The organism is Salinirubellus litoreus, assembly GCF_037335815.1.
GTDB classification, from domain to species: domain Archaea; phylum Halobacteriota; class Halobacteria; order Halobacteriales; family Haloarculaceae; genus Salinirubellus; species Salinirubellus litoreus.
In genome coordinates, this window is sequence record NZ_CP147841.1 from 1,125,114 (window position 1) to 1,179,859 (window position 54,746).

Annotated in this window: 58 protein-coding genes and 1 tRNA gene (2 of these 59 cut by a window edge); 34 read left to right on the plus strand and 25 right to left on the minus strand. The window is 69.3% G+C overall.

The window, feature by feature from the left end; genetic code table 11:
• A protein-coding gene (gene infB, locus WDJ58_RS05460; RefSeq protein WP_338916626.1) for a translation initiation factor IF-2 crosses the window boundary here: on the minus strand, positions 1–252 show its start. 1,581 nt of this gene lie to the left of the window's left edge; the window shows 252 of its 1,833 coding nt (coding positions 1–252); it begins with the start codon at positions 250–252; the stop codon falls past the left edge of the window.
• Between the two features lie 411 nt (positions 253–663).
• Between infB and WDJ58_RS05465 the strand changes: the two genes are divergently transcribed.
• The gene (locus WDJ58_RS05465) at positions 664–900 is read left to right on the plus strand and encodes a PRC-barrel domain-containing protein (RefSeq protein ID WP_338916627.1); all 237 of its coding nucleotides are present in this window, start codon (positions 664–666) and stop codon (positions 898–900) included.
• Positions 900–1,358, plus strand: a complete 459-nt coding sequence (locus WDJ58_RS05470; RefSeq protein WP_338916628.1) for an NOB1 family endonuclease — start codon at positions 900–902, stop codon at positions 1,356–1,358. Before WDJ58_RS05465 ends, WDJ58_RS05470 begins: the two co-directional genes overlap by 1 nt.
• On the opposite strand, the gene WDJ58_RS05475 is transcribed toward WDJ58_RS05470, so the two are convergent.
• The 3 genes from WDJ58_RS05475 to WDJ58_RS05485 form a co-directional block, all read right to left on the minus strand.
• A complete protein-coding gene (locus WDJ58_RS05475) occupies positions 1,355–1,537 on the minus strand; it encodes a CopG family transcriptional regulator (protein ID WP_338916629.1) in 183 nt (60 codons plus the stop codon). The two genes, WDJ58_RS05470 and WDJ58_RS05475, sit on opposite strands and share 4 nt — an antisense overlap.
• 70 nt (positions 1,538–1,607) lie before the next feature.
• Positions 1,608–2,372 carry a CPBP family intramembrane glutamic endopeptidase gene (locus tag WDJ58_RS05480; protein ID WP_338916630.1) on the minus strand — a complete coding sequence of 255 codons (765 nt, stop codon included), beginning with the start codon at positions 2,370–2,372 and terminating at the stop codon, positions 1,608–1,610.
• Positions 2,373–2,425: 53 nt separating this feature from the next.
• On the minus strand, positions 2,426–3,721 hold the full coding sequence (locus WDJ58_RS05485; protein ID WP_338916631.1) for a glucose-6-phosphate isomerase: 1,296 nt from the start codon (positions 3,719–3,721) through the stop codon (positions 2,426–2,428).
• A 187-nt stretch (positions 3,722–3,908) separates the two neighbouring features.
• Here WDJ58_RS05485 and WDJ58_RS05490 point away from each other — a divergent pair, with 187 nt between their 5' ends.
• The 5 genes from WDJ58_RS05490 (at position 3,909) to WDJ58_RS05510 (ending at position 7,628) form a co-directional block, all read left to right on the plus strand.
• Positions 3,909–4,481: a hypothetical protein gene (locus tag WDJ58_RS05490; RefSeq protein WP_338916632.1), complete on the plus strand. Its 573-nt coding sequence runs from the start codon at positions 3,909–3,911 to the stop codon at positions 4,479–4,481.
• 189 nt (positions 4,482–4,670) lie between these two features.
• Positions 4,671–4,838 carry a hypothetical protein gene (locus WDJ58_RS05495; protein ID WP_338916634.1) on the plus strand — a complete coding sequence of 56 codons (168 nt, stop codon included), beginning with the start codon at positions 4,671–4,673 and terminating at the stop codon, positions 4,836–4,838.
• Positions 4,839–5,137: 299 nt separating this feature from the next.
• Positions 5,138–5,659 (plus strand): DUF5812 family protein, encoded by a 522-nt coding sequence (locus tag WDJ58_RS05500; protein ID WP_338916635.1) that lies wholly within the window; start codon positions 5,138–5,140, stop codon positions 5,657–5,659.
• Positions 5,660–5,695: 36 nt separating this feature from the next.
• Positions 5,696–6,130 carry a luciferase family protein gene (locus WDJ58_RS05505; RefSeq protein ID WP_338916636.1) on the plus strand — a complete coding sequence of 145 codons (435 nt, stop codon included), beginning with the start codon at positions 5,696–5,698 and terminating at the stop codon, positions 6,128–6,130.
• A gap of 145 nt (positions 6,131–6,275) precedes the next feature.
• Complete coding sequence (locus WDJ58_RS05510; protein WP_338916637.1) at positions 6,276–7,628, plus strand: MFS transporter; 1,353 nt, start codon at positions 6,276–6,278, stop codon at positions 7,626–7,628.
• A 266-nt stretch (positions 7,629–7,894) separates the two neighbouring features.
• On the opposite strand, the gene WDJ58_RS05515 is transcribed toward WDJ58_RS05510, so the two are convergent.
• Positions 7,895–8,920: a DUF7115 domain-containing protein gene (locus tag WDJ58_RS05515; RefSeq protein WP_338916638.1), complete on the minus strand. Its 1,026-nt coding sequence runs from the start codon at positions 8,918–8,920 to the stop codon at positions 7,895–7,897.
• Between the two features lie 185 nt (positions 8,921–9,105).
• On the opposite strand from WDJ58_RS05515, the gene WDJ58_RS05520 reads away from it, so the two are divergent.
• Positions 9,106–9,240: transfer RNA gene (locus WDJ58_RS05520), tRNA-Met, on the plus strand.
• Positions 9,241–9,392: 152 nt separating this feature from the next.
• Positions 9,393–9,548: a hypothetical protein gene (locus tag WDJ58_RS05525; protein WP_338916639.1), complete on the plus strand. Its 156-nt coding sequence runs from the start codon at positions 9,393–9,395 to the stop codon at positions 9,546–9,548.
• 44 nt (positions 9,549–9,592) lie between these two features.
• On the opposite strand, the gene WDJ58_RS05530 is transcribed toward WDJ58_RS05525, so the two are convergent.
• Positions 9,593–10,912 (minus strand): DUF389 domain-containing protein, encoded by a 1,320-nt coding sequence (locus tag WDJ58_RS05530; protein WP_338916640.1) that lies wholly within the window; start codon positions 10,910–10,912, stop codon positions 9,593–9,595.
• A gap of 234 nt (positions 10,913–11,146) precedes the next feature.
• On the opposite strand from WDJ58_RS05530, the gene WDJ58_RS05535 reads away from it, so the two are divergent.
• The 4 genes from WDJ58_RS05535 (at position 11,147) to WDJ58_RS05550 (ending at position 14,762) form a co-directional block, all read left to right on the plus strand.
• Positions 11,147–11,965 (plus strand): manganese catalase family protein, encoded by an 819-nt coding sequence (locus tag WDJ58_RS05535; RefSeq protein WP_338916641.1) that lies wholly within the window; start codon positions 11,147–11,149, stop codon positions 11,963–11,965.
• 193 nt (positions 11,966–12,158) lie between these two features.
• Entirely contained in the window at positions 12,159–12,911 is a 753-nt protein-coding gene (locus WDJ58_RS05540) for a hypothetical protein (RefSeq protein ID WP_338916642.1), read from the plus strand.
• Positions 12,912–13,182: 271 nt separating this feature from the next.
• Positions 13,183–14,232, plus strand: a complete 1,050-nt coding sequence (locus WDJ58_RS05545; protein ID WP_338916643.1) for an RNA-guided endonuclease InsQ/TnpB family protein — start codon at positions 13,183–13,185, stop codon at positions 14,230–14,232.
• Between the two features lie 293 nt (positions 14,233–14,525).
• On the plus strand, positions 14,526–14,762 hold the full coding sequence (locus WDJ58_RS05550) for a hypothetical protein (RefSeq protein WP_338916644.1): 237 nt from the start codon (positions 14,526–14,528) through the stop codon (positions 14,760–14,762).
• Between the two features lie 233 nt (positions 14,763–14,995).
• On the opposite strand, the gene WDJ58_RS05555 is transcribed toward WDJ58_RS05550, so the two are convergent.
• Together WDJ58_RS05555 and WDJ58_RS05560 are read right to left on the minus strand one after the other, a co-directional pair.
• Positions 14,996–15,277 carry a hypothetical protein gene (locus tag WDJ58_RS05555; RefSeq protein WP_338916645.1) on the minus strand — a complete coding sequence of 94 codons (282 nt, stop codon included), beginning with the start codon at positions 15,275–15,277 and terminating at the stop codon, positions 14,996–14,998.
• A 407-nt stretch (positions 15,278–15,684) separates the two neighbouring features.
• On the minus strand, positions 15,685–16,149 hold the full coding sequence (locus tag WDJ58_RS05560; protein ID WP_338916646.1) for a hypothetical protein: 465 nt from the start codon (positions 16,147–16,149) through the stop codon (positions 15,685–15,687).
• 150 nt (positions 16,150–16,299) lie between these two features.
• Here WDJ58_RS05560 and WDJ58_RS05565 point away from each other — a divergent pair, with 150 nt between their 5' ends.
• Entirely contained in the window at positions 16,300–16,920 is a 621-nt protein-coding gene (locus WDJ58_RS05565) for a DUF6789 family protein (RefSeq protein ID WP_338916647.1), read from the plus strand.
• A 65-nt stretch (positions 16,921–16,985) separates the two neighbouring features.
• Here the strand turns inward: WDJ58_RS05565 and WDJ58_RS05570 are convergent, their stop codons facing one another.
• From WDJ58_RS05570 to WDJ58_RS05585, 4 genes are all read right to left on the minus strand, one after another.
• Positions 16,986–18,038, minus strand: coding sequence for a S66 family peptidase (locus WDJ58_RS05570; protein WP_338916648.1), 1,053 nt, complete (start codon positions 18,036–18,038; stop codon positions 16,986–16,988).
• Between the two features lie 69 nt (positions 18,039–18,107).
• Positions 18,108–18,383, minus strand: coding sequence for a hypothetical protein (locus WDJ58_RS05575; protein WP_338916649.1), 276 nt, complete (start codon positions 18,381–18,383; stop codon positions 18,108–18,110).
• 59 nt (positions 18,384–18,442) lie between these two features.
• Positions 18,443–19,464, minus strand: a protein-coding gene (locus WDJ58_RS05580) for an IS630 family transposase (protein WP_338916650.1) whose coding sequence is annotated in 2 segments (ribosomal slippage) — positions 18,443–18,960 and positions 18,960–19,464 — 1,023 coding nt in all. Because the reading frame shifts where the segments join, the coding sequence is not laid out codon by codon here.
• Positions 19,465–19,509: 45 nt separating this feature from the next.
• Positions 19,510–19,746 carry a DUF7543 family protein gene (locus WDJ58_RS05585; protein ID WP_338916651.1) on the minus strand — a complete coding sequence of 79 codons (237 nt, stop codon included), beginning with the start codon at positions 19,744–19,746 and terminating at the stop codon, positions 19,510–19,512.
• Between the two features lie 98 nt (positions 19,747–19,844).
• Between WDJ58_RS05585 and WDJ58_RS05590 the strand changes: the two genes are divergently transcribed.
• From WDJ58_RS05590 to WDJ58_RS05605, 4 genes are all read left to right on the plus strand, one after another.
• Complete coding sequence (locus WDJ58_RS05590; RefSeq protein WP_338916652.1) at positions 19,845–20,276, plus strand: hypothetical protein; 432 nt, start codon at positions 19,845–19,847, stop codon at positions 20,274–20,276.
• Between the two features lie 237 nt (positions 20,277–20,513).
• Positions 20,514–20,774 carry a hypothetical protein gene (locus tag WDJ58_RS05595; protein ID WP_338916653.1) on the plus strand — a complete coding sequence of 87 codons (261 nt, stop codon included), beginning with the start codon at positions 20,514–20,516 and terminating at the stop codon, positions 20,772–20,774.
• Positions 20,775–21,047: 273 nt separating this feature from the next.
• The gene (locus WDJ58_RS05600; RefSeq protein ID WP_338916654.1) at positions 21,048–21,659 is read left to right on the plus strand and encodes a ribonuclease H; all 612 of its coding nucleotides are present in this window, start codon (positions 21,048–21,050) and stop codon (positions 21,657–21,659) included.
• Positions 21,660–21,769: 110 nt separating this feature from the next.
• The gene (locus WDJ58_RS05605; RefSeq protein WP_338916655.1) at positions 21,770–22,765 is read left to right on the plus strand and encodes an ornithine cyclodeaminase family protein; all 996 of its coding nucleotides are present in this window, start codon (positions 21,770–21,772) and stop codon (positions 22,763–22,765) included.
• Positions 22,766–22,804: 39 nt separating this feature from the next.
• Here the strand turns inward: WDJ58_RS05605 and WDJ58_RS05610 are convergent, their stop codons facing one another.
• The gene (locus WDJ58_RS05610) at positions 22,805–23,092 is read right to left on the minus strand and encodes a DUF7535 family protein (protein WP_338916656.1); all 288 of its coding nucleotides are present in this window, start codon (positions 23,090–23,092) and stop codon (positions 22,805–22,807) included.
• A 213-nt stretch (positions 23,093–23,305) separates the two neighbouring features.
• Here WDJ58_RS05610 and WDJ58_RS05615 point away from each other — a divergent pair, with 213 nt between their 5' ends.
• Positions 23,306–25,330, plus strand: coding sequence for a helix-hairpin-helix domain-containing protein (locus tag WDJ58_RS05615; protein WP_338916657.1), 2,025 nt, complete (start codon positions 23,306–23,308; stop codon positions 25,328–25,330).
• A 2-nt stretch (positions 25,331–25,332) separates the two neighbouring features.
• On the opposite strand, the gene WDJ58_RS05620 is transcribed toward WDJ58_RS05615, so the two are convergent.
• Positions 25,333–25,491: a DUF7556 family protein gene (locus tag WDJ58_RS05620; protein WP_338916658.1), complete on the minus strand. Its 159-nt coding sequence runs from the start codon at positions 25,489–25,491 to the stop codon at positions 25,333–25,335.
• Positions 25,492–25,808: 317 nt separating this feature from the next.
• On the opposite strand from WDJ58_RS05620, the gene WDJ58_RS05625 reads away from it, so the two are divergent.
• From WDJ58_RS05625 to WDJ58_RS05655, 7 genes are all read left to right on the plus strand, one after another.
• Complete coding sequence (locus WDJ58_RS05625) at positions 25,809–27,704, plus strand: ABC transporter substrate-binding protein (protein WP_338916659.1); 1,896 nt, start codon at positions 25,809–25,811, stop codon at positions 27,702–27,704.
• Positions 27,705–27,832: 128 nt separating this feature from the next.
• Positions 27,833–28,897: an ABC transporter permease gene (locus tag WDJ58_RS05630; protein ID WP_338916660.1), complete on the plus strand. Its 1,065-nt coding sequence runs from the start codon at positions 27,833–27,835 to the stop codon at positions 28,895–28,897.
• 4 nt (positions 28,898–28,901) lie between these two features.
• Positions 28,902–30,575 carry an ABC transporter permease gene (locus WDJ58_RS05635; protein ID WP_338916661.1) on the plus strand — a complete coding sequence of 558 codons (1,674 nt, stop codon included), beginning with the start codon at positions 28,902–28,904 and terminating at the stop codon, positions 30,573–30,575.
• A complete protein-coding gene (locus WDJ58_RS05640) occupies positions 30,576–31,949 on the plus strand; it encodes an ABC transporter ATP-binding protein (protein ID WP_338916662.1) in 1,374 nt (457 codons plus the stop codon).
• Entirely contained in the window at positions 31,946–33,418 is a 1,473-nt protein-coding gene (locus WDJ58_RS05645) for an ABC transporter ATP-binding protein (protein WP_338916663.1), read from the plus strand. Before WDJ58_RS05640 ends, WDJ58_RS05645 begins: the two co-directional genes overlap by 4 nt.
• A gap of 2 nt (positions 33,419–33,420) precedes the next feature.
• On the plus strand, positions 33,421–33,846 hold the full coding sequence (locus WDJ58_RS05650) for a DUF7555 family protein (protein ID WP_338916664.1): 426 nt from the start codon (positions 33,421–33,423) through the stop codon (positions 33,844–33,846).
• 404 nt (positions 33,847–34,250) lie between these two features.
• Complete coding sequence (locus WDJ58_RS05655; protein WP_338916665.1) at positions 34,251–34,997, plus strand: DUF7529 family protein; 747 nt, start codon at positions 34,251–34,253, stop codon at positions 34,995–34,997.
• 111 nt (positions 34,998–35,108) lie between these two features.
• On the opposite strand, the gene WDJ58_RS05660 is transcribed toward WDJ58_RS05655, so the two are convergent.
• Positions 35,109–36,158, minus strand: coding sequence for a PAS domain-containing sensor histidine kinase (locus tag WDJ58_RS05660; RefSeq protein ID WP_338916666.1), 1,050 nt, complete (start codon positions 36,156–36,158; stop codon positions 35,109–35,111).
• A gap of 112 nt (positions 36,159–36,270) precedes the next feature.
• A complete protein-coding gene (locus WDJ58_RS05665) occupies positions 36,271–36,930 on the minus strand; it encodes a helix-turn-helix domain-containing protein (protein ID WP_338916667.1) in 660 nt (219 codons plus the stop codon).
• Positions 36,931–37,164: 234 nt separating this feature from the next.
• Here WDJ58_RS05665 and WDJ58_RS05670 point away from each other — a divergent pair, with 234 nt between their 5' ends.
• From WDJ58_RS05670 to WDJ58_RS05685, 4 genes are all read left to right on the plus strand, one after another.
• Complete coding sequence (locus WDJ58_RS05670; RefSeq protein WP_338916668.1) at positions 37,165–37,371, plus strand: hypothetical protein; 207 nt, start codon at positions 37,165–37,167, stop codon at positions 37,369–37,371.
• Positions 37,372–37,524: 153 nt separating this feature from the next.
• Positions 37,525–38,379 (plus strand): CBS domain-containing protein, encoded by an 855-nt coding sequence (locus tag WDJ58_RS05675; RefSeq protein WP_338916669.1) that lies wholly within the window; start codon positions 37,525–37,527, stop codon positions 38,377–38,379.
• Positions 38,376–40,154, plus strand: coding sequence for a glycine--tRNA ligase (gene glyS / locus WDJ58_RS05680; RefSeq protein WP_338916670.1), 1,779 nt, complete (start codon positions 38,376–38,378; stop codon positions 40,152–40,154). Before WDJ58_RS05675 ends, glyS begins: the two co-directional genes overlap by 4 nt.
• Positions 40,155–40,169: 15 nt before the next feature.
• Positions 40,170–40,799, plus strand: a complete 630-nt coding sequence (locus WDJ58_RS05685) for a dolichol kinase (RefSeq protein WP_338916671.1) — start codon at positions 40,170–40,172, stop codon at positions 40,797–40,799.
• A gap of 270 nt (positions 40,800–41,069) precedes the next feature.
• On the opposite strand, the gene WDJ58_RS05690 is transcribed toward WDJ58_RS05685, so the two are convergent.
• Both WDJ58_RS05690 and WDJ58_RS05695 read right to left on the minus strand, forming a co-directional pair.
• A complete protein-coding gene (locus WDJ58_RS05690; RefSeq protein WP_338916672.1) occupies positions 41,070–42,311 on the minus strand; it encodes an MFS transporter in 1,242 nt (413 codons plus the stop codon).
• Positions 42,312–42,469: 158 nt separating this feature from the next.
• Complete coding sequence (locus WDJ58_RS05695; RefSeq protein ID WP_338916673.1) at positions 42,470–43,654, minus strand: MFS transporter; 1,185 nt, start codon at positions 43,652–43,654, stop codon at positions 42,470–42,472.
• 202 nt (positions 43,655–43,856) lie between these two features.
• Between WDJ58_RS05695 and WDJ58_RS05700 the strand changes: the two genes are divergently transcribed.
• The 3 genes from WDJ58_RS05700 to WDJ58_RS05710 all read left to right on the plus strand — a co-directional run bounded on the left by WDJ58_RS05700 (position 43,857) and on the right by WDJ58_RS05710 (position 48,506).
• Positions 43,857–44,396 carry a cation:proton antiporter regulatory subunit gene (locus WDJ58_RS05700; RefSeq protein ID WP_338916674.1) on the plus strand — a complete coding sequence of 180 codons (540 nt, stop codon included), beginning with the start codon at positions 43,857–43,859 and terminating at the stop codon, positions 44,394–44,396.
• The gene (locus WDJ58_RS05705; protein ID WP_338916675.1) at positions 44,397–45,602 is read left to right on the plus strand and encodes a cation:proton antiporter; all 1,206 of its coding nucleotides are present in this window, start codon (positions 44,397–44,399) and stop codon (positions 45,600–45,602) included.
• Between the two features lie 213 nt (positions 45,603–45,815).
• Complete coding sequence (locus tag WDJ58_RS05710; RefSeq protein WP_338916676.1) at positions 45,816–48,506, plus strand: DEAD/DEAH box helicase; 2,691 nt, start codon at positions 45,816–45,818, stop codon at positions 48,504–48,506.
• A 148-nt stretch (positions 48,507–48,654) separates the two neighbouring features.
• Here the strand turns inward: WDJ58_RS05710 and WDJ58_RS05715 are convergent, their stop codons facing one another.
• From WDJ58_RS05715 to WDJ58_RS05735, 5 genes are all read right to left on the minus strand, one after another.
• Positions 48,655–48,822 carry a hypothetical protein gene (locus WDJ58_RS05715; RefSeq protein ID WP_338916677.1) on the minus strand — a complete coding sequence of 56 codons (168 nt, stop codon included), beginning with the start codon at positions 48,820–48,822 and terminating at the stop codon, positions 48,655–48,657.
• 35 nt (positions 48,823–48,857) lie between these two features.
• Positions 48,858–49,199, minus strand: coding sequence for a hypothetical protein (locus WDJ58_RS05720; protein WP_338916678.1), 342 nt, complete (start codon positions 49,197–49,199; stop codon positions 48,858–48,860).
• A gap of 215 nt (positions 49,200–49,414) precedes the next feature.
• Positions 49,415–50,125 carry an Sjogren's syndrome/scleroderma autoantigen 1 family protein gene (locus WDJ58_RS05725; protein ID WP_338916679.1) on the minus strand — a complete coding sequence of 237 codons (711 nt, stop codon included), beginning with the start codon at positions 50,123–50,125 and terminating at the stop codon, positions 49,415–49,417.
• A gap of 250 nt (positions 50,126–50,375) precedes the next feature.
• Entirely contained in the window at positions 50,376–51,005 is a 630-nt protein-coding gene (locus tag WDJ58_RS05730; RefSeq protein ID WP_338916680.1) for a rubrerythrin family protein, read from the minus strand.
• Between the two features lie 301 nt (positions 51,006–51,306).
• Complete coding sequence (locus WDJ58_RS05735; protein WP_338916681.1) at positions 51,307–52,167, minus strand: sulfurtransferase; 861 nt, start codon at positions 52,165–52,167, stop codon at positions 51,307–51,309.
• A 254-nt stretch (positions 52,168–52,421) separates the two neighbouring features.
• Between WDJ58_RS05735 and WDJ58_RS05740 the strand changes: the two genes are divergently transcribed.
• A complete protein-coding gene (locus WDJ58_RS05740; RefSeq protein WP_338916682.1) occupies positions 52,422–53,207 on the plus strand; it encodes a sulfurtransferase in 786 nt (261 codons plus the stop codon).
• Here the strand turns inward: WDJ58_RS05740 and WDJ58_RS05745 are convergent.
• Both WDJ58_RS05745 and WDJ58_RS05750 read right to left on the minus strand, forming a co-directional pair.
• Positions 53,200–54,213, minus strand: a complete 1,014-nt coding sequence (locus WDJ58_RS05745; protein WP_338916683.1) for an AI-2E family transporter — start codon at positions 54,211–54,213, stop codon at positions 53,200–53,202. The genes WDJ58_RS05740 and WDJ58_RS05745 overlap by 8 nt on opposite strands.
• Before the next feature lie 234 nt (positions 54,214–54,447).
• Positions 54,448–54,746, minus strand: the end of a protein-coding gene (locus WDJ58_RS05750) for an ATP-dependent DNA helicase (RefSeq protein WP_380660330.1). The gene runs 2,095 nt beyond the window's last position; only the last 299 of its 2,394 coding nucleotides appear in the window; its start codon lies off the right edge, out of view — the gene reads right to left on this strand; the stop codon is at positions 54,448–54,450.

Consider the following 54,746-nt stretch of genomic DNA (forward strand, 5'->3'; position numbering starts at 1 on the left):
GTCGGTCGGGTCGACGAGCCGCCCCGAGATGTCCGAGATCACGTCGAGGGGGACGGCCGTCGCGCCGATGTGCTGGGTGATCGCGCCCGCCTCGCCCTCGATGACCGCCGACCCGCGGACCTTGTCGAGCAGGCTCGTCTTCCCGTGGTCGACGTGGCCGAGGACGGCCACGATCGGCGTCCGTAGCCCGTGCTCGTCGCTGGCCTCGCCGGTCCCCGGCTCGGTATCGGCGTCGGCATCGGTGTTAGACATGGATGGTCACCCGAGAACTCCTTGTGCCAACCAGCCGTCCGGGGACGTTAAACCTTTCAGAACCCGGTCGTCCGCCGGGTCGTTCCCGTGCCGCTTGGCCCTCCCGCCGTCCGCCGCCGCTACCCGACGGCGAACGATCCCTGCATCCCGACCGACCGGTGTGGTCCGTACCGGGACTCGTATCCCTCACGACCCTCCCCGACGACCGTGAGTGTACGCGCTGGTGTGGATGGTAGGATAGGGAGCCGGAGGGGTCGGCGTCGTTCCACGCCTCCTCGGGGGCTCCGGGGGACGGACCTCGGCCCGTGGTCGAACGGCGAACGCTTCCACGCCGGACCGCTCCGGTCGGTGGTTCGGGGCGAAACGGGAGGAACAGCAAGGATTTATGCCCCGTCGCCGGTCCCCACCCCTATGGTGGAGATACTCGCGGAGAACCTCTCCGGCAAGCGGGTCATGGGCGACGACGGGGCGGAGATCGGAGAGCTCTACAACATCACGATGGATCTGAAGACGGGCGAGCTCTACGACCTCGTGGTCGACCCCAGCGAGAACGTCAGCGCCGACTTCGACGTCGACGAGCGGGGGCACTACCTCGTCCCGATCAGCAACGTACAGGCGGTCAAGGACCACATCGTCGTCCGGCGCTGATGCGAGTCCTCGACGCCTCAGCGTTCATCCACGACTACCACGCCGACGGGGAAACCGTGACCGTCCCGCTCGTCCGCGAGGAACTCGAGGACGAGGCGGGCTACCGGTTCGACGCCCTCGAGGGGGCCGGGATGCGCCTGCACGTCCCCGACGAGGGTGCCGTCGAGACGGTCGAGCGCGCCGCCCGGACCACCGGCGATTCGACCGAACTCTCCCGGACGGACCGCCGGCTGGTCGCGGCGGCGTTCGAACTCGACGCGACCCTCGTCACCGACGACTACGCGATGCAGAACGTCGCCGCCGAACTCGGGGTCGACGTCGAGGTCATCGCCCGGGAGGGCATCGACGAGCGCCGTGACTGGCAGTACCAGTGCCAGGGCTGTGGCCGCGTCTACGACGAACACCGCGAGCGGTGTCCGGTGTGTGGTGCCGGCCTCTCGCGGAAGAACCCCAGCTAGTCGCCGCGGGCGGGACCGCCCTCTCGCTCCCGCTCCGTCTCCTCGTCGGGATCGAGCGAGTCCAGCCCCAGGTCGAGGAGCTGTCGGAGGACCTCCCGTTCGGTGAGGTCGTACCGCGTCGCGAGCCGCTCGACACGCCGTGCCTGCCGGTCGTCGCACACGAGCGTGAACTGACGCATGCCCCACCGTTCTCCGGGGGGTCACGTAAACGTCAGTCGGACGTCCGTCTGCCGGGCGACGGACCCGGGATCACATCCCCATCCCGGTCGCCCGGGCGTAGATGGCGAAGAAGACGATGGCGTCGTACGCCCCGTGGACCAGCGCCGGGACGACGAGGTTGTCGGTGTACTCGTAGGTCGCCCCGAGGATGAGCGAGAGGGCGAACAGCGCGGAGATGGTCGCGGCCTGCGCCCCGAGATCCCCCGCCGTCAGGGCGGTGATGTGCGCGACGGCGAACAGCGCCGAGGAGATGGCGATGGCCGGGATCGGGGCGTAGGACTCCCGGAACAGCCCCTGGATGGCACCCCTGAACAGCAGCTCCTCGCCGGGGCCGATGACGAGGAACGCGAGCGGGATCATGTAGAGCATCACCTCGGGGTTGGCGTTGCCGATGCGCTCGATTTCGTTCTGTGCGGTCTGGACGTTGAACTGCGAGAAGACGAAGCTCACGCCCGCCAGCGCGAGCAGGAGCAGTATCACGCCGGCGACCGTCGCGGCGACGTCGCGCAGGCCCGGGACGCGCACCTTCACGAGGTCGGTCCGCTCGGAGATCTTGATGTAGCCGGCGACGGCGATGCCGAACCCGAGCCCCTGGAGGATGGTCGCCACGGGGACGGTGAGCAGCGGGCGGTTCTGGAGGTCGATGCCGAACGCCGAGAGCACGAACACCCCGGCGAGGACCACCGCGATGGCGACGGCGAACCCGCCGATGGTGAGCCCGATACCGGTCCCGACCGTCCGGAGCCGCTCCTCGGTGCTCGCGCCCCCGAGTCCGGTGTAGTCTGCGTCTGCCATTGGGTGGTCGAACTTGGAATCCCAGGGGGATAGGCGTTACCGAACGGCCGTGCTCACTCGACGACGAGTCGCTCCTTCTCGGCGACCGCACGCGCTTCCTCGAACTCGCCGCCGCCGAGCAGCCCCCGTGCCGCGCGCTTGCCCCACTCGACCGCCGGCTGCGTGAACGTCTCGACGCCCGCGAGCTCGCCGACGAGGACACAGGCCGCCTCCATCCCGTAGAGCAGGTCGCCGATCCCGCGGGCGTCGACGCGGTCGAGTTCGACCCGGACGCTCGGCCGGCCGGCCGCCGCCAGCGACGCCTCCGTCGCCTCGAACTCCGCGTCCAGTAGCTCGCCGAGGGTCGTCTCCCCGTCGCCCAGGTACGACAGCCCCTCGACGTCCGTCTCCGGGATGTCGACGTCGGATCGCTCGCGGGGCCGGACGAGCGTGACCATCTTGTCCCGTCGGCCGGCACGGTAGAGCTGGAGCTGGGAGTGCTGGTCGGTCGCGCCCAGCGCCCGGATCGGCGTCTGTCCCATCCCGTCCTTCCCCAGAGATTCGGCCCAGAGCTGGGCGAACCACTCCGCGAACGACTCCAGCGACTCGGCGTACGGCATCACGGCGTTCGACGTCGCCCCCCGGGATTCGAGGGCGTACGCGACCGCACCGTAAGCGTACGCCGGACAGTCGAACAGCGACCCGGTGAGCGACTCGCGGGCCGCCCGTCCCCCGTCGAGGACAGCCTCGATATCGCCGCCGAGTATCGCCGCCGGCACCAGCCCCACCGAGGAGAGCGCGGCGAACCGCCCCGGCACGCCGTCGGGAACGTCGAGCGCGGGGAGCCCCTCCCGGTCGGCCGCCTCGCGGAGCGGTCCGGACTCGCCAGTCGTCACGACCGTTCGCTCGGTCCAGTCGACGCCCGCGTCGGTCATGGCCTCGCGGACGACCAGGAAATTAGAGAGCGTCTCGGCGGTCGTCCCCGACTTCGAGACGACGTTTACGGCCGTGCGATCGAGCGGGAGCTGCTGTAATACGCGCCGCGTCTCGACGGGGTCGACGTTGTCGAGCACGTGGTGGCCGTCGAGCCCGAGCGCCCGCGAGACCGTCACGGCCCCGAGCGCCGACCCCCCGATCCCGACCGTGAGGACGTGTTCGGCTCCCGAGAGCGGCTCGACCGCCTCGTGTATCTCGCCGGCGTCGGTCCGCTCGGGGAGGCCCAGCGCGGCGTAACCGAACTCCTCGTCCTCGATCCCTTCGGCGATCTCCTCGTGTGCGCGTGCCACTCGCTCGTCCAGCGGTTCCAGCGCATCCGCCGAGACGCCCGGGCTGGCGACCGACCCGAGGGCGTTGCCGATGTCGACTCGCATACCCACGCCTGGACGGGGCGGGCTAATGGTCGTTGCCTCTGCCCGCCTCCCCCGACGTGGTGGCTCCGCGGGCGGGTCCGATCCGCCCGCCACCACCCCACTCCCCTGTTCGACGGTCCCGGGTGCTCGAAACGCGGTCCACGCACGGATCGGGGGGCTTTTCGACCGGCGGGTCCTACTCGTACCTATGACCGAGCCGTCCCCGGCGGACGCGCCCGACGCCGGGGAGGTGGACGAGACGTACGACGGCATCCTCGGCGCGTTCCCGTACGCGTTCCGGGCGAGCGACTCCGTGCTCTTTCGGCTCTACGTCCTCGTCGGGGGACTGCTCGCGGTGCTGGTGGCCCTGGTGTTCGGTACCGCGCTCGTCGTACAGGTGGCGAACACGCTCGGCGGTCCGGGCGGGACGTTCACCTTCTCCCGGACGCTGTTCGTTCTCGTGGGCCTGTTCGTCGTCGCGCCGCTGATCGCGCCCGTCCTGCTGGTCGCACGCCGACACCGCCGGACCGGGAGCGACACCCGCTACGACACGCTGCTCGCGGCCACGGGCGTGCTGTTCGTCGTCTCGCTCTACCTCGGCCTCGTGGCCTCCATCCCCCCCGAGTTCACGCTCGACGGCCGGGTCCAGGTCAGACCGCCGCCGAACGGCCCCTTCGGCCCCCTCGTCGGACTGCTCTACGCCGTCCCCTCGATCGGGGCACCGGTCGTCCCCCTGCTGGGGGCGGCGCTGATCGCCCTCGCACACCGGTACGCGGATTGAAACCCCCCGTCCGGGAGCGAATCCCGACCGAACCGGGACGGATTTCGGTGAGATACGTGTGTGAAATCGGCCAAAGGGTATACTTACCTGGACGCTCGTTCCCACCGGAGGCAAGACAGTGATCGACGCAGATGGACCCGTGGAGTCAGTCACACGGCGTAGCAGCGGGTCCCCCCGGAGGTGTCGCCGGTGAGCGCCGACGGTGCCGGATCGACCCGCGGGCTCGACCTGAAGTTCATGACCGACGGCCTCGGGGAGACGGAGATGGCCGTCATGTACGACCCCGATGCGCCGGAATCGGCCTGGATACGCGCCCCGCGGAAGGCGTTCCTCGAAGGCGTCGAGAGCTACCGCTGACCGCGCGCACGGCCCTCCTGTCCCCGTCCAGTGCGGCGGGACACCGGATCGGTCCGACCAACACTCGCGCCCCGTCATGGATCACGGCTCGCCCCGCTCCGTGAGTCGTGTGCCGTCCTCCGCGGGTAGTCACCCCGCACCGGCCCTCCGCTCGCCGCCCGGCATCCCAGGGCTCCCCGCAGTCGGAGTTCCGCTCTCGCCCCGTCCGGCGTCACGGGGTCCCGTTTCCGCCGGTCGTCGCGGCTACCGTGCCCAGGGGACACGAAACGCCGAAGGGTTCAGGGCGACTCCGTGGGACCATGACCGGAGACGACGGGGTCGACCCCGCCGGCGACACGATCGATCGGGAGGCGACCGAGGGCCGGTTCCTCGTCACCCACGCCGACGGCGACTCGGCGGTGCTGAAGGACGTCGAGAGCGGCCAGGTCAACACACTCGCGGACAACCCGGGTGTCGAGGAGCACGACGTCGTCGAGGCGACCATCGCCCCCGAGCCGCCGATGGAGGTTACCTGGCGGGTTCTCGAGGTGCGCGAGCGCCACGCCCTCCGCGTCGAGGAGAGCGACGAACCGCCCACCGCACGGGAACGCGAGGTCGCCGGCGAACAGGACGTCGGCGACCTCGCCCGGCGCGAGCGGGCCGGCGAGGGCGAGATACACGTCCTCACCGTCCCATCGGAGGAGGTCGAGGCGGCGATCGCCGACGTGCTCGAAGACGAGGGGACGCTCGCCCGGGCGGCCAGACTCGGCGTCGCCCGCGTCGAGGTCCGCTCGGCGACCACCGACGAGTACGGCGTCGTGAGCGTCCGTTACATGCCCTGAGCGCGGGTTTATCTCCGCCCGGTGCCTGTACGTGGCATGGCATCCACGTCCACGTCCGTCGCACGGCGAGTCGAGACTGCGGCGACCGGGTGGCCCGGGGTCACCGTCCGCGACCACCGCTTCGGCGGGCGCGAGTTCCGGCTCGGTACCCGCGAGGTCGGCCACCTCCACGGCGACCGCCAGGCCGACATCGCCTACCCGCGGCCCGTCCGCGACGCCGTCGTCGAGGCCGGTCTCGCCGGCCCGCACCACCTCTTTCCCGACTCGGGGTGGGTCACCTACCGCGTCGAGGGTTCCGATTCGGCCGACCGGATCGCCGACCTCCTGCGGCTCTCCTACCTCGTCCACGCCGCGGCGCTCCGACGCCGGGATGACGACCCCGAGCTGGCGGCGCTCGACGTGCTCGCGGAGCTGGACGCGCTCGGGCTCGATCCCGACGTGACGGTCGCCGCCCGCGCCCGCATCGCCTGAGCCCGGATTTCCTCTTACCACACTCCTCGCCAGCACTCCTCCGCGCCACCGTTCCTCCCCGAATTCGCGTGCTCCCACGACCCCGCGTGCGCTCCGCTAGCGGGCGTGCGGGGAGCCTTATGCCGGTGGACGCCGTAGTCGCTCCGTGCCGCGTCCCTCGCTCCCCCTCTCGGACCCGTCCCCTCGTCTCGTGGTGTTCACCCTCTGGTTGCTCGTCTTCGCCGTCGGGACGCAGGCGATGATCATCGCGCCGATCATCCCGCAGATCGCCCTCCAACTCGGTGTCGAGGAGGCCCGCCTCGGGACGCTCGTCACCTCCTACGCGGTCGCCGTCGGCGCGTTCGCGCTCGTCACCGGCCCGGTGAGTGACCGCGTGGGACGGCGGACGGTCCTCGTCGTCGGGACGGCGCTGATGGCCGCCGCGCTGGCACTCCACGGCCTCGCGGGTTCGTACCTCTCGTTGCTTCTCGTCCGGGCGCTGGCCGGCGTCGCCGGGGGTGTCCTCAACGGCGCGGCGATCGCGTACGTGGGTGACTTCTTCGCGCCCGACCGACGCGGCCGGGTCAACGGCTGGGTCATCAGCGGCTTCGCCGCCGGACAGATCGCCGGCATCCCCGTCGGGACGCTGCTCGCCAGCGGCTTCGGCTACCGCGCGCCGTTCCTCCTGTTCGCGGTCTTCGTCGCGCTCGCGCTCGTGCTCGTGTTCGTCGCGCTCCCCCAGCCGGCGGTCGGTCGCGCCGTGACGCCCCTCTCGCTCGGCTCGGCGATCGGCGGCTACCGCGCGCTCCTTGCCCGGCGGGACGTCGCCGCCGCGACCGTCGTCTTCTTCGTCATGTTTGGCGGGAACGCCCTCTACACGACGTTCCTCCCGACGTGGCTCACCGTCACCGTCGGTGTCGGCGCGGGGGCCATCGCCACGCTGTTCCTCCTCGGCGGGCTCTCGAACGCCGTCGTCGGCCCGCTGTCGGGATCGCTCTCCGACAAGCTCGGGCGGAAGCGCATCATCGTCGCCGCCAGCGTCGGTCTCGCCGTCCTGATGGCGCTCACCCCCTTCGCCGGGTCGTTCGCCCTCGTCGCCGGCACCTTCGTCGTCGTGATGGCGCTGTTCGCCTCCCGGGCCACCTCGTTCACGACGATGCTGACGGAGCTCGTCGACGGCGACCAGCGGGGCTCGCTCATGTCGCTCACCGTCGGCGTCGGACAGGTCGGAATCGGCGTCGGCGGCGCGCTCGCGGGCTCGGTCTACGGGAGCGTCGGCTACACCCCGAGCGCCGTCGCCGCCGGCCTCTCGATGCTCCTCATCGCCGGGCTCGTCGTCGTCTTCCTCCCGGCGACCGGGCCCGTGCCCGGTGCGGTGTCCGGGCCGACCGCACCGATCCCCTCCGCACCGCCGACGGCCGATCGGCCGGTACCCGGCACCCCCGTCGATCGCCCCGACCTCGCTCCCGACGCGCTCTGCGGGCCGATGGCCGAGTGTGGCTACCGGGACGACGACTGAACGCGACCGATACGTCCCCCTCCCCCACCCTTCCCCTCTCCCTCGTGTCCGTCCACCTCGCGGGGTTAAGCGGATCCGCCGCTCGGGCCGAGCGCTCCTCGTCGATTCGATACGGCCGCTACGACCCCGCTCCCGACCGTCCCGATATGGTACGCCCGTTCGCCGTCGGTCCCAGGTGGACAACGAGCTACCGAGAACGGGATCGGGAGTGTCGATCGCGGACTCGCCTCCACGCGAACGGGTGATTGCCGTCGGGGTCTCGGGCGTCAGCGGCCCTGTCGGAGCTCCTGGACCAGCTGTCGGATGACCTCGCCCTGGTGTTCGAGCAGTTCGTTCTGCCGTTCGACGGCCGCGGCGAGTTCGGAGAGGCGCTCGGCAACCTCCGGCGGGACCTCACCGGCCGGCGCGGGCGTGTCGTATCCGTCCGCCTCGACCGTGCTCGATCCGTCGCTCTCCGTCCCTGCCCCCGTCAGATCCATCGGCTCCGGATCCACGCGGCCGAGGATGTTCCCCTCCTCGTCCCCGTCGTCGGTACTCGCGGCCGCGGTCCCCGCGTCGGGGCCCGCTGCGCCTCCACCGTCGTCCTCCCCGCCGAGGAGTTCCGCGAACTCGCGCTCCCCGACCGTATCGTCATCGGCCCCCTCGTCCGCCTCGTCGGGGGCGACGGCGGCCTCGAACTCGGCGGGCGAGGAGACGCCGTGGAACTCGAAGGCCGCCTCCTGTATCGCCCGCTTCACGGTGCCGGCGTGCTCGTTGGGGACCTTCACCCGCTGGGGGTAGCCCGCGACCTCGATCGAGACCTCCGTGGCGACCGCACCCTCCTCGAAGTCGAGCCCGGTGAGGTCCGCGTACGGCGCGATCTCGAACTCCTCGTCCCAGACGGCCTCGCCGACGTGCTTGACCACCCGGCGGTCGGTGACGACCAGCGTGAGTTCGCTGAACCGGTAGGTCCCCCGGACGGCCTCGTCGGCCTCGATGACCCCCGCGGTCCGGAGGACGGCGGTCAGCAGCGGGACGAGCACCTCGTGGGTCCGCCCCGAGGGGACGGTGAAGTCCTTCACCCCGTCGACGTACGCCAGCCGGAACGTCGTCTTGCGCCGGCCGCTCCGGAGTTCGAGCCGCTCGACGTCGTGGGGGTACGCCGAGACGGATTCGTCGCTGAGCAACCCCTCCGCACGGTAGACCAGCGTACGGGTCGGGGTGAGGAGGACCGCGTCGTCGCCGCCGATCCCGATCCGGGTGAGGACCCGCTCGCCGTCGAGCCGCGACCGAACGAGGTCCGGGTGTTCCATGCCCCCACGCATACCCCGGTCGCCAATAAAACCGGAGGTGGATACGCCCTCCGTCAGCGCCACGGCTCGTTCCCCCGCGTCCGGCCACCCCTCCCTCCTGGGGCGTCCGCTCTCGTCCCTGACGCCCCGTCGCGGTCGGCGGATATGAGAGGGTTTAAGACCGCGACCGGGGTACGATGAGACGCGCCCGGGTGGCTTAGTTGGACATAGCGCCGCACTCATAGGGTTCAGAGACACGGCGTCCACCGCGGCCCACGAGGCACGCCACGCCTCGAACCTGGGTCATGCGGAGATCGCGGGTTCGGAGCCCGCCCCGGGCATCGCTTCTTTCGGCGTCGCCTCCCCACGAGCCACCGCGCTCGCCGTCGCCACGCCCCCACTCGACGGCCGACGTAGCACGGCCATGGACTCCCCCTGTCCTCTGTGACCGGACGGAAACCTACAGGACGTGGGCGTCCGTACTACTCGACGAATGGTACTCTGTGACCGCTGCGGGATCGGCATCGACACCGAGGAGGAGTACGTCGACCTGGCCCACCACCACCCTCACCTGACGTTCGACAGCCGGTTCTGTTCGGTCGACTGCACCATCGCGTATCTCGAAGACGGGCTCCTCGAGGGCGGTTGATCCCGAATACCTCGGTTCGCCCGGCGAGAACGTCGGTACGGGCCTCACGACGGCGCGGGCTTCCGGATCGCGCCGACGTTCCCCGACGGTGACGAGTCCACCGTTCGGGTCTCGACGAACTCGACGGTGACCCGGACGTCCCGGCCCGTCCGCCGCTCGACCCGGCTCTCTATCCCGTCGGCGAGGTCGGAGTAGGACCTGTCCGCCGCCCGGCTCACGGTGACCGTCACCTCCGGCGTGGCGCGACCCCAGGTCCAGCCCCCGTACGTCGCCTGCACGTCTCGCAGTGTCAGGTCCTCGTACGCCGGCTCGGAGAGCGTCGCCTCGACCTCCTGGTCGACCTGCCACGTGAACGCGACGTTCGTTCCGGTGAGGACGCCGACACCGACCGTCGCCACCAGGACGACGGCGAGCATCGCGTACACGGCCGTCCGACGCTCGTCGGGGATCGACTCCCGGAGCGACCGGTCGCCGATCCCCCACGTCGGTCGGTACCCCATCGCGACGAGGGTGAGGAAGGCACCGACGTTGATCGCCAGGACGTTCACCAGCAGCAGGAGGAACGCCCCGAACGCGAACAGCGGGATCCCCCACGCGCCCGCGAGTCCGACCGCGGCCGCCGCCGGGATCAGCGCCGCGGTGATCATCACGCCGATGAGCGCCGTCGACTGCTCGGTCGTGTACCCGAACGCGCCGACGACGCCCGCGACGCCCGCCCCGACGGTCGAGAGCAGCGACGGGGCGAGCCGGAACCCGGCGAGTTCGAGCCCCGTTATCGAGAGGCTCGGCGGGACGACTCCCGTCGTCCTGACCACCCAGGCGAACGCGCCCGCGCCCACGACCGCGAGCCCGAGCCCGAGGGCCTGCTCGCGGAGGCTCGCCGCGAACAGGTCCCAGTCACCCAGCACCATCCCCGCCGGGGCGGCCAGCGCGGAACTCGCCTGCGGGGCGATGATCATCGATCCGATGAGCAGTGCCGGCTGATCGAGGAGCAGACCGGCCGCCGCCGCGATAACGCTCAGCAGCGTCCCCACGTAGTAGAGCTGGTAGGGCCACTGTATCTCGCGTATCTTCGCCTGGAGCTCCCACTTCGAGAGCTGTCGGAGGCTGTCGGCGTACCGCTCCTGGAGGTCGGTGAGGTTCGGCGACTGGGCGAACTCCACCCCCGTCATGACGGTGTAGGAGTCCTCGTCCACCTCGAGGAGGTCGTCGAGCACGGCCGACGTGGCCGCCGTCGGGACGGCGAAGAAGAGGTGGACCTCGTCATCGTCCTCGATGGTCGTGTAGTCGATCTCCTCCTCGTCTAGCGACGACATGATCGCCTCCCCGTCCTCCTCGGCGACCTGAACGTGTAACTCTCGCACGTCTATGCCTCCCTCGAGCCGGGACGCAGTTGTAGGCGGTGCTTGCTGACGCACCCACCTTCTCCCCCGGAGGAGCCCGTGAGAGTCACTGGGGTGGAGTCGGAGCCAACCCCACTTCCCGACGCCGCTCTCCACCGACCGAGGGGCCGACAGGCCGCCGGCTACCTCCGCCTGCAGATGAAAGCTCGTCACCCTTGCTCGTTCTCCTCCTCGGCTCGGTTGGAGAGATCGAAAATGTTCTTCCACGAACCCGAACTGCAGTTCGAAGTCGAGGTAGAGGAACCGGATCCGTACTTCGCCAAGATGCTCCAGCAGGCCGTCGGCGGGGCCGAGGGCGAGATGCGCGTCGCGCTCCAGTACATGTTCCAGGCGTTCGCCGTCCCCACGGACAAGAAGGAGTATCGGCAGCTTCTGATGGAGACGGCCGTCGAGGAGCTGGGCCACATCGAGATGCTCGCGACGGCCATCACGAAGAACCTCGAGGGTGCGCCCGAACACCTCCGCGAGGAGGCCCGCGAGGACGACGCCGTCATCGACGCGATGATGAGCGGCGGCCAGCCCCGCCAGGCCCTCTCGGCCGGGCTGCACGCGATGCCGGTCGACAGCAACGGCGTCCCGTTCACCGGGAACTACGTCGTCGCCAGCGGGAACCTCGCCGCGGACATGTACGCCAACGTCATGGCCGAGTCCACGGGGCGGCTGCTCGCCACCCGCCTCTACGAGATGACCGACGACCAGGGCATGAAGGACATGCTCTCGTACCTCATCGCCCGGGACACGATGCACCAGAACCAGTGGCACACGGCGCTCGACACGCTCGACGACCACGTGCCCGTCCCCGCGAGCTTCCCCCAGGAGAAGGAGAACGGGGACGTCAACTACACGTTCATGTCCACCTTCAGGGACCGGCACGAGGACCCCGACACGCCGTGGACGAACGGCGACTCCCACGACGGGAAGGGCGACTACTCCTACGGCTACCAGCCGGGCGGCGGCGAGCCGGACGTCACGGAGATGCTCGAGGAGATGTACAACGAGGCCACCGGGGAGTAGCTCCCGGATCTCCCACCGGGGCACCCGGGACGACCCGCCGTCCGAACACCACCTTCCTGTCGCGGCGCACCGGACGCCGGGCGTCGAACCCTTCGAGCCAGCGGTCGCCTCGGCCGTGCGGTCGACCGCCGGCGGACCGACCCGGCAGTGGCCGGCGACACTGACTTCCCACCTCGGGACCACACGCCGACCCGTGAACGAGTCACTAGGCGCGGATTCGGGTACGGGAAGCTACGGGGAATCGAGCGACAGCACCGGCGAGAAGGTCTTCGAGTACGCCTCCGAGTACGGACCGACGGACCTCGACGAGCTCCGCGAGCTCGCCAGCTCCGGCGCGATCACGGGGCTCGGCGGGGCCGTGACCGTGCTCCGGGGGCTCGGGTCGCTCCGCCGCGGCGAGACCGGACGCGGGCTGTTCCGACTCGCGACGGGCGTGCTGCTGCTCGCCCTCGCGGTCGCCCAACGGCGGACCCGGGACGAGGGGTCCGGGGGACGCGGGACCGGCACCGCCGGTGTCGACCAGACGGACGTCACCGGTAGCACCACCGACCTCGAGGACGTCAGCAGCGGACTGGATACGGACGAGGGGAGAGGGACCGACGCCGACCCGGCGAGTGTGGTCGACACCGGCTCCGACGTCGAGGACGTGAGCACCGGCCTGGACGCCGAGGATCGCGACGCGTCCGTCGACGACATGGACCGGACCGACGTCGCCGACACCGGTCCCGACGTCGGCGGGATCGACACCGACCCGGATCCGGGCTCCACCTCCCAGGAGCGAGCCGACCGGAGTGACCACGGGAGCGACACGGAGGGGGATAGGGACACCGACGACGGGGGAGCCGGTGTCAGCACCGACTCGGGTGAGGTAGGCGTCGAGGAGGAGACGAGCGACGGGGTCGGTGCGGACGTCGACACCGACGACGAGGACGAGGAGTCCCGGTAGTCCGTCCGGGAATCCCACCGCGGTCGGCGAATACGAACACGAGCGGCATAATCCACCTGACGGTCCTCCCGCGAGCCCGGGCGCGATGCACCGGGCGGCGCGACGGGAGCTTCCGACGCCTCTCGTCCGGACTGCCTTACAGAGATTCAAGGAGAATGCCTGACCCTTTAGGGTCAGGATGAATCCGACATTCCATTTCACTAACCACTGTCGATAGCACAGCCCGATATTCCAACAGTTTCTTAAGATAACACATTCAATTACATTTGTAATGGTCACGGTGACTGTCACCGCGAAGTTCCACAACCCATCCCTCTCACGGCGGAAAGAGTGGCAACACGCTACTCACCTCTACCGTGATACCAAGCAGTTCTGTATCGACGGGTGGGAGAACGGCGACTTCGACAAGTCCGTGACCACGGCCAGCATCGACAACGGCCTCTACTCGGCTCTCCAGAACCAAGCCATTCGAGAGGCAAAATCCGACCACAACAAGGACGGAGAGGTTCGCTACCGAGAGAGTCAGCCGTTCGCCGTCAACAACCAGAACTGGGAACTCGGCACGACCGAGAACGGCACAGTCGTCGTCGGCTTCCCGTGCGTCTCCCAGTGGTGGTACACCCCGATAGCGGTGTACGACGATATTGCCGACCCTGTAGACCGGCTGGTTGAGGGTGACGCCGACAAGACCCGCCTACAGGTCTACCGTCGCGGAGACGACTGGTACTGTACGTTCAATATCGAGTACGAGACGGAGCCGACAGGTGAGACGCCTATCGGTGTCGATATTGGCGAACGACACATCCTCGCGGTGACGGCCTACGGTGAGGGTAAGTCGATGCTGGTGTCTGGTGGTGAGGCGAAGTACGTTCGACGCAAATATCGTTCCCTACGCGATTCGCTATCGAAAGCGGGTGCGCTTCGCGCACGCAACCGTGTGGGTCACAAAGAACAGCGTCGAATCAAAGACCTGAATCACAAACTCTCCCGTCGCCTCATCACGTTCGCGGACCAGTTCGAGACCCCCGTTATTCGGATGGAAAACCTCGAAGGTATCCGCGAGAACAGTTCGTGGTCGGGCGTTCACTCGTGGCACTTCCACCAACTCCAGCAGTTCATTACCTACAAGGCCGAACGCGCTGGTATCCGCGTCGAGACGGTCGATGCGTATCACACCAGCCAACGATGTTCGGTGTGTGGTTCGATGGGAACCCGTGATGGCGACCATTTCGCGTGCTCGGAGTGCAACCGTGGACGCCACGCCGACCTGAACGCTTCGGAGAATATCGCACAACGGGAGGGAGAACCATGCACGGGCTAACGCGTTGGGCGAGTCGAACCGTGCTACCTCGCTGGTTGAACAGCCAGCCGTCTTCGACGCCCGCTGTATGCGGGGAGGAAGGCCCCATTGACAGGGCTACACGCGCTGGAAAGCACACCGTTGGTCACAACTCGGTGGCGACCGTCGACGTTCCACGCGAAAGCGTACTTGAGAACCGAGGAAACGCGCAACCCGAATATCCACTTCGTGGATTCCCGCGTCTTTAGGCGCGGGAGGATGTCAATTCGGCAAGCAGCAGCTACTCCCCCCTGTGGACCCTCGCCCGTGATGCGATGGCAAGATTCACAGACGACGACCGTGGCCGAGACGTCGTAACGTCGGACGGAACCCGCGTCGGTACCATCAACCAGGTCGACGACGACCGCGCGACGGTCGACCGCGACGACGACGAGAGCCTCACCGACAAGATCAAGGACATGCTCGGCTGGGACGACGACGACTCCAACGAGATCCGGGACGAGCACGTCGACCGACGGGAGGACGATCGGGTCCACCTGCGCCAGCACTGAGCGTCACGGCTCAGGCACGGACGTCGAGTCGGGACTACACCACCCTTTCTTCGAGGATCGAGAAGGCGAGAGCCCGCGAGCCGCCGCACTCGTCTCGGCCGCGAGTCACGCCGTCCCGTCGGCTACCGTCGGACCCCCGCTCCGCCGTCGGCCGTGAAAACTGATCCCCTCGGTCCTCCCCGACCCCTCGCGAGACGAGACGGACGAGGACCGGAGCTCGCCTGTGCGACGCGCTACTCCGAGTCCTCGATCTTCTCCACGATCCGTTGCGACTTCTCGGCGGCCTCCTTCTCGTCGGAGACGGCGTCGACCGGGACCAGCACGCTCTGTACCTCCCAGTCGTCCCCGTCGGACTCGTGGCCCGTCCGGACCTCGCTCCCCTCGCAGACCGACTCGGCGGGGTTTCTCGCCCAGTCGGGCGTCCGGATCTCGTCGAACTCGTCCGGATTCTCGTAGCGAACGTGGTAGTAGTCGTCGCCCTCTTCGGTCGTCTCGACCGGAGTATACCCTGCCATGGCTCCACTTGTCGGGGCTCGACGGAGAGTCGACTGCCAGCCATCGCAAGGCCGTCCCGACGTCGGGCCACCGCGTCACGGGAACCCGCGTCCGGGAGCCACAGAGCCGCGCCACCAGGCCCGGGACTGGGTGTTGGCGTGAGTACCCCACGTTCGAGCACGACCTGGAGAACAGCCACTTCGCGGGGAACGAGCCGTTCGATGTGCTAGATGAATCGCCGGACGGGAAGGACGAGGCTATTCGACACACGAAATCCGGTTCGAACGCGCTGCGCGGTCGGGTCCGACGGTAGTCGACGGGACCGCCGTCTCACACGGGTCGTCGTCTCGTACGGGCCATCGCGGTGATCCGTCGGCGATCACCGACCCGACCCGGCGGTCGCCGGTAGAGAGCTACGAGGATCCGTTCAGTCGCCACTCCCGGTCGCGTCCTCGTCGTCGCTCCACTCCTCCGTCTCGTCGAGGACCCCCTCGTGATCGTCGCCGGCCGCGTCGTGGACGCCGCTCGCGTCCCCGCCGGCGTCCACGCCGTCGAGCGACTCCCCGGCCGGGCCGCCGTCGACGGCGTCGGCGGTGACACGGAGCGCCTTCGTCGCGGTACGGTTGCCGACTTCGCTCACGACGACCCGCTTCGCGAGGCCGGTCGCGCCGCCGTCGTCGACGATACGCTTCGCGAGCAGGCGACCGACGGGGCGGCCCAGCGTGTCGGACAGGTGGTCGAAGTCGATCGGTTCGTCCGCCGGCTGGTCGGCCAGTATCGCCTCGAAGTCGATGGCGTCGTGTATCTCCCTGGCGACGTCGGCGGTGAACACCGCGTCAACCGTCCGCTCGAACGCACTCGTCCCTCCGTCGTCGTCGGCTGAGTCTGTCATGATAGGGTGTCGACCGCCGTGACGGCGGCCACGGATCGAAGGACGTGTGGCTCCCGGATACTGGTGTGGCCTGCGAGTGCAACCGCTAGGCGGTGACGCCGGGGCACTCGCAAGCACAACGCCGTCGGGGCTCCCCACCTACCATCGCCTATGACTCGCTCGAGCGATCCGATCGTCGACGAATCGCCGAACGCGGGTGTCCGGGGGGAGGAGAGCCCATCGGAACGGCTCTCGCGGGCGGTCGAGGACCGCGTTCCCGGCGTAGAGCCCGGCCACGACCCCGGAACGTGGACCTCCGTGTTCCGCGGCGCGGAGGGGGGTCTCGTGGCGACGATCGTCATGACCATCTTCCGGATGCCGGTGTTCAGAGCCCTCCCGCCGACGTCGGAGTTCTGGGGCCAGTACGTCGGCGGCGGCCCGGCCGAGGAGTACACCGCTCCGGGTCTCGTCCTCCACCTCCTCTACGGTACGGTCGGCGGTACGGTTCTGGGGGTCCTCTTCCCGCACATCGACCGGCGTTCCCCGGCGCGGACACAGGCGACCGCACTCCTCTCCGGTGTCGTCTACGGGTTCGTGCTCTCGGCGTTCGGCGTCCGGGTCATCTTCCGGCACCTCCTGAACCGTGAACTCGACGAGGAGGACGTCCTCGTGTTCCACGTCGCCCACGTCGTCTACGGGCTCACGCTCGGGATGTGGCTCGGAAAGCGGCAGTCGCGCGGTGAGGCCTACGAATCGCGGAAGGCCGGCGACGAGACCGCTCCCGCCCGGTAACGACTGACGTTCGGAACGGGGAGACGCGGCCATCGCACGACACCACCTCCGGGGCACGGGCCCTCTCAGAGGAACCCGACCCGCCCCGCCGACGGGTCGACCACCGCCCGCCCGCCTACCGGGACCGGGACGACGGGATGGGTGTGGCCGACGTCGAAGTCGAGGACGAGCGGGGCGTCGGGGTTGTACTCCCCGACCACCGCCGTCACGGCCTCGTGCTGGCGCTCGCGGTACTCGGCGCGGGCTTCGGGTCCGGGGTCCGAGAACGGATCGCGGGCCTTCGCCCGGCCGACGAGGACCGCGCCGACCCGCCCGAGGACGCCCCGTTCGCCGAGGCCGAGTAGCATCCGGCGGACCTCGCCCTCGCCCGGCCGCTCCTCGCTCGTCTCCAGCAGGAGCACCGCGCCGTCGAGCGACTCGACGGGAGGCATCGTCCGGTCCGCGGCGAGGACGGTGTCGAGCACCTCGAGACACCCACCCCAGACTCGACCCTCGACGCGGCCGTCGCCGCCACGCCAGGTCCACCCCGGATTCGGTTCGCGTTCGAGGGGCTCCTCGAGCGTTTCGGGCTCGGCCCACTGCGGGTCGTCGTCGGAGAACTCCACCGCCGGATAGGTCTCGCCGATCCGCTCGTCGAACAGCGCCCGCTCGAGGAACTCGATCGTGTAGTCGAACGGACCGCCCGCACAGCCGAGGTCGGTCATCACCGTCCCGCCGTAGTAGGAGACGAGGCCGGCCTCCCAGAGCGCGGTGTGGAGGTGGGTGTTGTCGCTGATGCCGAAGAACCGCGTCGGGTGAGCGGCGAGGACGTCGGCGTCGAGGTGGCGGAGGATCCGGACCTGATCGTTCCCGCCGATCGTCGTGAGCACGGCCCCGACGTCGGGGTCGCGAAAGGCCCGCTCGACGTCGCGTGCCCGGGCGGTGGGGTGGTCGTAGAGCCACTCGTCCGACCGCCGGGCCGTCGGGAACAGCACCGGTTCGAGACCGAGGCGCTCGCGTAGCGCCCGTAGACCGCGATCGAGGACGTGCGGGAACCGCGCGGCCGACCCCGAGGCGGGGGCGAGGACGGCCACCCGGTCACCGCGATCGATAGGCGGCGGCGTAACGAACTCCGTCATACCCCGACCCGGACCCGGAGCGACAAACGGGTTCGGGTCGACCCACACTCCCTGTCACGGTCCCCGGCGTCACCCCGTCGATCCGGGCGCACGGTCCCGCCCGAACCGGTAGCCGAGGGCGAACACGAGCAGCGGCGTCACGAGGTACGTCACCAGCGAGACGAGGAGTCCGTAGGTGGCGACGGTCCGCCCGACCGTCCCGAACCGCGGGAGCCACCAGGGGGACCCGCCGTCGGTCCCTATCGTGCCCACGACGACGGCGTCGATGGTGCCACGAACCACGATCGGAACTGCGAGGAGGACGGTCAGCGCGGCGGCGTACCGGAGGGTTCGAGTGGAGAGCACGCCATCGGATTCGGGGGGTCGACCGGTAGGTCTTCGGGTGGTAGTCGACCGATTCATACTCACGGACATAAGTACGTGAAAGCATTCGGAGGTTCGATGTCGTCAAGGGCAGACAGTGCAGCCTCCTGAAGTTCATCCAGCACGTCGAATAGGCGGTTGCCGAGTGCTTGATTGAGTCGCCTCCAGCACTCTTCTACGGGGTTCAGCTCCGGTGAACCCCGTGGAAGGTAGCATAGTTCGATCGGAGTGTCTTCGACGAATTCCTGCACTGCGTTCGCCGTAAAATACGAGGCGTTGTCCAAGACAACGCAGATCTTCTCACCGAATTCGTTCTGGAGTGCGTCAAGTAGACGGATTGTTGTATCGCTGTTGAAGTTCTCTGCACATGGGAGAAAGAACGTCTCACCGGAACCGCTCACCGCTCCAAGCAGCTTGATGCTGTCCCACGCGCCCGTCACCGGCAGTGACGGGCGCTCGCCTTCAGGAAACCACGCATAAATCAGCTTCGAGAGGACCTGTCGCGTCTGATCTACTGCGAGAACTGTGTAGTCGTCGTCCAGATCGTCGCGCTTTTTTTGAACCCCTCTTGCCAGGCCTCCTGTGCCCGTTCGTCAGACTTGTAGTATTCCGGCCGGGCTGTCTTCCAGGACAGCCCGGCCTCGGACATCAGTCGTCGGACGTGACGTTCACAGTACTCAACGTCGAACTCCTCGGAGAGGTAGTGACGCGCCAACGGAACAGACCACGCAGGCGCGTCATATCCGACTTCCTCGGGTGACTCGTGAAGAGCCTCAACGAACTGCTCGTGCTGTTCCTCAGAGAGTTCGGCCGGTCTGCCTTCTCGTGGTTTGTCGTAGACAACCTCCTCGAACGGCTCATCGGCGAGCCGTTCGAGTCGAGAGAACCATTTCGAGGCCCAACTGCTAGAAAATCCGTAGAGTGCGGCAGCATCGGTTTGCGTCAGATCGTCGATCTCCTTGTAGGTGATCGCAACCATGAGCCGCTTTGTCGCGTCGGCATCATCGACCTCCGCCAAGATCTGGCGGAGGTCTTCGACAGAGACGTTCTCCAACCTCGCCATACTGCTCCTTGTCGCTGGACTTCCATGAAATTTTAGCCCTCAGTATCAGTCCGGCGTGTAGCGTTCGCGCCAGACGCGAGCGCGGTCGGTCGCCGCCTCTCGGTTCGTGTAGGTCTCCCGCTCGTAGGCAGGGCCCTCGGGGGCCTGTTCGAGCGCGTCGAGCGTCACCGCCCACTCGTCGGCCGCCGTCCGGCGGACGACTACGCGGACGAACCGGTCGGGACGTTCCCACTCCGTCCGGTCCTCGTCGTCGTCGACGACGTGCCACTCGTCCGCGTCCATACGGGGGCGTGCCCGCCAGCCCGCATGAACCCACCGGCACCCGCGGCGTCCGTCCGCCGCCCCGACAGCCTCAAGCGCCCGCCACGACGAGTAGGGACGTGCAGTCCGACGACCCGACGGTCATCCGGGTGCTCGCGGTCCACGCCGACGACGTGGTCTCGGCGCTGGAGGCGAACGCGAGCCGCGACGTCCGGGCCGTGCTCCGCGTGACGCCGCCGTTCGCCGGGCGGATGCGCGCCAGGCTCCACCTCGCGGGTGCGGAGGGGGGGTACGACACCCAGCCCGAACCGCTCCACGTCCCCCCGGAGCGGCTGGTCGAGGACGACGCGCTCGGCTACCCGACGCCCGACCGGACGGCGGACGAACTCCGATCGGAGTCGGGTGACGCGTTCACCCCCAGCGACCACCGCGAGTACCACACGCGACGGGTCGAGGAGTGGCGCGAGACCGTCCGGACGTCGATCCGCGAACGGGCCGCGATACCGACGCCGACCGGCCCACACGAGGTGCGCGTGGCGACGCTCGGGTGAGCACGCGCGTCCGCTCGCCCCGGTTCGGGTCGATCACGGCCCACGATCGCCATTCATGACTGATATATTAACTATGTCCGAAACGGCCTGAGGTATCTTTATAAAAGTTTTAGACGTCTCTGGATGGGCCGTAAAACGTCGGATGGTCGCGCCGAGGAGTCGTGAAACGTGCCGAACTCATCCGAAGGCTCTCACCGATATATGGGGGTGGGGTACTATGGGAGGAGTGAGGCCGCAATGTCCACGACGAACCCCTCCAACTGGATCGACGAGGAGACGACCACCGTTCGCGCCGCCGCCCGGGCCACCGCCCGGCTCGGCTCGACCGCCGTCAGACCGGTCCGTGCCCTGGCGTTCTGGCTGGCGGTCGTCCTCCCGTTCGCCTACCTCTCCCTGCTCGTGGGCGGCATCGGGACCGAGTCCGAGCTGTTCACGTTCGCCGGACTCGTCGCCGCGAACGCGGTCGCCCTCCTCGTCGGTCACGACCACCACCGCTGAACCGCCCGAATCGCCCGAATCGCCCGAATCGCCGGGTCCCCCCCACGGCCTCAACGGATCCCTCTCCCTACCCTCACTCCCGGTAGTGACGACCCGGCATCGGGACCGTCTCGTCCCGTTCCGAAGATGCCCGTCCACGGTGGACGGCAAGGGCGTAAATCGAGCGTGAGCGCCGATCCGCTCCGGCCGCTCTGGCATTATTCGGCGACAGCAGACGGGTCGCCTGCGTGGACGTGACACAGGTTTAAGTAGTCGGGGTGCCGACGGCCATGTATGGCCGTCTCCCATCGGCCGGCCCTTCGGAACCTGTTCGACGACTCGCCCACCCCTCACATCGCGCACCCTCCCCACACTCACCACCGGGACTTCTACCTCGCAGCCGACGGCTCGTTCCGGGACTCGGGGGAGGGCGGCCTGGGCGTCATCATCGAGACCCGCGACGGGCACCGCGTCGCCCGGCTCTCGCTCCCCGACCGGGTACCGAACAACAACGTCGCCGAGTACCGGGCGCTCCACCTCGGCCTCGACGTGCTCGCGGCGAACGCACCCGCCTCCGCCCGTGTGGGCGTCCTCGTCGACCACGACGACCTCGCGGCGAACGTCAACCGGGCGACGCTCGCCGGCCGTGAGAGCGACTATCGGCCCCCGCACCCGTTCCGCGTCCCCCGGGCCGCCGAGCACCACTGGCGGGGCATCCGCGCCCGCGTCAACGGGTTCGGCGAACTCAGGGCCGCCCGCATCCGCTCGGCCGAGAACCCCGCCCACCCGCTCGCGAACACCCCCGAGCGGTTCGCGCACGTCAACCGGGAGTCCGGGCGCGGCCGCGCTCGCGAGGAGGAGCAGGTCCCCCCGCCCTCGCGGGCGAACCGGCACGCCGGGGACTAGGACCGGCTCTCCCCACCCCAGTCGAGCGGCCGTTCGGGGCCGCTCCCCGTCGGCACCGCCGGTCGGGGCGGATGATGGCAACTAAGTCCGATGGATAATATCCGGGAGGTATGGAGACGCTCCTGCTGAACCCCTCGGACGTCGTGGCCAACGCCCGCATGGCCGAGGTCATCCCGGCGCTGTCCGACGCTTTCGCCGCCTACGAGCGCGGCGACGCGCAGATGCCCGCGAAGTCCTACATCGACCTCCCGCGATACGACGGCGACTTCCGGTCGATGCCCGCGTACCTCGACGCCGGCGAGTGGGAAGCCGCCGGCATCAAGTGGGTGAACGTTCACACCGACAACCCCGACGAGTACGACCTCCCGACCGTGATGGGGACGATGATCTACTCCGACCCGCGGAACGCGTTTCCTCTCTCGGTCATGGACGGGACGTCGCTCACACGCATCCGGACGGGGGCCGCCGCCGCCGTCGCCACGGATCACCTCGCGGTCGCGGACGCCCGCTCGCTCGGCATCGTCGGAGCGGGGGTCCAGTCGTACACCCAGCTGGAAGGTATCGCCGAGATACGGCCCATCGAGGAGGTCGTCGTCTCCGACATCGACGAGGCGGCCGTGGCCCGGTTCATCGAGCGCTACGAGGACGACTTCGACGTCCGCGCGGGCTCGATCGCGGAGGCCGCCGCCTGCGACGTCCTCTCGACGGTGACGCCCGTCGAGGAGCCGATCGTCCCCCGGTCGGCGCTCGGCGAGCACACCCACGTCAACGCGATGGGTGCCGACGCCGCGGGGAAACACGAGCACGAGGACGAGACGCTGCTCGACGCCAAACTCGTCATCGACGACTTCTCACAGACCACCCACTCGGGGGAGATCAACGTGCCCTGGAGCGCGGGCGTGCTCTCCGAGGACGACATCTACGGCGAGCTCGGCGAGATCGTCGTCGGCGACAGACCCGGACGCGAACCCGGCGACGGCATTACCCTCTTCGACTCGACCGGGCTCGCCATCCAGGACGTCGCCACCGCGCACGTCGTCTACGAGCACGCCCGCGAGAACGACAACGGCTACCCGTTCGAACTGGTCGACACGCGGATCAGATAGGGTGCGTGTCGGGTAGCGGTCGCGCACCCGGGCTGCCGGTCAGAGTGCCCGCCCGCGGCGTCGACGTCCCGCGCTCTCGCCTCCCGTGCTCCCGTCGTCGCCGACGAACGCCCGGAGCGCCCTCCCGACCCGCCACACCGCCCAGATGACGACGGCGAACGGCAGCAGCGGGACGAACAGGATCACCATCAGTGTCGCGTACAGCAGGCCGATGGTGTGCATCTCGGTGTCGGCCCGGCCGCGGTAGGCGGGCTTGACCGCCCGGATCAGGCCGCGAGCCGCGGAGACCTGGTCGGTGCGCCCGGTGATCTCACTCCCGGTACTCATAACCCTGTTACGTCACGCGAGGGCATAAACGCCGCTACTACCGGGGTAGCGACCGTCACGAGCACGACCTGGGGTTCCCCGGAACGCTCCGGCTCCGACCCTCGCGAATCGCGCCCGGGTCCGTCGTTCGAGGGACCGATCCGCCGGCCCGGACCCGTTCGCCCGTTCCCGAGCCGGTGAAGTTTTGCCGTACGGCGGTCCATCACTCCCCAGATGGACCTCGAGGCCATCCCCGGCGTCGGGGCGAAGACCGCCCGGCAGCTCCGGGAGCTCGACGACCCGGAGGGGGCGCTCGAGTCCGGCGACGTGGCCGCGATCGCCCGAGCGCCGGGCATCAGCGAGGGCCGGGCGGCCCGCATCGCCCGCGCCGCCGTCCGGCACCGCCACGGCGACGACGGGGCGTTCCTCGCGACCGACCGGGCACGGGAGGTCTACCGATCCGCGCTCTCGCTCGTCCAGGACCGGGCGGTCACGGACTACGCCGAACGCCGTCTCGAGACGCTCTACCCGTCGAGCGCCGAGTCACGCATCGAGGAGGTCCGGGCGTTCGTCGAGGGGGCGATGGAACGGGACCCCGATCCGGCCGCCGTCGAGGCGCTCGCGGGCGTCGAACCGCTGGAACCCGCGCGGGACGTCCGGGTTCGCGATCGGTGTCTGGCGACGAACGACGCCGAGACCTACTCGCGGGCCCGCGAGGCGATCCCGGAGGTGAGCGTCGAACTCGTCGACGACGCTCGCGGGCTGGCCGAACTCGCCCGGGGCTACTCGACGGTGATCGCCCTCGACGAGTCGTTCGCCGGCGTCGACGTCGAGGGGGACGTCCGCGTCGAGCCCCGAGCCCTGGAGGACCCCGCCAGCGTCGTCCCCGAGCGGACGCTCGCCTTCTTCGCGCGGAACCGCGACCGGCTCCGCGCCGCCGTCGGCGTCCACCGGACGTCCTCGCTCGACCCGCCGTGTGACCTCGACGCCCTGGAGTCGGCGCTCTCGCGGCTCGAATCGGACGGGACCGTCGCGGGCGACGAGACGCTCGACGCGCTCGCGACGGCGGTCGACGACCTCGACGCCGCCGTGTCGATGGCCGAGAGCGTCGCCAACGACCACCTCCGGACCGCCATCGAGGAGCGCGACGTCACCATCGAGGGGGCGGACCTGCTCTCGCTGGTCGAGCGCGGGGCGGGGGTGGACTCGCTGCTGCGACGGGAGCTGAGCGACGAGTACGCCGAGGCGGTCGACGCCGCCCGGGACCACCTCGTCGACGCGCTGGGCGTCGAGGACTACGCCGCGACCGCCCGACAGGCGTTCGGCGACGAGCCGACGTTTCCCGTCGAGGCCGACGACCGGGTCGTCTCCCGGCTCCGCGAGGAGCTCACCGCGGCGCGGGATCGCCGGGCGACGGGGCTGAAACGCGAGCTCGCGGCCGATCTCGCCGATCTTCGCGAGCCCTCGATGACGCTCGTCGACGCCGCGCTCGACCTCGACGTCGAACTCGCAGTGTCGCGCTTCGCCCGCGACTTCGACTGCACCGTCCCGAGGTTCGGGGGCCGGGGGTTCGAGATCGAGGGGGGACGTTCGCCGCTGCTGGACGTCCCCTTCGAGGCGGTCGAACCGGTCGACTACGGCGTCTCGGGGGTGGCGCTGCTCTCGGGGGTCAACAGCGGCGGGAAGACCTCGACGCTCGACCTAGTGGCGCTGGTCGTCGTCCTCGCACACATGGGCCTGCCGGTCCCCGCGGAACGAGCCCGTGTGGAGCGGTTCGAGGCCCTCCACTACCAGGCCAAGACGCAGGGGACCCTCGACGCGGGGGCGTTCGAGGCGACCCTCCGGGAGTTCGGCGCGCTCGCCGTCGACGGGACGGGAAACGGGAGCGAGAGCGGGAACGGGAACGAGGCGGGCGGTCGGGGACGGCTGGTGCTCGTCGACGAACTCGAGTCGATCACCGAGCCGGGGGCGAGCGCGGTCATCATCGCGGGTATACTGGAGGCGCTCGCGGAGGGGGCGTCGACGGCGGTGTTCGTCTCACACCTCGCGGGGGAGATACGCGACGCCGCGTCGGTCGACGTCGCCGTCGACGGTATCGAGGCCGTGGGGCTCTCGGAGGGCGAACTCGTCGTCGAGCGCTCGCCCCGGAAGGACCACCTCGCCCGGTCGACGCCGGAGCTCATCGTCGAGAAGCTGGCGGGCGAGGGGGACGCGAACGGGTTCTACGAGCGGCTGCTCGAGAAGTTCGAGGGAGCCTGAACCTAGCGCCACTCGTCGACGACGAGCGCGTCGGCAAGCGGTGTGGAGAGCCACGCGTCCTCCCGACAGAGCGCCGCGATGACGAGGTCCGGTCCGTCGACCGAAGCCATCACTTCACAGTCGGGTGTGGTCTCGCCGGCGGCGGTCGGGTCCTGTGCCATGCTTGTTAATAGTTGACAGACATTATATAAACGTAGCGGAACGGTCAGCGGATACGCACGATCGCGGATGTGCGACGACCGGCCCGGCCCGTCGCTCCGCACCGCCGTCACGCTGTCGTATCGGAGCCGTGCGAGTGACCCGGGGACAGTGAAATTCGGATTTCAGCATACGACAGCTATTATCCGGAACCTCCCGAACGTCCCGACGCATACGGTTTCGACCACGCTCGGAGGGCGGGTTGGAAAACCGTCCGCCTCGGCAGGAATGGGGCGGCATCAACGCGCTTAAACGGGCGCAGTCAAAGAGTGAACAAGCCATGACAGACGAAACTAACGTCTCCCGCCGTCGCTTCCTCGTCGCGACGGGCGGGGCCGCGGGTGCTGCGGCACTCGCTGGATGTACCGGCGGTCAGGACAGTACGCCGACGGCCGAGTCGACACCGACGGAGGGCGGTGACGGCGGCGGCGAGACGGCGACGTCCGGATCGACCGACAGTTCGACCGAGGGATCGATGGAGCCGGTGTCGGGCGGGACGCTCCAGCTCATCAACGACACGAACGGGTCGGGCGGGTTCGACCCGGTCAAGTCCGGGGACACGGCCTCCGGGCGGGTCGTCCAGCAGCTCTACGACGGGCTGATGACCTACCCGAACGCGCAGACCAGCCCGGCACAGCTGCTCGCCGAGGGGTACGAGACGAGCGACGACTTCACCACGTACACGTTCACGATCAAGGACGCGACGTTCCACAACGGCGATCCGGTCACCGCCGAGGACTTCGTCTACTCCTTCCGGCGGCTCGCGTTCTCGCCGAACTCCGTCCGGTCGTACTTCATCCTCGACTCGCTCGGCGTGCCGGAGGAGGGTGGCACGGGTGACTACGGCGACGGGGCGCTCGGCGTCTACGCCGAGGACGAGTCGACGATCCGCGTCGAGCTGGCGCAGGCGTTCCACGCCACGCTGGCGATGCTGGCGTACTCGTCGTTCGCCGCCCACCCGAAGGGTATCGCCGGGTCGAGCCCGAGCGACGAGCAGACCGAGAGCGGGGACCCGACGCCGCAGTACCGGGAGTTCCTCGAGGGCAACCCGGTCGGTGCCGGCCCGTTCCAGTTCGAGAACTGGGACAACGGGACCTCCGTCGAGGTCTCCCGGTTCGACGACTACCACGGTCAGACGGCGTACCTCGAGGGCGTCCACTGGCAGGTCATCGAGGACGACCAGGCCCGGTACCAGTACGCGATGAACCAGAACGCGGACTGGTTCACGATGCCGACGGCCAACTACAACCCCGAGAACGTCCAGAACGTCGAGCGGGACGAGCGCGGCCGCGAGGTCGGACAGTACGGCCCGCTCCAGAACGACGAGACGGTCAACTACCTGAAGGTGCCCACGGTCTCGACGTACTACTTCGGGCTCAACACGGCGGCGGTCCCCAAGCCCGTTCGGCAGGCCATCGCGTACGTCACCAACCAGGAGCAGCTGGCCTCCCAGGTGTTCAAGAACCGGCAGTCACCGGCCTACCACCTCACGCCGCCGCTCGTCTACCCCGGCGGGGGGAACGAGTACGACGCCCACGTCGAGGAGTCCTACCCCTACGGCGTCGGCGAGGTCGACGTCCAGGGGGCCCAGCAGGTGATGGAGGAGGCGGGCTACGGCGAGGACAACCGGTTCTCGTTCACGTTCACCCACTACCAGAGCCAGACCTGGAGCGAGATCGCACAGATCCTCCAGCAGTCGCTCGGCGCGGCGTACATCGACATGGAGATCGAGCAGGCCCAGTTCGGGACGCTGCTCGACCGCGGCCGCGAGGGGAACCTCGAGGCGTACACGCTCGGGTGGATCGCCGACTGGCCCGCCCCGGACAACTTCCTCCAGCTCATCTACCCGCCGAACACGTACACCGGCGAGACGGGCGTGCTCGGCTACGTGAACTGGGGTCGTGACGAGGAGACCGAGGCCTCCCAGCAGGCCCGGGAGGCCTACGAGACGGTCCAGGGGAACCTGGCCCCGACCGAGGAGGCCCAGCAGGCCCGCAACGAGGCCTACCTCCGGATCGAGGAGGCCAACTGGGAGGACGTCGTGTTCGTGAACACGTTCCACGGTGCCACCGAGACGTTCTGGTACGACTACCTCCACCGGCCGAAGTTCGGCGCGATGGGGACCTCGCGCCAGAAGCTCAACACCACCTGGAAGGAGGAGTCCGCCCAGGAGTAGACGGGCGGACGACCCGCCCGACGCCCTCTCGCAGCCGACGGCAGGCGTTCGCGTGCGAAAGAGATAATTGCCGCTGACCGAAACCCGATCATAGTATATATGAATTCGATACGCGGAGGTGTCCGGCCGTGAGCCGCTGGCGGTACTTCGCCCGCCGGGTCGTCCTCGCCGTCCCGGTGCTCCTGTTCTCGACGTCGCTGACGTTCCTGATACTCCGGGCCGGCCCGATCGATCCCGTCTCGGCGGTCGTGGGGCTGAACGCGGACCCGGGATTTCGCCTCGACGTCGCACAGAGCATGGGGGTCGTCAGGCAGAACTGCGGGTCGCCGAACCCGTTTCAGGACTGTCGGGTCCCGCTCTGGGAGCAGTACGTCGACTTCATGATCGGGCTGTTCACGTTCGACTTCGGCGTCTCCTGGAACATCTCCCGGGGGACGCCGGTAGCGGAACTCATCGCCTCGCGGGCACCGGTGACGGTCTGGCTGGGCTTCTGGTCGGTGCTCGTCGCCCTGTTCGTCGGCATCCCCCTCGGGTTCTACGCCGGGCTCAACCCGAACACCCTCTCGGACTACACGGCGTCGTTCGGCGGCATCGTCTGGCGGGCGATGCCGAACTTCTGGCTGGGGATCATCCTCGTGGCGCTGCTCGTGAACTCGGAGACGCTCACCTCGAACTTCCTCGGGTTCACGTTCGACTGGTCGAACTGGCTGTTCACGACGAAGGTGACGACCGCCCCGCCGCTGACGAACCTCGACAACCTCTCGAACCTGGGGGCGGCGATCAAGCAGATACTGCCCGCGGCGCTCGTCCTCGGGTCCGCGTCGATGGGCAACGAGATGCGGATCGGCCGGACCGCGGTGCTGGAGACGATCAACTCGAACTACGTCGAGACGGCCCGTGCCAAGGGGCTCGGCCCCCGGAGCATCGTCTGGAAGCACGTCTTCCGCAACGCGCTCATCCCGCTGGTGCCGATCATCACCGCCGAGGCGTTCATCCTCCTCGGCGGGTCCGTCATCGTCGAGCAGGTGTTCGGGATCAACGGCATCGGCAACCTGTTCTTCCGGGCGACGCTCCAGGGCGACCTCCCGCTGGCGGGGGCGCTCATCTTCATCTTCATCATCATTACCCTCTCGATCAACATCCTGCAGGACTTCCTCTACACGGTGATCGACCCGCGGATCGGCTACGAGTGACAGTATGAGTGAGCGTGAGACACCACCCGACCCACCCGACGAGCCACGAACCGACTCCGGCACCGACGCCCGGAACGAGGACGAAGCCGACGACGAGGACGAGGTTTCGCTGCGGCGGCGACTGGCGCGGAACCCGCGGCCCGCGCTGGTGTGGACGGCCGTCCTGGCCGTCCTCCTGGCGCTCCAGTTCGGAGCCCTCCTCGAGTTCGTCGCGGTCACCTCCGAGTCGGTGCTGGGGGCGATCGTCCGCGGCGTCCTCGGGACGTTCGGCGGTGGCGGCGGGAACGTGAACGCGACGAACGCGACGAACGCGACCGCGAACGTGACCGGCGGGGCCGCCGGTACCGGTCTCGTCGGCCAGCTGGCCGCCGAGACGCTGTTCGACCCGCTGGTCGAGTTCGCGCGGTCGGTCCCGCGACTGCTCTCCCGGGAGACAATCCCGAACCAGGGCTGGTCGACCGACGGGGGGATGAACGGCCCCTGGCGGGGGACGTTCCCGACGAACTTCGGCGTCGAGAACGGTCTCTCGCCGGCGCTCGCGTGGGGGCTACGGGCGTTCCTCGTCTACGCCTACGTGTTCGTCCTGCTGGCGTGGCTCTGGCGTGGCTACCGGGTCTTCGTCGAGCACTACCGCTACGCCGACTGGACGCCCCGCGACGACGTGGTCCGGCGGCTCCGTGACCACCGCTGGGGGCAGTTCGGTCTGGTCATCGTCGTGATGTTCCTGACCCTCGCGGTGTTCGCACCCGCCGTCTCGCCGACGACCTACGAGCAGAACGTCCTCAGTCCCTACGAGAACACTCTGAAGTACTTCGACGAGGGTGCGGGCGAAGTGGTCGAGATACCGGTCGGACAGGCGAACCTCGACACGGCCTCGCGGGGGAACCGGGACGTCAACGTCGGGCCGCTGTCCTACGACCAGTACGGCCGGTTCCACCCGTTCGGGACGATGAGCAACCCCGGCGCGGACCTGTTCACGTTCATGGCCTACGGGGCCCGAGTGTCGCTGTTCGTGGGCTTGCTCGCCATCGGCATCAGTAGCTTCTTCGCCACCGTGTTCGGGCTGCTGACGGCCTACTACAAGGGGATGGTCGACCTCTCGGTGGTGGTGGTTTCCGACTCCATCCAGACGATCCCGGCTATTCTACTACTGATCCTGTTGAGCGTCGTGTTCGCCGATCACTGGCTCTCGTCGATCTACGATGGGGGGTTCCTCATCGCCTGTATCCTGGGGGTGGTCTACTTCCCCGGCCTCTGGCGGGCGGTGCGCGGACCCGCCTTCCAGGTCTCCGAGCAGGAGTGGGTCGACGCGGCCCGGTCGTACGGCCAGCGCTCGACACAGACCATGCGCAAGCACATGCTCCCGTACATCCTGGGCTACCTGCTCATCTACGGCTCGCTGACCATCGGCGGGGTCATCATCACCACCGCGGCGCTGTCGTTCCTCGGGATCGGGATCAACCCGCCGACCCCCGAGTGGGGTCGGGCGGTGAGCGCCGGTCGGAGCTACGTCCCGACCGTCTCGTGGCACATCGCGTTCATCCCCGGCGTGCTCATCGTGCTCGTCGTGACCGCGTTCAACGCGATGGGCGACGGGATACGGGACGCCATCGACCCGCAGTCGGACACCGGCGAGGACGCGGCTACCGAGGCCGCCGCCGCCGGGGGTGGTGGCTGAATGAGCCTCCGGATGGAGCACGAGGAGCCGGTGCTCGCGGTCGAGGGGCTGCGGACGTCCTTCTTCACCGACCGCGAGACCATCAGGGCCGTCGACGGCATCTCCTTCGAGATCGCCCCGGGCGAGACCGTGGGGATCGTCGGCGAGTCCGGCTCCGGCAAGAGCGTCACCGCCCGGTCGATCATGGGCCTCGTCGACAACCCCGGCCGGGTGATGGCCGGGAGCGTGCGGTTCTCCGACGGGGCGACCGTCCGTCGCCTCGCAAACGACTACCCCGGACGGGTCGTCGACGCGGAGGCGCTCCGCCGGGAGCACGACGTCGCCGACCTCGTCCAGGACCTCCTCTCGCGGGGGGTTCCCCCGGCGCGCATCACGGGCGACCCCGACCACCGCGAACTGACCGCCGCCGACACGAGCGCGGGCGAGCTCGTCGGCTCGGTCGACGTCCGCGACCTCGTCAAGCGCCGGCTGACCGACCGGCTCGGGCTCACCGACGAGGACGACTTCGTGGTCCGCGACGGCGAGGCCGGGTGGGTCGACACGACCCGGGCCACCGAGCCGGCGCTCCGCAAGCTCCGCGGCGGCGGCATCGCCATGGTGTTCCAGGACCCCCTGACGAGCCTGAACCCCGTCTACACGGTCGGCAACCAGATACGCGAGGCGATCAGACTCCACCAGGACATGCGCGGGACGGCGGCCCGCGACGAGGCCGTCAGGCTCCTCGAAGCGGTGCAGATACCGGACGCCCGCCGGCGGGTCGACGAGTACCCCCACCAGTTCAGCGGGGGGATGCGCCAGCGCGCGGTGATCGCGATGGCGCTGGCCTGCGAGCCCGAACTGCTGATCTGCGACGAGCCGACCACCGCGCTCGACGTCACGATCCAGGCCCAGATCCTCGACCTGCTCGCCGAGCTTCAGCGCGAGGAGGACCTCGCGGTCATGTTCATCACCCACGACATGGGCGTCATCGCCGAGGTCTCCGACCGGGTGAACGTGATGTACGCGGGCGAGATCGTCGAGAGCGCGCCCGTCGAGGAGCTGTTCGAGAGCCCGAAACACCCCTACACGCAGGGGCTGCTCGCCTCGATCCCCGGCGAGAACGTCGGTGCCGACCGGCTCTCGACCATCGAGGGGGACGTCCCGACGCCGAACGAGCCGGCGACCTACTGCCGGTTCGCGCCGCGGTGTCCGGAGCAGTTCGAGGCCTGCGAGGCCGTCCACCCCCAGTCGGTCGACGTCAGCGAGACGGACGTGGACGCGGACCACACCGCAGCCTGCCTGCTCTACCCCGAGAACCTGCCGCGGTCGGAGGCGGTGGCCTACCACCGGGCACTCGGCGGCGAGAGCGACGAGGAAGGGGGTGAGTCCCGATGAGCGACGCGAGCCGGTCCGGGACGCCGACTACCCCCGAGGAGTCGTCCGGGGCGAGCCCCGGGGAACGCCTCGTCGAGGTGAACGGGCTCAAGACCTACTACGAGTCGGGGGGACTGCTGAGCTCGAACCCGGTGAAGGCGGTCGACGGCGTCGACCTGCACATCGAGCGCGGCGAGACGCTCGGGCTGGTCGGCGAGTCCGGCTGCGGGAAGACCACCCTGGGCCGGACGCTCGTCCAGCTCGAGGACGCGACCGACGGCGAGGTGCTGTTCGACGGACGGGACGTCACGAAGCTCCGCGGATCGGAGCTCAAGCAGTGGCGCAGGAACGCCCAGATGGTGTTCCAGGACCCCGAGTCCAGCCTCAACGACCGGATGACCGTCGGGGAGATCATCCGCGAACCGCTCGACGTCCACGACATCGGCACGCCGCGGGAGCGCCGCGACGACGTCCGCGAACTCCTGCGGACGGTGGGTCTCCAGGAGGAGCACTACTACCGCTACCCCCACCAGTTCTCGGGGGGCCAGCGCCAGCGCATCGGCATCGCCCGGGCGCTCGCGCTCGAACCCGAGTTCGTCGTCCTCGACGAGCCGGTCTCGGCGCTCGACGTCTCCGTGCAGGCGAAGGTCCTGAATCTACTCGAGGACCTCCAGGAGGAGTTCGACCTGACCTACCTGTTCATCGCCCACGACCTCTCCGTGGTTCGACACATCTGCGACCGCGTGGCCGTGATGTACCTCGGGCACGTGATGGAGGTCGGCGACACCGAGGAGCTGTTCGAGAACCCGAAGAACCCCTACACCTACTCGCTACTCTCGGCGATCCCGGACACGGACCCGACGGCCGAGAAACGCCGGGTGACCCTGCGGGGAACGCCGCCGAGCCCGCGGTTCCCGCCCGACGGCTGTCCGTTCACGACGCGGTGTCCGGTGAAGATCCGTCCGTCCGAGTACCGCGATATCGACGACGACGTCTGGGAGGGCATCGAGGTGCTCCGCGACATCCTCCGCGAGCGCGAGCGGGCCGAGAAGTCGCTCGGCGAGCGGGCCCGGGAGGTGCTCGGGCTGGAGACGCGGTTCTCCGACATCGACGAGATCCTGTGGGAGATCTTCGGCGACGGCGAGGGGGCACGATCCGCGGCGATCGAGGACCGGCACGGCGCGGACGGGATGCTGTCGACGCTCCCCGATGCGGTCCGTCCGACGGTGAGCGAGGCGGTCGAGGCGGCACGGAACGGCGACGAGGAACGCGCACGTGAGGTGCTCACCGAGGAGTTCGGGAGCGCCTGCGACGCCGAGAGACCGGCGCACAACGTGGTCTCCGAGACGGGTCGGGTGAGCCTCTGTCACCGCCACCTCGACGAGTACGAGGAGCCCGAGCCGGTGTTCGAGCGCCGGCTCGGCGGGGTCCCCGGCGAGAGCGGGAGCCGGGGCGGTGACGCCGGCGCACCCGCCGACGTCGACGACTGACCGTGAGCCTCGGAGCGGGCGTCGACGGCGCGGGGGAGGACCCGTCGGGAGCCTCGCTCGCCCGGAGACTCCTCGACACGCTCGTCTACGCGGCCGTCCTCTCCCTGGTGGTGTTCCTCGCCACGACGGCGGTGAGCTTCGCGATCGGTGCGGGCTGGGGCGGCGTGAAGTACCTCCTGTTCGTCCTGGGGTTCCTCGCGTTCGGCGCGGGGGCGTTCCTCCTCCGGCCGACGGCGGCCTGGCGCGACGAGCCGATCGTCCAGCGGACGGGGCGGACGCCGTTCGAGCGTGCCGTCCGTCTGCTGCTCGGGGACCGGGCGCTCGCCCCCGACCAGCAGCTCCCCGCCGGCGTGCGCGTCTTCGTCGCGGGGGTGATCATGCTCGCCGTCTCGTTCGTCATGGAGTCGGTGTTCGGGGTCGTGATCTGAGGGGGTGTTCGTCCGGGGAGGATCAGCACTCCCGTTCGGCGAGTGTCTCTCGATACCGAGCAGGCGATGTCGGGGAGGCTTTCGAGCTGTTTCCAGCCGTTCCCCCGACAGCGGCAGAGAGTGTCAGCCCGAAAGCCCCCCGATCTCTGAACTCGCGCGGACCACGCTGTGGTCCTCGTCGCTCACTACGTTCGCTCCTGTGGTCCTTGCGGGTCCGTGCTTCACCGACGGACTCGCTCCGCTCGTCCATCGAGACTCGCCTCGCTGCGCTCGGCTCACCGTCCAGAGGTCGGCCCCTTTCGGTCCCACCCACGCCGTCTCCCCGCCGCGATCGGACACCCGAACACCGCTCCGACCCGGTCTGAAAAGGGTTTCAAGGCTGGACGCCCAACCTACTGGGAAGGATGCCCGAAACAGGGGAGGACGCGGACTACGCGGAGCGCGCCGCCGCGAAGTCGGAGGTCACGAAGGACGCCTGGGAGGCGACCATCGAGGACATGTTCGAGATGGAGGAGGAACTCGAGGAGCAGGGGTGGGACGTGATGGCCGTCGCCGCCGGCCACACCGCCCCGGAGAGCCCGCGGGCGGAGCCGGCGGGCCGGTTCGGGCTCACCTACACCATCCCCGACAACTTCGCCGACGAGTTCCGCGAGGCGTTCCGCGAGGACGGCTTCGAGCGTTACGAGGTCTACCGGGGCGAACAGGAGGGGACCGCGTTCCAGGTGACGGCGCTCTACGACGAGGAGACGTCGACGGCGATCCTGCTGGCGGGAGCCTACGAGTTGCGGCACGCGAACCCGCTCGTGGCGACCGCGATGAAGGCCGGCCACATGTACAGCCACGTCCGCCTGCTCGACGGGACCCACCTCGGGAGCTTCAGACACGAGGGGTACGAGCTGTTCTTCCCCGACGCCGACCGGCGGATGAACGAGGTGACCGAGGAGATGGAGAAGGCGATGGGGCTGGTCGACGGCGAGGCCGACCCCGAGACCGTCCGGCAGATGTCGAGTCAGGAGCCGGAGCCGAACGTGAACGCTCGCCTGGGCATCGACGCCGATCCGAGCCCTCCCGAGGTCGAGGCCGGACGGGCGGCCGCCGAGGCGCGGGAGAGCGAGGACGACGAGGGGGACGTGGAGGACGAGAACGCTTGACGCGACGGCTATAGCAGCGTTTGGACGTTTTTACTCACGGTCGGCACGAACGTCCCGTCCGGATGTGTCATCGGTTCCAGACACCTACAGGTCAGCCCCCGTGCCGCTGTCTCAGTCGACGAACTCGACGCGCGAGACCTCGAACCGCGCGCCGCCGTTCGCGGCGTCGGTCACCGCGAGGTCCCAGCCGTGGGCGCTGGCGATGGAGCGGACGACGGAGAGCCCGTAGCCCGTGCCGTCCTCGCGCGTCGTGTACCCGTGTTCGAACACGCGATCGCGATCCGTCTTGGGAATACCGGGGCCGTCGTCCTCGACGTAGAAGCCGTTCCCGGCCTCGAGCGGTCCCACCCGGACGGTCACGGAACGGCCGCCGTGTTCCGCCGAATTCCGCAGGAGGTTCTCGAAGAGTTCGACGAGCCGGTCGGGGTCGGCCATCACCCGCGGGATCGCCTCGTAGGTCAGCGCCGCCGGTGGTGGGAGCGCCCCCTCTCGAGCGGTCCCGAGGACGGACTCGATGTCCGTGGGTTCCGGGTTCTCGACGATCCGTCCCTGTCTGGCGACCCGCAGCAGGTCGTCGACCAGCTGTTCCATCCGTCCGGTCGTCTCGTCGATCGCGTCGACGTGTTTCTCCTCGCCGGTCTCCCGGTACAGCCTCACTCGCCCGTCGATGACGGAGAGCGGCGTCCTGAGGTCGTGCGAGAGGATGTCCGTGAACTCCTTGAGGCGGTCGTTCTGCCGCTCGAGCGATCGCTCGTACTGCTTGCGATCGGTCTCGTCGCGGCTGAGGACCGCGTAGCCGCCCGCGCCCTCGTCGTCGAGCGGCGAGAGCGTACACGCCCCCCAGAACACCGATCCGTCGGCGTGCTCGTGCCAGCGCTGGTCCTCGATCGGTGCTCGGCTCGCGGCGTCGAGAAGCCCCTCGACCGATGGATTCGATCCGTCCAGCCCGGCGAAGAGAATCCCTATTCCCTGGCCGACCACCTGTCCCGAATCGTACCCGTAGAGAGCCCGCGCCCCCTCGGGCCATACGGTGACGTCACCCTCGGCGTCGACCGCGAACAGCGCGTACGGTCCCATCCCTTCCACGAGCCGACGGTAGGCGATGTCGGGGGGGTCCCCCGAATCCGTCGTCCCCTGGCTCCCGGAGGATGGCGGATTCATGTAATTTAATATTAAATTGTGGGTAAATAAATCTCGTGCGTGATGTGCAATGGGCGAAGACACCGGTATTCAGTCGTTTCGGGCCGGACCGGGCGGCCCGTCGCCCCTCGCTCTACTGCTCCTCAATCTCGGGTACAGTGAGCGTACTCCGGGTGAGGCCGACGATGGCCCGACGGAGCCGCTCGGTGACCGCCTGATCGGAGACGTCGAACTCCTCGGCGAGGTCGGCCGTGGACATCTGTCGGGGGATGTCGTAGTAGCCGCCCTCCACCGCGCGGACGAGCGTCTCGCGCTGGGGCGCGGTGAGCCCGAACCACGGTCCGGCCTCCGGCTTCGTCGGGTTGTAGATGCGGTCGACCGTGATGCTGACGCGGGCGTCCTCGCAGTGCTCCTTGAACCCGGAGAGCGCGTCGTGGGAGGGGAATCGTATCTCGAACGCCCAGGTATCCCCGCCGCCCCGGCCGGCGACGAGCTGTGCGCCAACGCTCTCCATCGCACCGAAGAGGTGGTCCCGCGAGTAGTCCCACTCGAGCGCGTAGAGAACCTCCCCGTCGTGGCGCTCGACCTCTTGCACCCCCTCGACAGAGGGGTGTCGAGCGATGCGCGCCTCGAACGCTTCGCTGACCTCGTCGTGGACGAGAAAGAACGGGACCGGGCGCTGGCGGAGGGGGACCATCGTCTCCAGCTCGATGTCGAGGGGTTCGGCCGACTCCAGAATCCGCCCCAGTTCGAACTCCTCCCCGGGCACCCGTAGTTCAGCTATGACGCTCATTCGAGAGGCGTATGGAGTTGACGCTCGTCACGGATAAATAGCAGGTGCATGGTGTATCACGGGAGAATATGGGGCATGGTGTATCATGCTAAAACGAAGATACTTACCGCGTGGGGCTCCTACGAATGGACGGACGAGCAAGCGATAACCGCGGAGTCGCCCGCGCACTGCGGGGCCGGACTCCAGAATCCGACATCGGACCTTCGCGTGTTACCTCTTCGGTCCAGAGTTATCATGACACGTGAGACGCGGTTCGAGGAGAGTATCACGACCAGCGAGGCGTTCTCGGACACGTTTCGGGAACTGCTGCTCGCGGCACACGCGAACGACGTCGACGTCTCCGGGGCCTGGGAGTTCCGGTTCGACGGCTCCGCCCCGGACTGGGAAGCGGTGGTCGTAGAGCTAGCGAAAGGGGGGACCGGCTCCTCCGGGGCTGAGTAGCCGCCCGCTCGGGGACGGCGGCGGTCGGAGGAGGGCCGGGGATTCCGAACCTGTGGACCACACCGAACTCGAGACCGGCGGGCTCGCGGAGTCCGTGCTCGGCGTCACCACGGATGTGAAACGACTTAGTACGCGGGCGGGGCATATAGGGGCATGAACGTAGCCGACGCGATGACGCCCCGGGAGGACCTGGTGACGGTCTCGCTTCCGGGCACCCGGGAGGACGTCCTCACCTACCTCCAGGAGCGATCGTTCTCCTCGGTCCCCGTCGTCAAACTCACTGAAGACGGCGACGGCGAGACGTTTCGCGGGCTCGTGACCCGCGAGGCGCTCATCGAGCACCCCGACGAGGACCAGCTGGCCCTGCTGGTCGAGGAGGTCCCCACGACGACCGCCGATGCTGACCTGACGGAGCTGGCCGAACTGATGCGCGAGACCGGCCAGCGGCGCGTCCCCGTCGTCGACGGTCGGCTGGAGGGGATCGTCACCCTCACCGACGTCGTCCGGGCGATGGCGAACGGCGAGGTCGACGGCGACACGCCCGCGAGCGAACTCGCCAGGCGGCACGTCAACTGCGTCCACGTCGAGACGCCGCTGCCGGTCGCCGAGCGGGAGCTCTCCTACGCCGACGAGGCCTACGGCGTCGTCCTCGACGAGGAGGGCGAGCCCTGCGGGATGCTCACCGAGGTCGACATCATCGACGTCGCCCGCGTCGTCGAGGGCGAGGAGTCCACCGGCGACGCCATCGCCAACCAGGACGACGAGTGGATGTGGGAGGGGATCAAGGCGGTGGGGTCGCGGTACATGCCCACCCGGAACGTCGAGATACCGGCCGAACCGGTGCGGGAGTTCATGACCGAGGACCTCGTGACGGCCTCGGGTCGCCGGACCGCGGCGGAGGTCGCCGGGCTGATGATCTCCCACGACATCGAGCAGGTGCCGCTGATGGAGGGCGGTGACCTCGTCGGCATCGTCACGGATATCGACCTGCTAGAGGCGCTCGTATGAGCGAGAGCGAGGGCAGGGAGAACGAGGCCCGCGAGCCCAACGGGGACGAACTCGGGACGGTCGCCGAACTCGCCAAGCGCCGGGGCTTCTTCTTCCCCGCCGTGGAGGCCTACGGCGGCGTCGCCGGCTTCTACACCTACGGCCCGCAGGGGGCCGCGCTCAAGCGCAACGTCGAGGAGTCCTGGCGCGACCGGTTCGTCACCCGCGAGGGCCACGTCGAGGTGAGCGCGCCGGACGTGATGCCCGAACCCGTCTTCGAGGCCTCGGGCCACCTCGACGGCTTCGACGACATGATCATCGAGTGTCCCTCCTGTGGCGAGGCCCACCGCGCGGACCACCTCGTCGAGGGCGCGACGGGAATCGAGGACGCGGAAGCCCTGCCCATCCCGGAGGTCGAGTCGCTGTTCGAGGAGCACGACCTCCCGTGTCCGAACTGCGGCGAGTCGCTCGCCGGCGTCCCGATCGAGGAGTTCAACCTGATGTTCGAGACCTCGATCGGCCCCGGCTCCGGCCAGCCGGGCTACCTCCGTCCCGAGACCGCACAGGGCATCTTCGTGGAGTTCCCGCGGCTGAAGGAGTACGCCCGCGGCCAGCTCCCGTTCGCGGTGGCACAGGTCGGCACCGCCTGGCGAAACGAGATAAGTCCGAGGAGATCGCTCGTCCGCGTCCGGGAGTTCACGCAGGCCGAGCTGGAGCACTTCATCGACCCGGAGACCGACGAACCACCCCTCGAGCGGGTCGAGGACGTCGAACTGACGCTCTACCCCGTCGACGAACAGGAGGCCGAGGACGGCGAGTACGTCACGATGACCGTCCGGGAGGCCGTCGAGAGCGGGACGGTCGTTCCGTGGGTGGCCTACTACCTCGGCGTCGCCCGGGGCTGGTACGAGTCGGTCGGCGTGGACATGGACCGGTTCCGCTACCGCCAGCACCTCCCGGGCGAGCGGGCCCACTACGCCGCGGACTGCTGGGACGCGGAGGCCGAACTCGGCGGCAACTGGGTCGAACTCACGGGCTTTGCCTACCGGTCGGACTACGACCTCTCGAAGCACGACGAGTACAGCGACGAGGAGTTCACCGTCTTCAGGCAGTACGACGAGCCCAGGCGCGTCGAGCGCGCCACGGTGGACCCGGACATGAGCACGCTCGGCCCGGAGTACGGCGGCGCGGCGGCGGACATCGCCGAGGCCCTCTCGGCCCTCGCCGAGCGCGACCCATCGGCGTTCGACGGCGAGGACGTGACCGTCGAGGCCGGCGGCGAGAGCTACACGGTGCCGACCGAGGTGGCGAACTTCTCGGTCGAGACGGTCACCGAGTCCGGCGAGCACATCACGCCGCACGTCGTCGAGCCCTCGTTCGGTATCGGCCGGATCGTCTACACCGTCCTGGTCCACGCCCACGCGACGGACACCGTCGACGAGGAGGAGCGGACCTACCTCGACCTCCCCGCGCGGGTCGCCCCGACGACCGTGGGCGTCTTCCCGCTGATGGCCCGCGACGGCCTCGACGACCGGGCGCGTGACCTCGCCGCGGACCTCCGCGAGGCCGGCTTCGACGTCGAGTACGACGACTCGGGCAACATCGGCCGGCGCTACCGCCGCCAGGACGAGGTCGGCACGCCCTACTGCGTCACCGTCGACTACGAGACCGTAGAGGAGGGGACCGTCACGGTCCGCGAGCGCGACTCGACCGAGCAGGTCCGCGTCGGGACCGACGAGCTACCCGCCGAACTGACCGCGCTCCGGACCGGCTCGAAGTCGCTCGCGGACCTCTGAACACCCACGGAGGAGATGGGAACCGCACACGAGAACCGGCTCGTCGCCCCCGAGATCGAGCGGCGGCTCGTCCACGCGACGGGGGCCGCGATCCCGCTCGGCTGGGCGGTCGGGTTCCTTCGGTGGCGGGAGGTGCAACTGCTCTGGACCACCGCGCTCCTCGTCGCGCTCGCGCTGGAGGCGGGTCGGCTCTCCGGCAGAGTCGATCTCGCGGTCTACGACCGGCTCACCCGCGAGTACGAGGCGGACAACGTCGCGGCGTACGCCCTCTACATGGTGAGCACGACGCTCGTCGCCTACCTGTTCGCCTTCGAGCCGGGTACGGAAGTCGCGGGCGTCCTCCCCTACCGTCCCGGGGTGGCGGCGTCGGCGATGCTGATGCTCGCGCTGGCCGATCCGGTTAGCGGCCTGCTTGCCTCGGGCGAGTTCCGGAAGGTCAAACGGCTCCGGGTGCTGGCGGCGACGTTCGCCGTGGCGACGCTCGTCGCCCTCCCGTTCGTCCCTCTCCTCCCCGCCGCGTTCGGCGGCGTAGCGGCCGCCGTCGCCGACGGCGTGAAGCCCGTCGTCGCCGGTTACGTCCTCGACGACAACCTCACGATACCCCCGGCGGCGGCCGTCGGGATGACCGTCGGGTTCCTGCTGTAGCGCCGGGAGATCGGAACGGGGGCTCGACGGACGAACGGAGGCGAGCGAAGACGTATGTCCCCTCGCGACCCACCCGGTCGAATGGACGGACGGAGCGACCGGACCGAGCCGTTCCCGCCGGGTCGGCGGGTCACCGTCGACGCGATGCGGGTGGCCGGCCGGCGCAGCGACGTCCACGGGCTCGTCGAGTTCGACGTGACGGCGGCGAGGCGACTGATCGCCGAGTGCGAGGCCGAGACCGGACGACGGGGGGTGTGGCGGGCGCGGCCGCTACCACTTCGTGATGCCCGTTCTCCCGTGGGAGTAGGTCAGGACGCCGAGGAACGCCGCCACACCCGTCAGCGCGGTCGCGCCGCCGAGGAAGAACACCCACTGCATCCCCGCCCCGTCCATCAGGACCCCCCCGACGATCGGCGCGAGGATACTCCCGGGGAGCCAGACCATGTTTCGGACGCCGAACGAGGAGGCGATGCCGCTCCCCACTCCCTCGTCGGCGAAGGTGGCCATGCTCGCGGGCTCGCGGAAGCTGTCGGCGACCCCCAGGAGGGCGTTGAGGAGGAACACCACGAGCAGCGTGGGGGTGAGGACGACCTCCAACGGGAGTTCGACGGCGAACGAGAGCGGCGCGGCGATCTCCGGGGAGAACGGCACGGCGAGCGCGACGAGCCCGTACATCGTCCCGCCGAAGGCGACGAAGGGCGCGCGGCCGAACCGATCGGAGAGCCGCCCCGTGCGCGGCTGGCCGAGCATGTTGGTGAACTTCTCGGCCGCAACCACCGTGCCGACGGCGACGGCGCTCGCGGCCAGCCCGCCGCGGGCCACCGAGACGCCGACGTAGATGGGGACCCAGTTGCGGACGAGCGTGACCGAGACGGCGTACTGCGCCCGGAAGCTCGTCATCGTGGCGATTCGGCGGTTGAGCGCGAGGTCGGTGAACGCGAACCCCTCGACCGAGGTCTCGTCGGGGGAGACGAACCGCCCGACGCCGACGAACGAGAGCACCAGGAGGACGGCGAGCAGCCCGAAGACGGCCCCGAAGCCGGCGACCGCGTAGAGCGCGCCCGCGCCGAGCGTCCCGAGGATGCCCGCGGCCATCCGCCAGCTGTTGTACTTGCCGATGACGTTGGCGCGCTCGCCCGCGGGGGCGAGTTCGCTCACCAGCGCCAGTCCCAGGAGGCCGGTCCCGACGATGCCGAGCCCCTGGAGGACGCGGGCGGTGAGGAACCCGACGCTCGTCTCGATGACCGCGAACACGAGGTAGGCGAGGATACTCACCGCCAGCGAGGCCAGCAGCAGGGTGCGCTTGTCGTAGCGGTCGCCGGCCCACGCGATGGGGACGAGCCCGACCGCGCGGGCGATGGCCAGCGCCGAGACGAACAGTCCCACGAGCGCGCCCGAGGGGTTCAGGAGGTCGATGTAGGTCGGCAGCAGCGTGACGACGGTGATGAACCCGAAGCTGCTGGCGAACGTCACCAGATAGAGCGAGTAGTACTGGAGGTCGTCGCGGTCCACTTCTCGTCCGTGAGCGTCCGCGGAGCCCGAATATAGCTATCGGTCCCGTCAGTTCCACCGGTCGGGATCCCCCGGGCGCTCCCGCAGTCGAGAGGCTACTGGCCGTGGCCGATCGGTCGCCGTCGTGTGCGGCGCGACGGCGCTCGACGCCCGCCCCGCTACCGCGGTGCCGCCCGGAGCCCCCCGGCGGCGACGAGGACGAGCACCATCGCGACGAGCGGGACGACGAGCAGCCGCATCGCGGGAACGATACCGGCACCGTCGACGACGAACCCCATCAGGACGGGGACGCCGGCGATGCCGGCCGCGGCGGCGACCAGCCCGATGGCGTTCAGCGGCGCGCTGTGCTCGGGGACGGCCTCCGTCGCGTGCGCCAGGAGCGTCGGGTAGAGTCCCGAGAGCGTGAGGCCGACGGCGAAGAGGCCGACGACCAGGCCGATCCCCGCCGCGAGGAAGAACGTGTAGGCGACCGCGGCCAGACAGAGCGCGGCGAGCGCGAGGCTCAGTCGGAGGTAGCCGACCGACTCGGCGAGCCGGCCGGCGACGAACCGGCCCGGGACGTAGGCGACCAGGAGGACGCTCAGCGAGGCGGTCGCCAGCGAGCCGGGGAACCGCCCCCCTGCGTAGGTCGTGAGCCAGGTGAACAGTCCACCCTCGACGCCCGTCGTGAGGAGGATCCCGGCGGCCATGGCGAGCACCTCCGGCCGGCGGCCGATGTGACCCAGCGCCGCGAGATCGAGCGGCCGATCGCCGCCGACGTCGGGAGCCGGCAGCGACCGGACCAGGACCGCGAGGGGGAGGAAGGCGGCCCCGAGGGCGTAGAACGCGAGCCGCCAGTCGCCGAGACGGAGCGCGGCGGCGACGGCGAGGGGTCCGAGGGTCGCCCCCACCGCCCACGCCATGTCGTAGTAGCTGAACAGCCGCCCCCGCGCATCGGGGTAGAGGTGGCTCAGGAGCGGCCGATCGCTGCCGCGACCGATCCCGCTGAACACCCCGCGTCCGAGGAGCGCGGCGAGGAAGAACCCGAACGTGGGGGCGAACCCCATGGCGAGGAGGCCGACGCCGGTGCCCACGATACCGACGAGGAACAGCCGGTGGGTGCCGACGCGACCGGCGACGGCCCCGACGACGGCCACGAGGAGGACGAACCCGACGGTCCCGGCGGGAGCGACCAGCCCGAGCTGCCACGCCGGGACCCCGAACGTCTCGCGGAGGACGGGAACGACCGCGCCCCGCATCTGCAGGCCGGCCCCCTCGAGGGCGACGTAGCCGAACACCGCGAGCGTCCACCACCGGCGGGCGTGGTGGCTCCGCGCGACCTCGCCCTCGGCGACGTGTTCCATCGCCCGGTGAGACGCGGACCCGCGGAAAAACCCGTTCGGATCGGTCCGGGTCCGCCGATCCCGGCCGCTCCGTCGGCGTTCGGACTACGGCGTCGCCCCCTCGCCTTCCGCCTCACCGGGGAGGGGGTCGCCGAGGTCGAACCGCCGGGCGAGCGCCCCGATCCGTTCGAGATTTATTACCCACGGCCGCGGAGAGTCGACGATGACCGTCTACGAGGCGGACCTGCCAGGCGTCGGCAAGAAACACGAGATAGAGATCGGTGACGGGACCCGGCTCGTGGTCGTCACCCACAACACGGGGAGGCGGGAGGTGTACCGCCGGGAGGACCCGGACGCGGACGCGACGAAGCTGTTCGAACTCTCGGACCGGCTCGCCCGGCAGGTCGGGACGATCCTCGAGGGAGCGTACTTCCAGCCCGTCCGGAGCGAGGGGATAGAGACGATGCTCGGCGAGGGGGTCGCGATCGAGTGGGTGAACGTCGTCCCGGAGTCGCCGCTGGTCGGCCGGACCCTCGCGGAGGCGCGGCTGCGACAGGAGGTCGGCGTCTCGGTCATCGTCATCCAGCGCGGCGACGAGGTGATCGAGAACCCGGACGGCGAGACGGAGATACGGGCCGAGGACACGCTCGTCGTGCTGGGTTCGCGGGAGGCCTGCCGCGCGCTCGACGCGTACGTCACGTCCGGCGACGGGAACGAGGACCTGTCCCTGGACGACGAGGACGACGGGTCCCCGATCGCGTAGATGGCGGCCGGTTCGACGCTCCTCCTCGAACTGGGGGCTGTGTTCGCCGCCGTGGCCGTCGCGGGCGGCATCGCCAGACTGGTCGACCAGTCGGTCATCCCGTTCTACGTCCTGGCCGGCATGGTGACTGGTCCGTTCGTCTTCGGTCGGGCAGGAGTGCCCGCGATCCCACAGGGGGAGACGATCACGCTCCTGGCGGAGCTCGGGATCGTCCTCCTCCTGTTCTTCCTCGGACTGGAGTTCAGCCTCGACCGGCTGCTCGAGCGGCGCGGCCCGATCACCCGTGCGGGGCTGATCGACCTCCTGGTGAACTTTCCGGTCGGGGTCGCTATCGGCCTCGCCCTCGGGTGGACGCCGATCGAGGCGTTCGTCCTCGGCGGGATCGTCTACATCTCCTCGTCGGCGATCATCACGAAGTCGCTCATCGACCTGGGCTGGATCGCCAACGCGGAGAGCGAGCCCATCCTCGGGACGCTCGTCTTCGAGGACCTGTTCATCGCGATCTACCTGGCGGTGCTGTCGGCGCTGCTGCTCGGCGGCGGTGGCGGCCTCGAGGGCGCGCTGGTGGACGTGGGCGTCGCCGTCGGGTTCCTGTCCGTGCTCGTCGCCGTGGTGTGGTTCGGGACGTCCGCGTTCCAGCGGCTGCTGGCGGTCGACTCCAAGGAGATGACCGTCGTCCGGACGCTCGCGGTCACCGTCACGGTGGCCGGGGCGGCGCTCGCACTCGGCATCAGCGAGGCGGTGGCCGCGTTCTTCGTCGGGATGGGGTTCTCCCCGACCGACCACGTACACGACCTCGAGCAGTTGCTGAGCCCGCTCCGGGACGCGTTCGCGGCCGTGTTCTTCTTCTGGATCGGCCTCGGGACCGACCCGGCGCTGATACTCGCGACGGCGGGGCTGCTGGCCGTCACCGTCGTCGCGACGACGCCACCGAAGCTCCTCAGCGGCTACTACGGTGCGATGGCGTTCGACCTCGACCGGCGCCGGGCCGTCCGAACCGGGGCCGCGATGGTCACCCGCGGGGAGTTCTCGCTCATCATCGCCGCGCTGGCCGCGAGCGGCGGCGGGACCGTACTCGCGGAGACGATCCCGGCGCTGGCCGTGGGGTACGTGCTCGTGATGAGCGTCCTCGGTTCGATCCTGATGAGTCAGTCAGAGCTGCTCGAACGGCTGCTCCCCGGCGGCGATCCGACCGGCGACACCTGATACGTGTGGTCGTCCTCCGGGCGATCACCACCCCTGTGCGGACGACCACCGGTGACTCGCGGACGAGTCCGCTCTCCGCGCTCGCGGGGCGTCGATTCGCCGTGGTGTCCTGGCACGGCGTCGGAGCGAGGTGGGACCGGACGCACCGGTTCACTTTCACCCCGACCTGCGAAGCCTCTTTAGCGGTGAGGGAGTACCCCGCACCGAACAGGGATGGCGGCGACCGACGCGGAGGGCGAGGCGTTCGTCGACGGACCGCTCGTGACGCCCGGGCTGCTCGAACGCCGGGACTACCAGCTCGAGCTCGCCGAGGCGGCGACGAGCGAGCACACCCTCGTCTGTCTCCCGACCGGCCTCGGGAAGACGGCGGTGTCGCTGCTCGTCACGGCCCACCGGCTCCACGAGTACGGCGGGAAGTCACTACTGCTCGCTCCCACGAAACCGCTCGTCGAACAGCACGCCGCGTTCTACCGCGAGGGGCTCACGATACCGGACGACGAGGTGGTCGTGTTCACGGGCGAGGTCAGCCCGGACGATCGGGCGGCGCTCTGGGAGGAGGCACGGGTCGTCGTCGCCACCCCGCAGGTCGTCGAGAACGACCTGATCGGCAACCGGGTCTCGCTCGCCGAGGTGACACACCTCACGTTCGACGAGTGCCACCGCGCGACCGGCGACTACGCCTACAACTACATCGCCGAGCGCTACCACGCCGACGCCGAGCGACCGCTCGTCACCGGGATGTCGGCCTCGCCCGGCGGCGACAAGGAGGCGATCCTCCGGGTGTGTCGGAACCTCGGACTGCGGGAGGTCGAGGTGATGACCGAGGCCGACGCCGACGTCGGGGAACACACCTACGAGACGACCGTCGACTGGCAGCAGATCGACCTGCCCGACGAGATACTCGAGATACGCGACGAGCTCCAGGCGGTCGTGAAGTCCAGGCTGGAGACGCTCCGGGAACTCGGGCTCACCCGGAAGTCCGACCCGGGGATCTCGGAGGGCGAGCTCCGGAAGATGCAGGCCAAGGCCCGCCAGCTGATGAACAACGACGATTCGGCGGGGTACAAGGCGATGAGCCTGCTCGCCGAACTCCGGAAGATCCGGACCGCGGTGACGTACGTCGAGACCCAGTCGGTCGAGTCGCTCCGCCGCTACTTCGAGCGGCAGCGCAACGCCGCGCGCTCCTCGGGGGCATCGAAGGCGGGCCAGCGGTTCGTCAGCGAGTCGAAGGTGAAGGAGGCGATGCGCCGCGCCGAGGCGTACGACGACATCCACCCGAAGTTCCGGCGGGCGCGCATCCTCCTCGCCGAGACGCTCGGTATCGAGGGTGGCGACCGCGTCATCGTGTTCACCGAGTCGCGCGACACCGCCGAGACGCTCACCGACTTCCTCGGCGATCACTTCGACGTCGAGAAGTTCGTCGGCCAGAGCGACACCGAGGGCAGCGACGGGATGACCCAGACCGAACAGCGGGAGACGCTCGATCGCTTCCGCGACGGCGAGTTCGAGGTCCTCGTCTCCACGAGCGTCGCCGAGGAGGGCCTCGACGTCCCGGAGGTCGACCTCGTGCTCTTCTACGAGCCCGTCCCGAAGGGGATCCGATCGATACAGCGGAAGGGCCGGACCGGCCGCCAGCGCGAGGGTCGCGTCGTCGTCCTCATCGCCAACGACACGCGCGACGAGGCCTACTACTGGATGTCACGCAACGAGGAGAAGAAGATGGAGGAGGAGCTCCGGAAGCTGAAGAACGCCGCGGGGGACATCGAGGCCGAACTCGACGCCGGCGAGCAGGCCGGTCTGGAGACGTTCTCGTCGGCGGACACCTCCGCCGAGCGGTCGGCGTCCGCGGCGTCGGCGTCGGACGACGACGAAACGGGCGTCGAGTCCGGGGCCGGGACGGACGCCCCCGAGACGGGCGCGTCGGGAGCGGCCGGGGACGACGCCGGGGATGCCGCCGACGCCGCTCCCGATACCGACACCGCGAACGACGGACAGTCGGGCCTCTCCGCGTTCGCCGACGACGGGTCGGCCGAGACCGACGCGGCGGGAGCGGAAGGTGCCGGTGGTGACGCCGGGGGCGACGACGCGATGGGGAGCGGGGACGAGGAGAGAGCGGACGACGAGCGGGACGGGGCGGACGGGGAGTCCGAGGCCGTCGTCGCCACCGCCGAGGGCGCGGAGGGGACGATAGAGGTGGTGGTCGACCAGCGCGAGCTCGACTCGCACATCGCGCGCGACCTCTCGCGCCGCGAGGGGGTGACGACGCGCCTGGAGACCCTCGAGGTCGGCGACTACGTCCTCTCCGATCGGGTGGTCGTCGAGCGCAAGTCCGTCGAGGACTTCCTGGACACGCTCACCGGCGGCGACCGCTCGATGTTCGAGCAGGTCGGCGCGGCCGCGCGCCACTACGCCCGCCCGGTCGTGATCGTCGAGGGCGAGAACCTCTACGGCCGGCGGAACGTCCACCCGAACGCCATCCGCGGGGCGCTCGCATCCCTGGCCGTGGACTTCGGCGCGAGCGTCCTCCGGACGAGCGACACGGACGACACCGCCGACCTCCTCTACACCATCGCCCGGCGCGAGCAGGCCGACGCCGACCGGTCGGTGAGCGTCCACGGCGGAAAGGGGGCGAGAACGCTCGCCGAGCAGCAGGAGTACGTCGTCGGCTCCATCGCGGAGGTCGGCCCGGTCACCGCCCGCTCGCTGCTCGCTCACTTCGGGAGCGTCGAGGCGACCATGACCGCCGACCGCGAGGCGCTCCTCGAAGTATCGGGCGTCGGCGAGGTGACCGCCGACCGGATACGCGAGGTCGTCGGGAGCGAGTATGCCGATCGGGACACCGTGGATACCGGGGACGCAGGGGACGCCGGGACCGACGGGGAGAACGGGGACGACGAGGCGTAGTGCAACGATCGGGCTCTGTGAGCTGCGAGCATCCGTGCAGTCCTGTCGATCGCCCTGTCACTCGTTCGAACGACGGGATCCCCCGGCGGTCGTGCCGAACGCGAGGCGCGTATCGGTCGCTCCCCGTGATCGGTACGGACTACTGTCGTTAGTTCCAGGCCCCGGTGAACAGCGCCGACGCCACGACGGCAGTACCCGTACCCCCGAACAGCAGCCCCACAAGGGGATAGGGGGACACCCCTTCGAAGAACACGACGAGAAACAGTCCGACGAGCGTCACCTGGACGCCGAGGATCCCCGCCTCCGTAGTGTTCATGCAGTGAGGAGCTCCCGCGGTAACAAAAACCCCCTCTACAGCGGACGGCGCTCGGACGAGACGGACGGATCCTCCCGGAGCAGGAGCGCGGTGACGAGGAGCACGGCCCCGGTCGGAAGCATGACCAGCCCGATCGTGAAGTTCCAGAAGCCGAGCAGGAACTGACCGATCGCGCCCGTCAGGAGGAGTCCGAACCGGCCCGAGACCGCGCCGGCGGCCCCGATCCACCCGAAGAGGATGACGACGGCGAACAGGACGAGACGCGACGTTCGAAACCCCGGTCCGGGAAGCAATGCGAGAAGGACGAGCGTCAGGAGTCCGACCGCGACGACGGATGCCCCCCGGAGGATATCGAGCAGGGAGTACCGTCCTTCCATGGTTCCCGTTCGCCGGAGGTGGCCTTGAGGTTTTCCGGTAATCCGTGCGATTGGTGTCGGCTCGCGGGTCCGTAGAGACGGGTCCCGTATCGGGAAGAGCCGTGGTAGTCCGTTCACGGGCATCCTGCCGAACGGAGAGGACGCGTTCGGCGGGCCGCTATCGAAGAATCGCCGTCGCGAGAAGTCCCGTCGGTTCGGTCCGGTTCGACCTTCGTCTACTGACCGTCGGCCCGTCGAATGGCTTCCAGTGCCTCGGCGGCCTCGCGCGTGGCGACGAGGAGGCTACGCTTGCGCGACAGGTCCGCCGTCGAGGTCTCCTCGGCCTCCCGGGCTACGTCCGCGAGCGTCCGCTCGGCCGACGCTTGCGCGGCCGCGACTGTCCCGTCCCCACCCGTCCCCGCGGTCGTCCCCTCGTCGGTCATCCGTCCGGTCCGCTCGGGCCCTCCGGAGTGGGTCGCACGGGCGGGAGTCGGGTCGGCGTCGGCTCCCCTCCCGGCGTCCGTCGAGGGCTCGGCGGCGACGTCGATCTCGGTCGCGCCGGGTGCCCCGTCGGTGCCGGCGGCAGCGTCGGCGGTGTCGGCAGTTCCGGCAGCCTCGTTCGTGGCATTGGTCGGTTCGTCCGCGTCGGCGGTCGCCCCGGGGTTCGCGTCGGCGCGCTCCGTAACTTCCTGCCGACCGGGATCGGCCTCCGACTCCGCGACATCGCCCTCGGCCGCGTCCGCGCCGGCCGGCCCCTCACACGCTGGACAGAACTCCTCGCCGTTCCACCGGAAGACGGGACTCCCGCAGTCGTGGTGCTTGTTCGTCATCGTCGCACCCTTCAGGAGGAGTTCGCTCATCCGCTCGCTCTGGGCCCGCTTCTGCTTGTCGCGCTCGAACTTCTCGCGGAGCTTCTCGCGCTCGGCCTCCTTGTCGAAGTCGCTCATACAGGGGGACAGGCGACGAAATCCCAAAAGGGCTACTGTAGAGTAGCGACCTGTGGAGCACCAGGGCCGACGGTCGGTGTCCAACGACCACGACGACGCACTACCACTAACTGTGGTGGTCGCGGTGCGGTCGCGGTATGCCAGCTCTACCGCGAGCGAGGGCGAAGCCCGAATGAGCGGCCTTTTTCACCCATGTTTTTGCGGCGAGAGGTGCGCCGAAGGCGCACCCGAGCCGCAAAAAGATGGTCGTTCAACAGACGGGCTTCGGGTTGACGCCCATCCCCTCCAGCCGCTCGGTGTACTCCTCGTAGGCGGCCTGGATGGCCCCGCTCGCCGCTTCCTGCGCGCTCTCCCAGTCCCCCTCGCTCTCGCAGCGTTCGGCGAGCAGGTCGAGCGCCCGCTCCAGCTGTGCGTCGAGGTCATCGCCCATGTCACGGAAGGTCTGCGCGGTCCCCGTGTCGGCCTGCCCGACGAAGAAGCCGGTCATCTGCCCCTTCGACTCGTCGGCGGCGAGCGTCCGTCCGACGAACCCTCCCAGCCGCTCCACGGTGGCGTCGAGCGACCGGAGGTACTCCTGTATCGCCGGCGGGTCGTCGCCGGGCTCGTGCCCGTCGAGCTCCCCCGCGACCGTCTCGTAGTGCGCTCGCTCCTCGTCGGCCGTGGTCTCGAACGCCTTGGCGACCGCCGAATCGGACTCGCTCTCGGCCCACGCCGCGTAGGTTTCGGCGGCGTGGTGCTCGGCGTCCGCGGCGGCTCCGAGTACGGCGTCGGTGTCCATGTCGCCCATGGTGTCGGCGTACAGTGATTTCGAGGAGCCGAGACGCGAGAGCGCGGTCCGGTTCGCCTCGCGTACGGCCTCCGTGAACTCCTCTGGCATCATGGCCCGGGCTACGCCGGGGCCCGGCTTGTAACTGCTGGTGACGGGTGGGACGATGTCGTCGTTCGACGCCTGCAAAGAAGTTAGATCGATTCGAGCTTAGTCATACCGTTCTAGGATAAGCTAGTATGACGGCCTCGAAGTGACCGCGGTCTCGGGGTCTACGACACCCTCGACCGGGCACTCGGCATCGCCGGGCGGGGACGGGACCACGGCTTCGCGGCCTCCGGCACGCTCGCCGATTACTCCGCGTCTCCTGCGGCGATGCGACCGCGGTCCCGGGGTCTACGACACCCTCGACCGGTCACTCGGCATCGCCGGTCTCCACCGGCGCGCCGACGAGGTTTCCCCACTCGGTCCAGGAGCCGTCGTAGTTGACGGTGTCCTCGTAGCCGAGCAGTTCGTGGAGCGCGAACCACGCGATGGACGAACGCTCGCCGATGCGGCAGTAGGCGACGGTGGTCTCCTCGCCGTCGATTCCCTTCTCCTCGTAGAGCTCGCGGAGCTCGTCGGCGGATTTGAACGTCCCGTCGTCGTTGACGGTGGCCGCCCAGGAGATGTTCTGTGCGCCGGGGATGTGCCCGCCGCGCTGGGCGGTCTCCTGGAGTCCGGGCGGGGCGAGGATCTCGCCGCGGAACTCCTCGGGGCTACGGACGTCCACCAGTGGAATACCGCGCTCGATGGCGTTGTCGACGTCGTCGCGGTAGGCTCGGATGGATTCGAACGGGCCACGGGCGTGGTACTCGACCTCGGAGAACTCCGGTACCTCCGTGGTCGTCGGGTAGTCGTTGTCGAGCCAGTAGTCCCGGCCGCCGTCCATCAGGCGGACGTCGTCGTGACCGTAGTACTTGAACTGCCAGTAGGTGTAGGCGGCGAACCAGTTGGAGTTGTCGCCGTAGAGCACCACGGTCGAGTCCTCGCCGATGCCGTGGCTCCCCAGCAGATCCGCGAAGTCCTCCTTCGAGAGGATGTCGCGGGTGGTCTGGTCCTGGAGCTGGGTCTCCCAGTTGAAGCCGATGGCCCCGGGGGCGTGGGCCTCCTCGTAGGCCTCGGTGTCGACGTCGACCTCCACCAGTCGATGGTCGGAGTCGTCGCTCTGGAACTCGTCGAGGTGCTCCTCCACCCAGTCGGCGGAGACGAGCACGTCCTTGGCGTAGTCGCTCATGATGCACGGGCCCCTACGCTCTCCATCCTCTTATCCCCTGCACTGCCGGTACGTTCGGCCACCTGAACCGTCAATCGGCAATAATTTCCGCTACTATTAAGTGAGGTGTGCCAACGCCGACCACGCCAGTCGGGTTCCGGCGGCGTCCCCGGATCGGGCCCTCGGACGAGGATGGGCAATCGTTGCCGGTTGTCGGCAGCGGGCACGCCGCACGTCGTCGCGTGGTTTGAAACCCCCGGGCGCGAACCGGGCGTATGGACGAGATCGTGGTTCCGGCCGACTGGGTCGCCGAGCGGCTCGATTCCCCCGACACGCGGGTCGTCGACGTGCGCGAGGCCTGGGAGTACGAGGGGATCGGCCACCTCCCCGGCGCGGTGAGCGTACCGTTCGACGAGTTCCGCTCCGAGGAGGACGGCGAGGCCGGGATGCTCCCGGGGGCGGACGCCTTCGGCTCGCTGATGGGCGAGGCTGGCGTCGGGGACGACGACCACCTCGTCGCCTACGACGACACCCACGGCGTGTTCGCCGCACGGCTGCTCGTCACCGCCGAACTCTACGGGCACCCGCGGGACCGGCTCCACCTGCTCGACGGTGACTTCAGCGCCTGGCAACGGGAGTACCCGACGACGACCGACGTTTCCGAGGTCGAGCCCGCCGAGTACCGGGCGGCGTTCGACGAGGACGGGCCGCTCGTCCCGATCGAGGCGGTCCGCGAGGCGCTCTCGGATCCGGGAACGGTGATCGTCGACACCCGCGAGGAGCGGGAGTACGAGGAGGGGCATCTCCCCGGCGCGGTTCGGCTCGACTGGCTCGAACTCGTCGATCGGGAGTCCCGCGGGCTCCGTCCCGACGCCGAGAACCGCGAGACGCTCGAATCGAGGGGGATCACGCCCGACAGGCGGGTGCTGCTCTACTGTAACACCGCCCGCCGGATCAGCCACACGTACGTCGTCCTCAGACACCTCGGCTACGAGGATCTCGCCTTCTACGAGGGATCGCTCACCGAGTGGGAGCGCGAGGGCGGCGACCTCGTCACTTAGGGCCCGTCCCGTGGTCCACCGGGTCCTCGTCGGCGAGCAGCGACACCACCTCGACCAGTACCGCGACCGCCAGCGGCCCCGCGATGAACCCGATCGGTCCCACGGTGAGGATCCCCCCGGTGAAGCCGATGAAGTAGAGGCTCGTGGGGAGGTGGGCGGCCCAGTTCGCCAGCCGGGGCCGGATGATCGCGTCGGGCGCGAACCCGACGAACACCGCCCCGACCACGGCGACGAGTACCGCCCGGGTGACGTTCCCGGCGAGGACGTCCACGACCGCGAGCGTCCCGATGAGTACGCTGGGACCGACTACCGGGACGAACTGGAGGACGGCGGCGAAGACGGCCAGCGTGAACGGCGCGCCGTAGCCGAGCAGGAAGAAGACGACGAGCGCGACGACGAACGTCCCCGCCGCGGTCGCCGCCTGGAGGACGTAGATCCCGAACAGCGTCTCGCGTATCCGTCGGTCGAGCGCTCGAACCACGTCGTGGTACTCCGGCGGGACCACCCCGAGGAGGGCCTCCCCGGCGCCCCCCGGCCGCAGCATGAGGGCGTAGAGCAGGATGGCGAACAGGAATAGCTGGAGGGCGAGGACGGGCGCTACAGCCGCGACGCCGAGCGCGACGTCGCCGAGCAATCCTCGAAACGAATCGAGGAGGGCGACGGTGTCGACGGTGTAGACGACCGTTCCCAGGGGTATCTCGACCACGTCGGGTATCTGTTCGAGCAGGTCGAACAGGACGCGCCGGCGACGGTAGAGGACGAACCCGAGGGGGAGGACGAGGGCGAGGACGGCGGCGAACGCCCCGGTGGCGACCGCGGCGCTCGCCGCTCGCTCGGAGAGCCCGCGCTGGCTGAGCCAGCGCCGGACGGGGTAGAGGACGTACGCGATGGTGACCGCGAAGAACACCGTCGAGAGGACGTCGAGCAGTACGATCGCGGCGAGCACCAGCGTCCCCGCGAGCAGCCCTGTGAGCGCCAGTCGACGTCGGTTTCCCTTCGGCGGCACGCCCCCGGGTTTCGCCGGACCGGGCAAAAACCTGTCTCAGGTTCGAAACACGAGCACGCGACGGGTCGTGTGAACGCGCTCCACGCGAACCGGCGGGGTCGGGAAACCGGGGGGATGCGGGCCGGTGAGGCTACGTTGCGAGTGGAACCGGACGTCGGACGCGCGTCCGACGACCGACAGACGGCACACTATCCCGGGCGCGAACGGATACGATTTCCGACACTCGCGATGGAGTTACCCGTGGAACCGTTCGAGCGCGACCGAGAGCATCTCGGGGCCGACCGGCTGGAACTCCGCCCGGTCCGGGCCGAGCAGGTCCCGGACGGAGTCCCAGGAGTCGCCCGCGTACCGTTCGTCGAGCAGGACGCGCACGCCCACCTCGTCGGGACCGCGGATGACTCGCCCGATCGCCTGGCGTGCCTTGCGGACCGCCGGGGTCAACAGCGCGGTCCGGAACCCGTCCCCGAACCGCCGGTCGTAGGCCGTTCGGACGGCCCGAGTCCGCGGTGAGGCCGTGTTGACGATGGGGACAC

What these genes read in the sequence shown, in the direction of transcription:
- WDJ58_RS05735 (WP_338916681.1), bottom strand. Translation starts at nt 52,167, where the DNA reads ATGAGCGACTACGCCAAGGACGTGCTCGTCTCCGCCGACTGGGTGGAG.
- WDJ58_RS05665 (WP_338916667.1), bottom strand. Translation starts at nt 36,930, where the DNA reads ATGAGCGTCATAGCTGAACTACGGGTGCCCGGGGAGGAGTTCGAACTG.
- WDJ58_RS05555 (WP_338916645.1), bottom strand. Translation starts at nt 15,277, where the DNA reads ATGGCAGGGTATACTCCGGTCGAGACGACCGAAGAGGGCGACGACTAC.
- WDJ58_RS05625 (WP_338916659.1), top strand. Translation starts at nt 25,809, where the DNA reads ATGACAGACGAAACTAACGTCTCCCGCCGTCGCTTCCTCGTCGCGACG.
- WDJ58_RS05545 (WP_338916643.1), top strand. Translation starts at nt 13,183, where the DNA reads ATGGTCACGGTGACTGTCACCGCGAAGTTCCACAACCCATCCCTCTCA.
- WDJ58_RS05675 (WP_338916669.1), top strand. Translation starts at nt 37,525, where the DNA reads ATGAACGTAGCCGACGCGATGACGCCCCGGGAGGACCTGGTGACGGTC.
- WDJ58_RS05505 (WP_338916636.1), top strand. Translation starts at nt 5,696, where the DNA reads ATGGCATCCACGTCCACGTCCGTCGCACGGCGAGTCGAGACTGCGGCG.
- WDJ58_RS05570 (WP_338916648.1), bottom strand. Translation starts at nt 18,038, where the DNA reads ATGACGGAGTTCGTTACGCCGCCGCCTATCGATCGCGGTGACCGGGTG.
- WDJ58_RS05685 (WP_338916671.1), top strand. Translation starts at nt 40,170, where the DNA reads ATGGGAACCGCACACGAGAACCGGCTCGTCGCCCCCGAGATCGAGCGG.
- WDJ58_RS05525 (WP_338916639.1), top strand. Translation starts at nt 9,393, where the DNA reads ATGGTACTCTGTGACCGCTGCGGGATCGGCATCGACACCGAGGAGGAG.
- WDJ58_RS05465 (WP_338916627.1), top strand. Translation starts at nt 664, where the DNA reads ATGGTGGAGATACTCGCGGAGAACCTCTCCGGCAAGCGGGTCATGGGC.
- WDJ58_RS05740 (WP_338916682.1), top strand. Translation starts at nt 52,422, where the DNA reads ATGGACGAGATCGTGGTTCCGGCCGACTGGGTCGCCGAGCGGCTCGAT.
- WDJ58_RS05705 (WP_338916675.1), top strand. Translation starts at nt 44,397, where the DNA reads ATGGCGGCCGGTTCGACGCTCCTCCTCGAACTGGGGGCTGTGTTCGCC.
- WDJ58_RS05560 (WP_338916646.1), bottom strand. Translation starts at nt 16,149, where the DNA reads ATGACAGACTCAGCCGACGACGACGGAGGGACGAGTGCGTTCGAGCGG.
- WDJ58_RS05470 (WP_338916628.1), top strand. Translation starts at nt 900, where the DNA reads ATGCGAGTCCTCGACGCCTCAGCGTTCATCCACGACTACCACGCCGAC.
- WDJ58_RS05715 (WP_338916677.1), bottom strand. Translation starts at nt 48,822, where the DNA reads ATGAACACTACGGAGGCGGGGATCCTCGGCGTCCAGGTGACGCTCGTC.
- WDJ58_RS05500 (WP_338916635.1), top strand. Translation starts at nt 5,138, where the DNA reads ATGACCGGAGACGACGGGGTCGACCCCGCCGGCGACACGATCGATCGG.
- WDJ58_RS05550 (WP_338916644.1), top strand. Translation starts at nt 14,526, where the DNA reads ATGGCAAGATTCACAGACGACGACCGTGGCCGAGACGTCGTAACGTCG.
- WDJ58_RS05565 (WP_338916647.1), top strand. Translation starts at nt 16,300, where the DNA reads ATGACTCGCTCGAGCGATCCGATCGTCGACGAATCGCCGAACGCGGGT.
- glyS (WP_338916670.1), top strand. Translation starts at nt 38,376, where the DNA reads ATGAGCGAGAGCGAGGGCAGGGAGAACGAGGCCCGCGAGCCCAACGGG.
- WDJ58_RS05610 (WP_338916656.1), bottom strand. Translation starts at nt 23,092, where the DNA reads ATGAGTACCGGGAGTGAGATCACCGGGCGCACCGACCAGGTCTCCGCG.
- WDJ58_RS05700 (WP_338916674.1), top strand. Translation starts at nt 43,857, where the DNA reads ATGACCGTCTACGAGGCGGACCTGCCAGGCGTCGGCAAGAAACACGAG.
- WDJ58_RS05730 (WP_338916680.1), bottom strand. Translation starts at nt 51,005, where the DNA reads ATGATGCCAGAGGAGTTCACGGAGGCCGTACGCGAGGCGAACCGGACC.
- WDJ58_RS05535 (WP_338916641.1), top strand. Translation starts at nt 11,147, where the DNA reads ATGTTCTTCCACGAACCCGAACTGCAGTTCGAAGTCGAGGTAGAGGAA.
- WDJ58_RS05695 (WP_338916673.1), bottom strand. Translation starts at nt 43,654, where the DNA reads ATGGAACACGTCGCCGAGGGCGAGGTCGCGCGGAGCCACCACGCCCGC.
- WDJ58_RS05640 (WP_338916662.1), top strand. Translation starts at nt 30,576, where the DNA reads ATGAGCCTCCGGATGGAGCACGAGGAGCCGGTGCTCGCGGTCGAGGGG.
- WDJ58_RS05710 (WP_338916676.1), top strand. Translation starts at nt 45,816, where the DNA reads ATGGCGGCGACCGACGCGGAGGGCGAGGCGTTCGTCGACGGACCGCTC.
- WDJ58_RS05720 (WP_338916678.1), bottom strand. Translation starts at nt 49,199, where the DNA reads ATGGAAGGACGGTACTCCCTGCTCGATATCCTCCGGGGGGCATCCGTC.
- WDJ58_RS05515 (WP_338916638.1), bottom strand. Translation starts at nt 8,920, where the DNA reads ATGGAACACCCGGACCTCGTTCGGTCGCGGCTCGACGGCGAGCGGGTC.
- WDJ58_RS05660 (WP_338916666.1), bottom strand. Translation starts at nt 36,158, where the DNA reads ATGAATCCGCCATCCTCCGGGAGCCAGGGGACGACGGATTCGGGGGAC.
- WDJ58_RS05605 (WP_338916655.1), top strand. Translation starts at nt 21,770, where the DNA reads ATGGAGACGCTCCTGCTGAACCCCTCGGACGTCGTGGCCAACGCCCGC.
- WDJ58_RS05480 (WP_338916630.1), bottom strand. Translation starts at nt 2,372, where the DNA reads ATGGCAGACGCAGACTACACCGGACTCGGGGGCGCGAGCACCGAGGAG.
- WDJ58_RS05485 (WP_338916631.1), bottom strand. Translation starts at nt 3,721, where the DNA reads ATGCGAGTCGACATCGGCAACGCCCTCGGGTCGGTCGCCAGCCCGGGC.
- WDJ58_RS05620 (WP_338916658.1), bottom strand. Translation starts at nt 25,491, where the DNA reads ATGGCACAGGACCCGACCGCCGCCGGCGAGACCACACCCGACTGTGAA.
- WDJ58_RS05670 (WP_338916668.1), top strand. Translation starts at nt 37,165, where the DNA reads ATGACACGTGAGACGCGGTTCGAGGAGAGTATCACGACCAGCGAGGCG.
- WDJ58_RS05490 (WP_338916632.1), top strand. Translation starts at nt 3,909, where the DNA reads ATGACCGAGCCGTCCCCGGCGGACGCGCCCGACGCCGGGGAGGTGGAC.
- WDJ58_RS05475 (WP_338916629.1), bottom strand. Translation starts at nt 1,537, where the DNA reads ATGCGTCAGTTCACGCTCGTGTGCGACGACCGGCAGGCACGGCGTGTC.
- WDJ58_RS05635 (WP_338916661.1), top strand. Translation starts at nt 28,902, where the DNA reads ATGAGTGAGCGTGAGACACCACCCGACCCACCCGACGAGCCACGAACC.
- WDJ58_RS05615 (WP_338916657.1), top strand. Translation starts at nt 23,306, where the DNA reads ATGGACCTCGAGGCCATCCCCGGCGTCGGGGCGAAGACCGCCCGGCAG.
- WDJ58_RS05585 (WP_338916651.1), bottom strand. Translation starts at nt 19,746, where the DNA reads ATGGACGCGGACGAGTGGCACGTCGTCGACGACGACGAGGACCGGACG.
- WDJ58_RS05595 (WP_338916653.1), top strand. Translation starts at nt 20,514, where the DNA reads ATGTCCACGACGAACCCCTCCAACTGGATCGACGAGGAGACGACCACC.
- WDJ58_RS05655 (WP_338916665.1), top strand. Translation starts at nt 34,251, where the DNA reads ATGCCCGAAACAGGGGAGGACGCGGACTACGCGGAGCGCGCCGCCGCG.
- WDJ58_RS05725 (WP_338916679.1), bottom strand. Translation starts at nt 50,125, where the DNA reads ATGAGCGACTTCGACAAGGAGGCCGAGCGCGAGAAGCTCCGCGAGAAG.
- WDJ58_RS05645 (WP_338916663.1), top strand. Translation starts at nt 31,946, where the DNA reads ATGAGCGACGCGAGCCGGTCCGGGACGCCGACTACCCCCGAGGAGTCG.
- WDJ58_RS05600 (WP_338916654.1), top strand. Translation starts at nt 21,048, where the DNA reads ATGGCCGTCTCCCATCGGCCGGCCCTTCGGAACCTGTTCGACGACTCG.